The 54,907-nt window shown below is 70.6% G+C and carries 52 protein-coding genes, 2 tRNA genes and 1 pseudogene; 44 read left to right on the top strand and 11 right to left on the bottom strand.

Translation table 11 applies throughout. The annotated features are described in order from the left end of the window. Positions 1–128 precede the first annotated feature (128 nt). Positions 129–1,166, bottom strand: coding sequence for a hypothetical protein (locus ACFVIU_RS36585; RefSeq protein WP_385847932.1), 1,038 nt, complete (start codon positions 1,164–1,166; stop codon positions 129–131). Between the two features lie 252 nt (positions 1,167–1,418). Further along, complete coding sequence (gene pepN / locus ACFVIU_RS36580; RefSeq protein ID WP_385847931.1) at positions 1,419–4,001, bottom strand: aminopeptidase N; 2,583 nt, start codon at positions 3,999–4,001, stop codon at positions 1,419–1,421. Between the two features lie 147 nt (positions 4,002–4,148). Here pepN and ACFVIU_RS36575 point away from each other — a divergent pair, with 147 nt between their 5' ends. After that, a complete protein-coding gene (locus ACFVIU_RS36575) occupies positions 4,149–4,793 on the top strand; it encodes a DsbA family protein (protein WP_385847930.1) in 645 nt (214 codons plus the stop codon). Between the two features lie 116 nt (positions 4,794–4,909). On the opposite strand, the gene ACFVIU_RS36570 is transcribed toward ACFVIU_RS36575, so the two are convergent. After that, positions 4,910–5,557 carry a superoxide dismutase gene (locus tag ACFVIU_RS36570; protein ID WP_385847929.1) on the bottom strand — a complete coding sequence of 216 codons (648 nt, stop codon included), beginning with the start codon at positions 5,555–5,557 and terminating at the stop codon, positions 4,910–4,912. A 126-nt stretch (positions 5,558–5,683) separates the two neighbouring features. After that, positions 5,684–7,066, bottom strand: a complete 1,383-nt coding sequence (locus ACFVIU_RS36565) for an amino acid permease (protein WP_385847928.1) — start codon at positions 7,064–7,066, stop codon at positions 5,684–5,686. A 386-nt stretch (positions 7,067–7,452) separates the two neighbouring features. On the opposite strand from ACFVIU_RS36565, the gene ACFVIU_RS36560 reads away from it, so the two are divergent. Then, positions 7,453–7,998, top strand: coding sequence for a biotin transporter BioY (locus ACFVIU_RS36560; RefSeq protein ID WP_385847927.1), 546 nt, complete (start codon positions 7,453–7,455; stop codon positions 7,996–7,998). Here the strand turns inward: ACFVIU_RS36560 and ACFVIU_RS36555 are convergent. After that, positions 7,925–9,349, bottom strand: coding sequence for an amino acid permease (locus ACFVIU_RS36555; RefSeq protein ID WP_385847926.1), 1,425 nt, complete (start codon positions 9,347–9,349; stop codon positions 7,925–7,927). The two genes, ACFVIU_RS36560 and ACFVIU_RS36555, sit on opposite strands and share 74 nt — an antisense overlap. Before the next feature lie 293 nt (positions 9,350–9,642). Between ACFVIU_RS36555 and ACFVIU_RS36550 the strand changes: the two genes are divergently transcribed. Next, a complete protein-coding gene (locus ACFVIU_RS36550; RefSeq protein ID WP_385847925.1) occupies positions 9,643–10,128 on the top strand; it encodes a ribose-5-phosphate isomerase in 486 nt (161 codons plus the stop codon). 68 nt (positions 10,129–10,196) lie between these two features. Further along, positions 10,197–11,006: an Fpg/Nei family DNA glycosylase gene (locus ACFVIU_RS36545; protein ID WP_385847924.1), complete on the top strand. Its 810-nt coding sequence runs from the start codon at positions 10,197–10,199 to the stop codon at positions 11,004–11,006. A 7-nt stretch (positions 11,007–11,013) separates the two neighbouring features. Here ACFVIU_RS36545 and ACFVIU_RS36540 read toward each other — a convergent pair whose 3' ends face one another. Then, positions 11,014–12,252: a GNAT family N-acetyltransferase gene (locus ACFVIU_RS36540; protein ID WP_385847923.1), complete on the bottom strand. Its 1,239-nt coding sequence runs from the start codon at positions 12,250–12,252 to the stop codon at positions 11,014–11,016. 175 nt (positions 12,253–12,427) lie between these two features. On the opposite strand from ACFVIU_RS36540, the gene ACFVIU_RS36535 reads away from it, so the two are divergent. Together ACFVIU_RS36535 and ACFVIU_RS36530 are read left to right on the top strand one after the other, a co-directional pair. Further along, positions 12,428–13,600: a PP2C family protein-serine/threonine phosphatase gene (locus ACFVIU_RS36535; RefSeq protein ID WP_385847921.1), complete on the top strand. Its 1,173-nt coding sequence runs from the start codon at positions 12,428–12,430 to the stop codon at positions 13,598–13,600. Between the two features lie 20 nt (positions 13,601–13,620). Next, positions 13,621–14,097 (top strand): HD domain-containing protein, encoded by a 477-nt coding sequence (locus ACFVIU_RS36530; RefSeq protein ID WP_385847920.1) that lies wholly within the window; start codon positions 13,621–13,623, stop codon positions 14,095–14,097. An 11-nt stretch (positions 14,098–14,108) separates the two neighbouring features. Here ACFVIU_RS36530 and ACFVIU_RS36525 read toward each other — a convergent pair whose 3' ends face one another. After that, a complete protein-coding gene (locus ACFVIU_RS36525; RefSeq protein WP_385847919.1) occupies positions 14,109–15,236 on the bottom strand; it encodes an acyltransferase family protein in 1,128 nt (375 codons plus the stop codon). A gap of 371 nt (positions 15,237–15,607) precedes the next feature. Here ACFVIU_RS36525 and ACFVIU_RS36520 point away from each other — a divergent pair, with 371 nt between their 5' ends. The 3 genes from ACFVIU_RS36520 to ACFVIU_RS36510 are packed head-to-tail and all read left to right on the top strand — an operon-like array spanning position 15,608 to position 18,570. Further along, complete coding sequence (locus tag ACFVIU_RS36520; RefSeq protein ID WP_385847917.1) at positions 15,608–15,802, top strand: hypothetical protein; 195 nt, start codon at positions 15,608–15,610, stop codon at positions 15,800–15,802. A gap of 55 nt (positions 15,803–15,857) precedes the next feature. Next, positions 15,858–18,011: a PQQ-binding-like beta-propeller repeat protein gene (locus ACFVIU_RS36515; RefSeq protein WP_385847916.1), complete on the top strand. Its 2,154-nt coding sequence runs from the start codon at positions 15,858–15,860 to the stop codon at positions 18,009–18,011. Positions 18,012–18,069: 58 nt separating this feature from the next. Then, complete coding sequence (locus ACFVIU_RS36510; protein ID WP_385847915.1) at positions 18,070–18,570, top strand: F0F1 ATP synthase subunit B; 501 nt, start codon at positions 18,070–18,072, stop codon at positions 18,568–18,570. A 287-nt stretch (positions 18,571–18,857) separates the two neighbouring features. Here ACFVIU_RS36510 and ACFVIU_RS36505 read toward each other — a convergent pair whose 3' ends face one another. Continuing rightward, positions 18,858–19,148: a hypothetical protein gene (locus tag ACFVIU_RS36505; RefSeq protein WP_385847913.1), complete on the bottom strand. Its 291-nt coding sequence runs from the start codon at positions 19,146–19,148 to the stop codon at positions 18,858–18,860. Positions 19,149–19,412: 264 nt separating this feature from the next. Between ACFVIU_RS36505 and ACFVIU_RS36500 the strand changes: the two genes are divergently transcribed. Then, positions 19,413–19,652 carry a hypothetical protein gene (locus tag ACFVIU_RS36500; RefSeq protein WP_385847912.1) on the top strand — a complete coding sequence of 80 codons (240 nt, stop codon included), beginning with the start codon at positions 19,413–19,415 and terminating at the stop codon, positions 19,650–19,652. 477 nt (positions 19,653–20,129) lie between these two features. On the opposite strand, the gene ACFVIU_RS36495 is transcribed toward ACFVIU_RS36500, so the two are convergent. Then, positions 20,130–20,888, bottom strand: a complete 759-nt coding sequence (locus ACFVIU_RS36495; RefSeq protein ID WP_385847911.1) for a GntR family transcriptional regulator — start codon at positions 20,886–20,888, stop codon at positions 20,130–20,132. A gap of 194 nt (positions 20,889–21,082) precedes the next feature. On the opposite strand from ACFVIU_RS36495, the gene ACFVIU_RS36490 reads away from it, so the two are divergent. From ACFVIU_RS36490 to ACFVIU_RS36430, 13 genes are all read left to right on the top strand, one after another. Further along, a complete protein-coding gene (locus tag ACFVIU_RS36490; protein WP_385847909.1) occupies positions 21,083–21,409 on the top strand; it encodes a hypothetical protein in 327 nt (108 codons plus the stop codon). 2 nt (positions 21,410–21,411) lie between these two features. After that, positions 21,412–22,752 (top strand): FtsK/SpoIIIE domain-containing protein, encoded by a 1,341-nt coding sequence (locus ACFVIU_RS36485; protein WP_385847908.1) that lies wholly within the window; start codon positions 21,412–21,414, stop codon positions 22,750–22,752. A 75-nt stretch (positions 22,753–22,827) separates the two neighbouring features. Continuing rightward, entirely contained in the window at positions 22,828–23,001 is a 174-nt protein-coding gene (locus ACFVIU_RS36480; protein ID WP_385847907.1) for a hypothetical protein, read from the top strand. 45 nt (positions 23,002–23,046) lie between these two features. Then, positions 23,047–23,718, top strand: coding sequence for a DUF2637 domain-containing protein (locus ACFVIU_RS36475; RefSeq protein WP_385847905.1), 672 nt, complete (start codon positions 23,047–23,049; stop codon positions 23,716–23,718). Between the two features lie 19 nt (positions 23,719–23,737). Next, entirely contained in the window at positions 23,738–23,926 is a 189-nt protein-coding gene (locus ACFVIU_RS36470; RefSeq protein WP_385847904.1) for a mobile element transfer protein, read from the top strand. A 16-nt stretch (positions 23,927–23,942) separates the two neighbouring features. Then, positions 23,943–24,098, top strand: coding sequence for a hypothetical protein (locus ACFVIU_RS36465; protein WP_385847903.1), 156 nt, complete (start codon positions 23,943–23,945; stop codon positions 24,096–24,098). A gap of 21 nt (positions 24,099–24,119) precedes the next feature. After that, positions 24,120–24,443, top strand: coding sequence for a SpdD protein (locus ACFVIU_RS36460; protein ID WP_385847901.1), 324 nt, complete (start codon positions 24,120–24,122; stop codon positions 24,441–24,443). 5 nt (positions 24,444–24,448) lie between these two features. Then, positions 24,449–24,997: a GGDEF domain-containing protein gene (locus tag ACFVIU_RS36455; protein WP_385847899.1), complete on the top strand. Its 549-nt coding sequence runs from the start codon at positions 24,449–24,451 to the stop codon at positions 24,995–24,997. 20 nt (positions 24,998–25,017) lie between these two features. Then, positions 25,018–25,254, top strand: a complete 237-nt coding sequence (locus ACFVIU_RS36450) for a hypothetical protein (RefSeq protein WP_385847898.1) — start codon at positions 25,018–25,020, stop codon at positions 25,252–25,254. 93 nt (positions 25,255–25,347) lie between these two features. Continuing rightward, positions 25,348–25,530 carry a hypothetical protein gene (locus ACFVIU_RS36445; RefSeq protein WP_385847896.1) on the top strand — a complete coding sequence of 61 codons (183 nt, stop codon included), beginning with the start codon at positions 25,348–25,350 and terminating at the stop codon, positions 25,528–25,530. Between the two features lie 4 nt (positions 25,531–25,534). Beyond that, positions 25,535–26,920 carry a replication initiator protein RepSA gene (gene repSA, locus ACFVIU_RS36440; protein ID WP_385847895.1) on the top strand — a complete coding sequence of 462 codons (1,386 nt, stop codon included), beginning with the start codon at positions 25,535–25,537 and terminating at the stop codon, positions 26,918–26,920. Beyond that, positions 26,913–27,125, top strand: a complete 213-nt coding sequence (locus tag ACFVIU_RS36435; protein ID WP_385847893.1) for an excisionase family DNA-binding protein — start codon at positions 26,913–26,915, stop codon at positions 27,123–27,125. Before repSA ends, ACFVIU_RS36435 begins: the two co-directional genes overlap by 8 nt. A gap of 158 nt (positions 27,126–27,283) precedes the next feature. Then, positions 27,284–28,261, top strand: a complete 978-nt coding sequence (locus tag ACFVIU_RS36430; RefSeq protein WP_385847892.1) for a tyrosine-type recombinase/integrase — start codon at positions 27,284–27,286, stop codon at positions 28,259–28,261. Between the two features lie 70 nt (positions 28,262–28,331). Here ACFVIU_RS36430 and ACFVIU_RS36425 read toward each other — a convergent pair. Next, positions 28,332–28,402: transfer RNA gene (locus tag ACFVIU_RS36425), tRNA-Gly, on the bottom strand. 162 nt (positions 28,403–28,564) lie between these two features. Between ACFVIU_RS36425 and ACFVIU_RS36420 the strand changes: the two genes are divergently transcribed. From ACFVIU_RS36420 to ACFVIU_RS36395, 6 genes are all read left to right on the top strand, one after another. Next, positions 28,565–28,641 (top strand) — tRNA-Pro (locus ACFVIU_RS36420). Positions 28,642–28,830: 189 nt separating this feature from the next. Further along, positions 28,831–30,201, top strand: coding sequence for a trigger factor (tig, locus tag ACFVIU_RS36415; RefSeq protein ID WP_385847890.1), 1,371 nt, complete (start codon positions 28,831–28,833; stop codon positions 30,199–30,201). A gap of 323 nt (positions 30,202–30,524) precedes the next feature. Further along, positions 30,525–31,130, top strand: a complete 606-nt coding sequence (locus ACFVIU_RS36410; protein ID WP_385847933.1) for an ATP-dependent Clp protease proteolytic subunit — start codon at positions 30,525–30,527, stop codon at positions 31,128–31,130. 67 nt (positions 31,131–31,197) lie between these two features. Beyond that, on the top strand, positions 31,198–31,863 hold the full coding sequence (locus tag ACFVIU_RS36405; RefSeq protein ID WP_385847889.1) for an ATP-dependent Clp protease proteolytic subunit: 666 nt from the start codon (positions 31,198–31,200) through the stop codon (positions 31,861–31,863). Between the two features lie 170 nt (positions 31,864–32,033). Then, on the top strand, positions 32,034–33,320 hold the full coding sequence (gene clpX / locus ACFVIU_RS36400) for an ATP-dependent Clp protease ATP-binding subunit ClpX (protein WP_385847887.1): 1,287 nt from the start codon (positions 32,034–32,036) through the stop codon (positions 33,318–33,320). Between the two features lie 190 nt (positions 33,321–33,510). Continuing rightward, entirely contained in the window at positions 33,511–33,795 is a 285-nt protein-coding gene (locus ACFVIU_RS36395; protein WP_385847885.1) for a hypothetical protein, read from the top strand. Positions 33,796–33,866: 71 nt separating this feature from the next. Here the strand turns inward: ACFVIU_RS36395 and ACFVIU_RS36390 are convergent, their stop codons facing one another. Beyond that, positions 33,867–34,853, bottom strand: a complete 987-nt coding sequence (locus ACFVIU_RS36390) for a hypothetical protein (protein ID WP_385847884.1) — start codon at positions 34,851–34,853, stop codon at positions 33,867–33,869. A 137-nt stretch (positions 34,854–34,990) separates the two neighbouring features. Here ACFVIU_RS36390 and ACFVIU_RS36385 point away from each other — a divergent pair, with 137 nt between their 5' ends. The 15 genes and pseudogenes from ACFVIU_RS36385 to ACFVIU_RS36315 form a co-directional block, all read left to right on the top strand. Then, positions 34,991–37,615, top strand: a complete 2,625-nt coding sequence (locus tag ACFVIU_RS36385) for a valine--tRNA ligase (RefSeq protein ID WP_385847882.1) — start codon at positions 34,991–34,993, stop codon at positions 37,613–37,615. Between the two features lie 90 nt (positions 37,616–37,705). Then, entirely contained in the window at positions 37,706–39,220 is a 1,515-nt protein-coding gene (locus ACFVIU_RS36380) for a bifunctional folylpolyglutamate synthase/dihydrofolate synthase (protein ID WP_385847880.1), read from the top strand. Positions 39,221–39,230: 10 nt separating this feature from the next. After that, positions 39,231–39,593: a DUF4233 domain-containing protein gene (locus tag ACFVIU_RS36375; RefSeq protein WP_385847879.1), complete on the top strand. Its 363-nt coding sequence runs from the start codon at positions 39,231–39,233 to the stop codon at positions 39,591–39,593. A 64-nt stretch (positions 39,594–39,657) separates the two neighbouring features. Beyond that, complete coding sequence (ndk, locus tag ACFVIU_RS36370; protein WP_385847877.1) at positions 39,658–40,071, top strand: nucleoside-diphosphate kinase; 414 nt, start codon at positions 39,658–39,660, stop codon at positions 40,069–40,071. Positions 40,072–40,359: 288 nt separating this feature from the next. Next, on the top strand, positions 40,360–41,379 hold the full coding sequence (locus tag ACFVIU_RS36365; RefSeq protein ID WP_385847876.1) for a rod shape-determining protein: 1,020 nt from the start codon (positions 40,360–40,362) through the stop codon (positions 41,377–41,379). Positions 41,380–41,541: 162 nt separating this feature from the next. Further along, entirely contained in the window at positions 41,542–42,471 is a 930-nt protein-coding gene (gene mreC, locus ACFVIU_RS36360; protein WP_385847875.1) for a rod shape-determining protein MreC, read from the top strand. 13 nt (positions 42,472–42,484) lie between these two features. Next, on the top strand, positions 42,485–43,162 hold the full coding sequence (gene mreD, locus ACFVIU_RS36355) for a rod shape-determining protein MreD (protein ID WP_385847874.1): 678 nt from the start codon (positions 42,485–42,487) through the stop codon (positions 43,160–43,162). Between the two features lie 116 nt (positions 43,163–43,278). Next, on the top strand, positions 43,279–45,537 hold the full coding sequence (mrdA, locus tag ACFVIU_RS36350; RefSeq protein ID WP_385847872.1) for a penicillin-binding protein 2: 2,259 nt from the start codon (positions 43,279–43,281) through the stop codon (positions 45,535–45,537). Beyond that, on the top strand, positions 45,534–46,730 hold the full coding sequence (rodA, locus tag ACFVIU_RS36345) for a rod shape-determining protein RodA (RefSeq protein WP_385847870.1): 1,197 nt from the start codon (positions 45,534–45,536) through the stop codon (positions 46,728–46,730). Before mrdA ends, rodA begins: the two co-directional genes overlap by 4 nt. Before the next feature lie 90 nt (positions 46,731–46,820). Beyond that, on the top strand, positions 46,821–48,347 hold the full coding sequence (locus tag ACFVIU_RS36340; protein WP_385847869.1) for a CHAD domain-containing protein: 1,527 nt from the start codon (positions 46,821–46,823) through the stop codon (positions 48,345–48,347). A 40-nt stretch (positions 48,348–48,387) separates the two neighbouring features. Continuing rightward, positions 48,388–50,358, top strand: a complete 1,971-nt coding sequence (locus ACFVIU_RS36335; protein WP_385847867.1) for a TIGR03960 family B12-binding radical SAM protein — start codon at positions 48,388–48,390, stop codon at positions 50,356–50,358. 83 nt (positions 50,359–50,441) lie between these two features. Continuing rightward, a complete protein-coding gene (locus ACFVIU_RS36330; RefSeq protein ID WP_385847865.1) occupies positions 50,442–50,996 on the top strand; it encodes a hypothetical protein in 555 nt (184 codons plus the stop codon). Between the two features lie 62 nt (positions 50,997–51,058). Then, a complete protein-coding gene (locus ACFVIU_RS36325) occupies positions 51,059–53,092 on the top strand; it encodes a restriction endonuclease (RefSeq protein WP_385847864.1) in 2,034 nt (677 codons plus the stop codon). Positions 53,093–53,400: 308 nt separating this feature from the next. Beyond that, positions 53,401–54,183, top strand: a complete 783-nt coding sequence (locus tag ACFVIU_RS36320) for a TIGR03936 family radical SAM-associated protein (RefSeq protein ID WP_385847862.1) — start codon at positions 53,401–53,403, stop codon at positions 54,181–54,183. 262 nt (positions 54,184–54,445) lie between these two features. Beyond that, a pseudogene (locus tag ACFVIU_RS36315) lies at positions 54,446–54,907 on the top strand (ribonuclease E/G); the annotation flags it as partial.

Raw genomic sequence — 54,907 nt, 5'->3', positions numbered from 1 at the left:
CGCGCGCGCCCCCCCCACCTCCGGCCCGCGCCGGGGCCCCGCGGGGGCGCGGGGCCCCCACGCGGCGGGCCCCCGGTCGCCCCCGGGGGCCCCCTCCTCTCCCCTCCTGGTGCTCGGCCTCGTCGTCACTACCGGGGCAGCACCACGACATACGCGGCCGGGTCGCGGTCCGCGGCGGCCATCAGGGCGGTGCGCACGACCGCCGCCTGCTGTTCCATCCCGTCCCTGAGCTTCTTCGGGGTGATGTACACGACCGTGATGCCCAGGCGTTCCAGGTGTTCACGCTTGCGGGCGTACTCCGACCACAGGGCGTCCTCGTCCTGGCGCGGTGCCCGGGTGTCGAGTTCGACGGCGACCGCCTGGTCCGGCCAGTAGGCGTCCAGGCCGCCCAGGTGCGGTCCGCCGGGCAGGCGCAGGTCGACGTTCCAGACCGGGTCGGGCAGGCCGTACTCGCGGACCATCCGGTACAGCCGGTCCTCGGCGATCGAACGGCCCTCCGCCAGCAGGGAGTCCACCGCGTCCACCACATGGGGGCGGCTCAGCAGCTTCGCCTGGGTCAACTCGCGGACGACGGCGGCCGGTTCGCAGTGGCCGCCGCGCACCGCCTCGGTGAGCAGCCGGCGCACCGCGTCCGCGTCCGTCAGCTCCATGACCGCGTCCGCCAGCGCGCGCGGCACCGGCGCCACCGGCAGGCCCGCCGCGGCGCGGGGCGCGGGCAGGGCCGGGGTGCGGATGACCCGGACGTAGCCGGTGGAGCGCAGCCGGCGCAGCCGGGGCACCAGGACGTCGACGTGGTCCAGGGAGGACACGGGCGGGGTGGCGGAGAAGCCGTGCAGGGTGAGGGCCGCCAGGCCGGTGAGCATCGCCTCCGGGTAGAGCGCGCGGTGCGGGTCCTCGGCCGTGGGCTGGGCCGGGACGCCCGGCACGGACTCGCGGGCCGCGTACAGCAGGGCTCCGTGCAGCCGCTCCTCGCTCGTCGGCGGGCCGGGGTGGAGCAGGACCACGTTGGGGAGCAGCAGCTGCCAGGGGCCGTCGGCGCGGCACTGCTCGTTCAGCTCGGCCGTGGTGACGCCGTGGGAGCGGAGCTGGGCCGTCGTCAGGACGCGGCGGTGGACCTCGGAGAGGTGGCGGAGCGGGCGGGGGGAGAGCGGGGTGTTGTGCGTCATGGCCTCGGGATTCCCGCACCCGGTCCGCTCTTTAACCGCTGTTACACGGTCGTCGATGAATACGGACAAGGCGGGACTAAAGGTCAGGTGTTCGGATGCCGATCAGGCGCCGAAAACCCCTGGTCCGCATGGGGTGGACCAGGGGTTACGGGTGCGATGGAACGAATTCCGTAACGGTGACCGGCCGCCAAAGCTCAGGCCAAAGCTTGGGTCAAAGCTGGCGGGTTCCGGTCGCCGTGGAGGAGCGCAGGATCAGTCCCCGACGGCCGCCGTCGCGTCGCAGGCCTGGGCGCGCAGCGCACGGGCCAGGTCGTCGCGGGCCTCCAGGACCAGCCGGCGCAGCGCCGGGGCCGCGTCCTGGTGGGCGTCCAGCCAGGCGTCCGCCGCGTCGAGGGTCTCCGGGCGGTCCTGGTACGCCGGGAACAGCCCGCGGACCACGTCCATGCCGATCTGGATGGACCGCTCCCGCCAGATCCGGTCGATCGCCGCGAAGTACTTCTCCGCGTACGGCGCCGTCAGCTCCCGCTGCGAGGGCTGGTCGAAGCCCGCGATCGTCGCCTCCACCAGCGCGTTGGAGAGGCTGTCCGACTCCACCACCTGGGCCCACGCCTGCGCCTTGACCGCCGCCGAGGGGCGGGCGGCCAGGCAGCGGACCTGGTGGCGCTTGCCGGACGCCGTGTCGTCCCGGGCCAGTTCGGCCGCCAGCACCGACTCGTCGGCCGCGCCGTGCGCCGCCAGCGGCTGGAGGAACGCCCAGCGCAGCTCCTGGTCCACCACCAGGCCGTCGACCGTGGTCGTGCCGTCCAGCAGGTCCTTCAGCAGCGCCAGGTCCGGCTCCGCGAAGGCCACCGAGGCGAAGAACCGCGCCCAGGCCAGCTGGTGCTCGCTGCCCGGCTCCGCCGCCCGCAGCTCCCGCAGCGCACCCTCGGCCAGCCGCGCCTCACCGGTCGCCCGCCAGCCCGGCGTCGCGTAGTGCGCCAGCGCGGTGTTCGCCCAGGCGTGCAGCATCTGGAGCACGCCGATGTCCGACTCGCGGCCCGCGAACCGCAGCACCAGCCCGATGAACTCCCGGGCCGGGAGCAGCGCGTCCCGGGTCAGGTTCCACAGCGCCGACCAGCACAGCGCGCGGGCCAGCGGGTCGGTCAGCGCGCCCAGGCCGGAGCGGAGCGTGTCCAGCGAGGTCTCGTCGAAGCGGATCTTGCAGTACGTCAGGTCGTCGTCGTTGACCAGCACCAGGTCCGGCGCCGCCGCACCGGCCAGCTCCGCGACCACCGAACGCGGCCCCTCCACGTCCGTCTCCGCGCGCGCGTACCGCTCCAGCGCCCCCTCGGGCGTACGGCGGTACAGGCCCACCGCCACCCGGTGCGGGCGCTCCTCCGGGTACGCCTCCGGGGCCTCCTGCACCACCGCCAGCTCGGCCACCCTGCCCTCGGGGTCCAGCAGCACCTGCGGGATCAGCGCGTTCACCCCGGCCGTCTGGAGCCAGGAGCGGGCCCAGGCCGACATGTCCCGTCCGCTGGTCTCGCCGAGCACCGACAGCAGGTCGCCGAGGCGCGTGTTGCCGTACGCGTTGCGCTTGAAGTAGCGGCGGGCGCCCTCCAGGAACGCGTCCTGCCCGACGTACGCCACCAACTGCTTGAGCACCGAGGCGCCCTTGGCGTAGGTGATGCCGTCGAAGTTCAGCTTGGCGTCCTGGAGGTCGCGGATGTCCGCGGTGATCGGGTGCGTGGAGGGCAGCTGGTCCGCGCGGTAGGCCCAGGCCTTGCGCCGGTTGGCGAAGGTGGTCCAGGCGTCCTTGAAGCGGGTCGCGCCGACGCATCCGAAGGTGCCCATGAAGTCCGCGAAGGACTCCTTCAGCCACAGGTCGTCCCACCACACCATGGTGACCAGGTCGCCGAACCACATGTGCGCCATCTCGTGCAGGATGACGTTGGCCCGGGCCTCGTACGACGCCTGCGTCACCTTCCCGCGGAAGATGTACTCCTCGCGGAAGGTCACCAGACCCGGGTTCTCCATCGCGCCCAGGTTGTACTCCGGCACGAAGGCCTGGTCGTACTTGCCGAACGGGTACGGGTAGTCGAAGTGCTCGTGGAAGAAGTCCAGGCCCTGCTTGGTGATCAGGAAGACGTCGTCCGCGTCGAAGTAGGGCGCCAGCCCCTTGCGGCACATCGCGCCGAGCGGGATCTCCAGCTTCGTGCCGTCCTCGAGGGTGCGGGTGTAGGAGTCCGTCACGTAGTGGTACGGCCCCGCCACCACGCAGGTGATGTACGTCGAGATCGGCTTGGTCTCCGCGAACCGCCAGACCCCGTCCACCCGTTCGCCGGCGCCGTTGCTCCACACCGTCCAGCCCTCCGGCGCCCGCACCTCGAACCGGTACGGCGCCTTCAGGTCGGGCTGCTCGAAGTTGGCGAAGACCCGGCGGGCGTCGGCCGGCTCGTACTGCGTGTAGAGGTAGACCTCGCCGTCCTCCGGGTCGACGAAGCGGTGCATGCCCTCGCCGGTGCGGGAGTAGGCGCACCGGGCGTCCACCACCAGCTCGTTCTCCGCGGCCAGGTCCTCCAGCGCGATCCGCGCGCCGTCGAAGACCTCGCTCGGGTCCAGGTCCCGGCCGTTGAGCGAGACGGCGGTCACGCTCGGCGCGATGAGATCGGCGAAGCTGGTCGCCCCCGGCTCGTTGCAGCGGAACCGGATGGTGGTCACCGAGCGGAAGGTGCGCGGCTCCCCGTCCCCCTCGCCCACGGCGGACCTGAGATCCAGGGAAACGTCGTACCCGTCGACGGACAGCAGGGCGGCCCGCTCCCGGGCCTCGTCGCGGGACAGGTTCTCACCGGGCACGGGCGGTACTCCCTCGGGGCGTCTCGAATGGTGAACAGCACCGATCCTGCCACGAGCCCCTGACGCCGCACAGCAGGGAATGTGCGGGGCGAGCGGGGGCGTTGCCCAGGATGTTCACCGGTGAACCGCCGCCTCGCGAGGAGAGACATGTCGGAGAAGACCCCCGTCGACTTCTGGTTCGACCCGTTGTGCCCGTGGGCCTGGATGACCTCCCGCTGGGTGCTGGAGGTGGAGAAGGTCCGCGACATCGAGGTCCGCTGGCACATCATGAGCCTCGCCGTCCTCAACGAGGACAAGCTCGACGAGCTGCCCGAGCAGTACCGGGAGATGCTCGCCACCAAGGCCTGGCAGCCGGTGCGGGTGGTCACCGCCGCCTGGCAGCGGCACGGCGAGGACGTGCTCGGCCCGCTGTACACCGCGCTCGGCACCCGCATCCACAACAACGGCGAGGGCCCCACCCTGGAGGCCATCGCCGGCGCCCTCGCGGACGTCGGCCTGCCCGCCGAGCTGATCGACTACGCCGAGCAGCAGGACTTCGAGTACGAGGCCGAGCTGCGCGCTTCCCACAAGGAGGGCATCGAGAAGGTCGGCCAGGACGTCGGCACCCCGGTCATGGCGGTGCCCGGCCCGGACGGCGAGCAGCTCGCCTTCTTCGGCCCGGTCGTCACCCCCGCGCCCAAGGGCGAGGAGGCGGCCCGGCTGTGGGACGGCACCCTGGCGGTGGCCTCGGTGCCGGGGTTCTACGAGCTGAAGCGGACCCGGACCAAGGGCCCGGACTTCAGCAACCTGTAGGGCAGCGCGCACAGAGGGAACCCCCGCGAGTCACGTCCTCGCGGGGGTTCCCCCTTTTTGCTCCGCCGTGCCGACGTGAAGGGTGAGAAGACGATCACGAGGCAGGGCGGCGTTTCTCAGGGCGCGAGCAGCAGGGCGTTGCCGCGCTCCTTGGCGGCGGTGTAGCGCTTCGCCACGTCCTGCCAGTTGACCACCTGCCACATGGCCTCGATGAAGTCGACCTTCTGGTTGCGGTACTGGAGATAGAAGGCGTGCTCCCAGGCGTCGAAGACCAGGATCGGGGTGGCGCCCTGGCCGACGTTGCCCTGGTGGTCGTAGACCTGCTCCACGATCAGCCGCCCGCTCAGCGGTTCGTACGCGAGGACGCCCCAGCCGGAGCCCTGGGTGGTGGCCGCCGCCTTGGACAGCTGGGCCTTGAACGCGGCGAAGGAGCCGAAGGACTCCTTGACCGCCTCCGCCAGCTCGCCCACCCCGTCGGCGGCCAGCGGCTCGCCGCCGCCCTCCTTCGGGCCGGTCATGTTCTGCCAGTAGATGCTGTGCAGGATGTGGCCGGACAGATGGAAGGCCAGGTTCTTCTCCAGGCCGTTGATCGCCCCCCAGGACTCCTTGTCCCGCGCCTCGGCGAGCTGCTCCAGGGTGTCGTTGGCGCCCTTGACGTAGGCCGCGTGGTGCTTGTCGTGGTGCAGCTCGATGATCTCGGGGCTGATCACGGGGGCGAGCGCGGAGTAGTCGTACGGCAGGTCGGGCAGCGTGTAGACGGGCATGGGTGACCCCCTCGGGAAGCTTATTGCAAATAACTTGCAAGAGCACGCTATCAACAACAAGCTCCGGCCAACAGAAAGGCCCCCGCGTGTCCTTCGACGCGGGGGCCTGCTCGGTGCGGCGGGGGCTCAGCCCTTGGCGCGCGCCCGCTGCCGGAGGTAGCCGACGGCGGCCAGGGCCAGGGTCATCCCGCCCGTGGAGTACAGCTGGATGCGGGTGTCCGGCTCCCGGGCCATCAGCACGAAGATCGCGACCATGCCGGCCAGCGCCACCCAGGTCAGCCACGGGAACGCCCACATGCGGACCACCAGCTTCTCCGGGGCCTCCCGCTCGATCCGGCGGCGCAGCAGCAGCTGGGAGACGGCGATGAACATCCAGACCACCAGGATGACCGCGCCGATCATGTTCAGCAGCCACTTGAAGGCGCCGTTGGGGCTCCAGTAGCTGAGCAGCACGCAGACGAAGCCGAGGACGCAGGAGGTGAGGACCGCGATCCGCGGCACCCCGCCGGACAGCTTCGCCAGCGCCTTCGGGCCCTGACCGCGCTCGACCAGCGAGAAGGCGATGCGCGAGGAGCCGTAGATGTTGGCGTTCATCGCGGACAGCAGGGCGGCGAAGACGACCACCTTCATCAGCTGGCCCGCGCCGGGGATGCCGAGGTGGTCGAGCGTGGCGACGTACGGGCCCTTGGTCACCACGTCCGCGGAGTTCCACGGGACCAGGGTGACGACGACCGCCATCGAGCCGATGTAGAACAGGGCGATGCGCCACATGGCCGTGCGGACGGCGGACGCCACGCCCTTGACCGGGTTCTCCGACTCCGCCGCGGCGATGGTGACCGTCTCCATGCCTCCGTAGGAGAAGACGGACGCGAGCAGGCCGATGATCAGGCCGTCGCTGCCGTGCGGGAGGAAGTGGGTCAGATGCGAGGTGCCGGGGGAGTCCGTGCCGGGCAGCACGCCCGCGATGGCCAGCGCGCCCAGGATCAGGAAGAGGCTGATCGCGCCGACCTTCAGCGCGGCGAACCAGAACTCGAACTCGCCGAAGTTCTTCACGGCGGCCAGGTTCGACCCGCAGAACACCGCCATGAACAGGGCCACCCACATCCACTGCGGGGTGCCCGGCACCCAGCCCTGGACGATCTTCGCGGCGCCGATGCCCTCCAGGCCGACGGCCGTGCACAGCAGCACCCAGAAGGACCAGCCGGCGGCGAAGCCGGCCCAGGGGCCGATGGCCCGCTCGGCGTGCGCGGAGAAGGAGCCCGACGACGGGTACGCGGCGGACATCTCACCGAGCATCCGCATCACCAGCATCACCAGGAGGCCGGAGAGGGCGTAGGCGATCACGATCGACGGACCGGCGGCGGCGATGCCCGCACCGGAACCGACGAACAGTCCCGCGCCGATGACCCCGCCGAGGGCGATCATCGACAGATGGCGCTGCTTGAGGCCATGCGAGAGGGAGGCACCCTGTTCCTGGGGCGGTGTCTCCGTGGTCGTGCTGCTGGGCATGGGCGCGGCTCTCCCGATGCAGAGGGGCAATGGGCTGGTAAAGGAGCCCACAGTCTCGGGCCCCTGTCCGTATAGGCGAAGAGCTTGCCCACTATCCGGACAGCCGCCGCACCCAGGGTGAGGGCCCGGTCACGCGATCGCCGGGCCGGCTCGCGCGGCGGCGCTTTGGCGGAACCCCACAGTCCGTCTGCCCGGCCGAGAAGTGAGCGGAACGGCTCTGCCTCAGTGACCGTTGTCACGCCGGTGCAGGTGTAAGCAGCACGTTTTGTGTGAAGCGTACGAACGCGATGATCGCCCCTTTGTCGAGCGCCGACGGTGATCGCCGGGTGGGCGCTGGGATAGCGTCACGGAGTCCCGACATGTCCACACCACCCCGCGGAGTCCCCATGAGCACCGCCACCGCCCTCGCGCGCCCCGGCGCAGTCCTCGCCGACCTGCTTCCCGCCTCCCGGGTCCGCGACGCGGCCCTCGTCCTCGGCGGCGCCGTGCTCACCGGCCTCGCCGCCCAGCTGGCCGTCCCGGTCCCGGGTTCCCCGGTGCCGGTGACCGGGCAGACCTTCGCCGCGCTGCTCGTCGGCACCGCGCTCGGCGCCCGCCGCGGCTTCCTCTCCCTCGCCGTGTACACGCTCGCCGGGGTCGCCGGGCTGCCGTGGTTCGCGGGCGGCTCCGCCGGCGCGTCCTCGGTCACCTTCGGCTACATCGTCGGCATGCTGCTCGCCTCGGCGCTCGTCGGCGCCCTGGCCCGGCGCGGCGCCGACCGCTCCCCGTGGCGCATGGCGGGCGCGATGATCCTCGGCGAGGCCGTCATCTACGCCGTCGGCGTGCCCTACCTGGCCGTCGCCGTATGCGCGGGGTGGATCAGCCCACGGACACCTTGTCCGTCCGGGCCTCGACCGCCTCGGCCCGCCGGCCCTTGGCGATCTGCTCCTTGACCAGGGCGATCACCAGCACGATCGCGGCCACGCCGAGGGACAGCAGCACGGTGGTACGGCCGCTGCTCTCCCCCTTGGTGTCGGTCAGCATGTAACCGAGCACGAACACGATCAGACCGGCCGTCGCCCAGGTCAGGTACGGGTACAGCCACATCTTCACGACGAGCTTCTCCGGCGCCTCACGCTGGATGATCTTGCGCATCCGCAGCTGCGAGAAGCAGATCACCAGCCAGACGAAGAGGGCGACCGCGCCGGAGGAGTTGACCAGGAAGAGGAAGATCGTCTTCGGGTAGGCGTAGTTGAAGAAGACCGCGACGAAGCCGAAGACCACCGAGGCCAGGATCGCCGCCATCGGCACACCGCGGGAGGTGGTCCGGGCGAACGCCTTCGGCGCGTCACCGCGCTGGCCCAGCGAGAAGGCCATACGGGAGGCCGTGTACAGGCCCGAGTTGAGGCAGGACAGCACCGAGGTCAGCACGATGAAGTTCATGATCTGACCGGCGTGCGCGATCCCGAGGGAGTCCAGCGCGGCGACGTACGAGCCGTTCTTCGCGATGGAGGCGTCGTCCCACGGCAGCAGCGAGACCACGACCAGGATCGAACCCAGGTAGAAGACGCCGATACGCCAGATGATGCTGTTGGTCGACTTGGTGACCGCCGCCTGCGGGTCCTCCGACTCGCCGGCCGCCAGGGTCGCGATCTCGCTGCCCATGAAGGAGAAGACGACCAGCAGGACACCGGTGAGGATCGCGCCCGGACCGTGCGGCAGGAAGCCGCCGTGCGAGGTCAGGTTGGAGAAGCTTGCCTTGTCGGAGTGCACACCCGGCAGCACGCCGAACACGGCGAGCAGACCGACGACGATGAACGCGCCGATCGCGACGACCTTGATACCGGCGAACCAGAACTCGAACTCGCCGTAGGAGCCGACGGAGACCAGGTTCGTGGCCGTCAGGACGGTCATCACGATGAGCGCCCATCCCCACTGCGGTACGGCGGGTATCCAGCCCTCCAGGATCTTGGCGCCGGCGGTCGCCTCGACGGCGAGCACGACGACCCAGAAGAACCAGTACAGCCAGCCGATGGAGAAGCCGGCCCAGCGGCCGAGCGCACGGTCGGCGTGCGCGGAGAAGGAGCCGGAGGTCGGGTTGGCCGCGGACATCTCGCCGAGCATCCGCATCACGAGGACGACCAGGGTGCCGACGAGGGCGTAGGACAGCAGAATTCCGGGGCCGGCCGTGGCGATGCCCGAACTGGAGCCGACGAAGAGTCCGGCACCGATCACACCACCGATGGCGATCATCGACAGATGGCGGTTCTTGAGGCCTGCTTGAAGTCCGGAACCAGGGGTCATGGACGGAGTTCCTTTGCGCCGGTGGAGCGGATCCCGTACGAGCGGGGGTGCCTTGGTGGGGCGGGAGTACGGGGTTCTCGCATGAGCGGTGTACGAGTCGGTCCAGTGAATCCGAGGCGAACGAATTCGGGAACCTCTGAATCCGTATCGTTACTTGAGGTTCCCTTGAGGTTCTATGGTTCGGCTCACATTTTTCCGGCGTATTTCGGCAGGCTTCCCCGGCGTGTGACAGCGGGTGCCCGCGCCGCCACCCGAGGCTGCTGCCCCGAAACGCTCGTGTCACACTCAAGGGCATGCGCGTGTATCTCGGCTCCGACCATGCGGGCTACGAACTCAAGAACCACCTCGTCGACTGGCTCAAGGCGGCGGGTCACGAGCCCGTCGACTGCGGGCCGCACATCTACGACGCCCAGGACGACTACCCGCCCTTCTGCCTCCGGGCGGCGGAGCGTACGGCCGCGGACCCCGACTCGCTCGGCGTCGTGATCGGCGGCTCGGGCAACGGCGAGCAGATCGCCGCCAACAAGGTGAAGGGCGTCCGCGCGGCGCTCGCCTGGAGCGAGGAGACGGCCGCGCTCGGCCGCCAGCACAACAACGCCAACGTCGTGGCGGTGGGTGCGCGCATGCACAGCGAGGAGGAGGCGACGAAGTTCGTCGAGGTGTTCCTCAACACCCCCTTCTCCGGTGACGAGCGCCACATCCGCCGTATCGACATGCTGTCGGACTACGAGACGACCGGCGACCTCCCCCCGATCCCGGCCCACCACCCCCAGCAGTAACCGGCACCGGCCCGCGCACCCGGCCCGGGTGCGCGGGCCGGCAGCAGGCAGGAAAGGACACCCCCGCCGTGCCGGAAGGGCACACCATCCACCGGCTGGCCCAGGACTACGCCGAGCGCTTCTCGGGACGGCCCGCCCGCGTCAGCAGCCCGCAGGGCAAGTTCTCCGACGCCGCCGCCCTGCTCGACGGCGCGGTCCTCACCGCCACCGAAGCCCACGGCAAGCACCTCTTCCTGCGCTTCCGCGACACCGACTGGGTCCATATCCACCTCGGCCTCTTCGGCAAGGTCGGCTTCGGCGACGCCCCGGCGCCCCCGCCCACCGACACGGTCCGGCTCCGGCTGGCCAACGACACCGGGTACGTCGACCTCCGCGGCCCCACCACCTGCGCCCTGATCACCGACGCCGAGAAGCGTGCCGTGCACGACCGCCTCGGCCCGGACCCGCTCCGCGCGGACGCCGACCCGGGCGCGGCCCACCGCAGGATCTCCCGCAGCCGTACGGCCGTCGCCGCGCTGCTCATGGACCAGAAGACCGTCGCCGGGGTGGGCAACGTCTACCGCGCCGAGGTGCTCTTCCGGCACGGCATCGACCCCTACCGGGCGGGCCGTGACATCACCCCGGCCGAGTGGGACGCCCTCTGGGCCGACCTCGTCGCGCTGATGCGTGAGGGCGTCCGGAACAACCGCATCGACACCGTCCGGCCCGAGCACACGCCCGAGGCCATGGGCCGCCCGCCCCGCGTGGACGACCACGGCGGCGAGGTGTACGTCTACCGCCGTGCCGGCCTGCCCTGCCACATCTGCGCCACCCCCGTCCGCACCGCCGACCTCGCCGCCCGCAACCTCTTCTGGTGCCCCACCTGCCAGCAGAAGTGAGCGCCCGCTAGAACCCGTGCGGCAGCCACGGTGCGACCGGGGAGCCGAACGCCACCGACGCCTCGGCCAGTGCCCCGGCCCGCAGCTCCCGCACCCGCCCCGCCGCGGCCAGCGACAGCAGGCTCACCCCGCCGAGATAGGCGGACGCCAACTCCCGTACCGTGAGGGCGAGATCGGGAGTGTCCGTGGTCCGCTCGCAGGTCGCCCCCTTCTCGTCCGCGGACAGCCGCCAGCGCCCCGCGTTCCAGGGGCAGAACTCGTCCTCGACCGCCAGGACCACATCCAGCGGCGCCTGGTAACCGCGCGCCGCGAGCGCCGTACCGACCTCGACCAGCCGGAGGTACCCGTCGTCCCGCACCCGCGGGCGGCAGCGGCGGATGTCGGACACCAGGTACTGCCAGGCGTCGTCGACCGGCCGCGAGTGCACGACGAGCGTGGTCATCAGGTCGATGCCGAACAGGAACCGCCACAGCGCCGCGCCGGTCGCCGGGTCCAGCGCGGCCAGATCTGCCAGCTCGACCGTGCCGTCGTGCCCGCTCGTCCCCCAGCCGAGCCGGGTGCGGAACCGGGCGTACCCGGTGACCCGGCCACCCTCCTCGGCGACCACGCACTGGAGCGCCGACGCCCCGTCGCGCTCGCTCTCCGGGTCGTTCACCCGGGCCCGCGCCCAGCCGGGCTGCCGCGCCAGCATGCCGGGGCGGCCCGGCACCAGCGCCGCGTACACCTCCTCGCAGGCGTCGAGGGCGTCGGCGGGCCCGGCGTACCGCAGCCGCACCGCGTCGGTGCCCTCCGGCACGGACAGTGAGACCCGGCCCGTGTCGATCTCGGCGGCCATCTTGAAGGTCGCCGCGCCGTACCCGAAGCGGCCGTAGATCGCGGGCTCGGAGGCGGTCAGCACCGCCAGCGGCTCGCCCCGCTCCCGCACCTCCGCCAGCTGCCGGCGCATCATCGAGGTCAGCACCCCGCGCCGCCGGTGGGTGGCCGCCACGCTCACCATGGTGACGCCGGCCGCCGGCACCGAGCCCCCGCCCGGCACGGTCAGCCGGAAACTGAACGCCCCGGCCGAGCCCACGATCGCATCCCCGTCCCAGGCGGCCAGCGAACGGCCGAACTCGGTGAGCGAGCGGTCCAGTTCGCGCTCCTCGGGCGAGGAGACCCCGCCGAAGGCCCGCACCAGGCCGTCGTACCACGTGTCCCAGTCCTCGGGCCGCAACACCTTCAACTCGGTTGTCCCGCCAGTCCCCATGAACCATGACTATCAGGGTGTTTCCGGACGAGCCAGCGAATTTCCGCTCGGTGGGCGCGCGATGGGCGGGCGTGCCGTTCACTGTGAGGGCGAACCGCGCGGCAGGCCTCGCACGGGGGGACAAGTGGGACCTCCCGTGCCAAGCGACCGGTCCGATGGATAGGGTCCCGAACTAATGGCAGCACGACGAGAGCGGCGAGGAAAGGCCGAGACGTTCACGGCCCGGTGGAAGATGCAGTGGCACCGGGCCCGCATCGCCCTGCGCAGAAGCGCCGTCGACTACTTCCGCGGCGACGGCTCGGACTGGATCGCCTTCGCCGGACTGCTGCTCACCGTGCCCGTCCTCGCCGCGCTGACGCTGGCCGACTCGGTGTGGTGCTCCCCGGCCACCCTGGTGCTGCCGATCGTCGCCGGCGGGCTGCTGCTGCGCCCGGCGAGCCTGCTCGGCCTGTACGCGGCGGCGGCCACCGCACTGATCGTGGAGTCGGTGCGGCTCGGCCCCTACACGGAAGGGCCGAGCCGGGTCACCCCGGGCGTGGTCCTGGTGGTGGCCGCCTGCGGTTTCTTCGGGCTGCTCACGGCCCAGTTCCGCAGCCGGGTCGGGGTGCCCTGGCGGCGCGGCGGCACCATGCTGTTCGACCTGCGCGAGCGGATCCGGGTGCAGAGCGAGCTGCCGAAGCTGCCGCAGGGCTGGCACTGCGAGATGGCGCTGCGGCCGGCCGGCGGGCAGTCCTTCTCCGGCGACTTCGTGGTCGCGGCCCGTACGAACGGCGGCCGCACCCTCGAGGTCGTCCTCACGGACGTCTCCGGCAAGGGCATGGACGCGGGCTCCCGCGCCCTGCTGCTGTCCGGCGCCTTCGGCGGCCTCCTCGGCTCCCTGCCGCCGCACGACTTCCTCCCCGCCGCCAACGGCTATCTGCTCCGCCAGGACTGGGAGGAGGGCTTCGCCACCTCCATCCACCTGGTGCTGGACCTCGACTCCGGCGACTACGAGCTGTACTCGGCCGGCCATCCGCCGGGGCTGCACCTGAGCGCCGGCAGCGGACGCTGGGAGGAGAAGGACACCGAAGGCCCGCTCCTCGGTGTGTACGACGGCGCCCAGTTCGACCCCGTGAAGGGCTCGCTGCGCCCCGGTGACGTGCTGATGCTGTTCACGGACGGCCTGGTCGAGACGTCCGACCGGGACATCGTGGAGGGCATCGACCGGCTCACCGGCGAGGCCGACCGCTATGTCGCCGGCGGCTTCCACGGCGCGGCCTGGCACCTCATCGAGGCCGTCGCGAAGGACGTCAACGACGACCGGGCCCTGCTGCTCATCTGCCGGGACACCACGGCGGCGGCCCACTGAGGCCCTGGGACACTGGGGCCATGACAGCCGGAGACACGGGCGCGCGGCCGCCGCTCACCCTGGACGAGGTGGCGGCCCTCGCGCGCAGCGCCCACGCGGGCCAGACCGACAAGGCGGGACGGCCGTACGCCGAGCATCTCGCGGCCGTCGCCGAGGGCGTGCGCGCCCGCGGCGGGGACGCCGAGCAGATCGCCGCGGCCTGGCTGCACGACGCCGTGGAGGACGACGCCCTCAGCCGCGCGTGGCTGGCGGCGGCCGCCCTCACCCCGCGCACCAAGGCCATCGTGGACGCCCTCACCAAACGGCCGGGGGAGGAGCCGGAGGCGTACGCGCGCCGCATCCTCGCGACCCCGGGGGCGCTGCTGGTGAAGCAGGCCGACCTCGCGCACAACGCCGACCCCGGCCGGCTGGCGGCACTGCCCGCACCGACCCGCGACCGGCTGACCGGCAAGTACGCCCGCATGCACCGCCTCCTCGGCCTGCCACAGCCCCACTGACACGGCCGGGGTCAGGCCGCTGCGGCCGTCTCCGGGGCGCGGTCCGTGCTCTGCCGCTCCCGGGCCAGCCGGGCGGCGTCCTGCCGGAACGCCCACTCCATCCTCGGCTCCACCACGCACCGGAAGACCCGCCGCACGGGCCGGGTGCACAGCAGGGTGATGACCGTGGCCGCGAGCACCGTCACCAGGATCTGGCCGAGCGGCCGGTGCAGCCAGGCGTGGTCGTACCAGCCGCGGTAGTCCGCGAACTTCACCACGAAGCCGTGCAGCAGATAGCCGTACAGCGTGCCCGCGCCGAGCGTGGTGAACCACATCGTCCGGCCCGGCACCCAGGCGAAGAAGCAGGCCGTCAGCACCAGTGCGCAGCCCATCATCGCGAGCGTCATCACCGGGCCGCACCACCACGGGGCACCCAGCTCCTGCGCCGACTCGCGGTGGTAGAGCCAGGCGTGGTTCATGCGCGGCACCGCCCACCAGCCGAACAGCAGCGCCCCCGCGACCACCGGCACCGCGGCGATCCGCACCGAGCGGCGCCGCACCAGCCGGAAGTGCTCCGGCTTCAGGCACAGCCCGAGCACGAAGTACGGCAGGAACTGGAAGACCCGCTGGAGGTCGAGGTCGTCGCCGATGCTCGGCGTGAGGCTCGCCAGCATCGCGATGCCGAGGGCCAGCGGCAGCGGATGGCGGACCAGCTTCCACAGCGGTGTGGTCAGCCGCCAGATGAACAGCGCGCACAGGAACCAGGTGGCCCACCAGGGGTCCTGGAGGCTGATGTCCTCGTGGCCGCCCGCGACCGCGTTCTTGAACAGCGGGTACGCCGTCTCGAACACGACGTACGGCACGACGACCCCGGTGACCAGCCGCTTCAGCCGGTCCGGGCGCATGTCGAAACTGCGCGAGAAGTAGCCGGAGATGAGGACGAACGCCGGCATGTGGAAGCTGTACACGACCGCGTAGACGCCTTGCAGGATGCGGCTGTCGGCCTTCAGCGGTTCCCAGGAGTGCCCGATGGCGACGAGCAGGATCGCCAGGTACTTGGCGTTGTCGAAGAAGGCGTCACGCTGTCTGCCGGGTCTGTCCGTTGTCGTCTGGCGGGCAGGCGTACGGGACTGGCCGGGGGACGAGTCGGCGTCGAACATCTAAAGCACCCTAGCCCCGTCTCTGGATTTCGTAAAACGCCCCCGGTCATTACCGGTTATCGCCTCGAGATAGCCGCAGCTCGCCCATGATGTACCGATTCATCCCGACTAAAGGGGGCATATCGCCGCCCTGTGGCGGTCATTCGAATTACCTGTGTGGATAGTGCAACGAACTCTCCTGATTTCCCCAGGAGTTATCCGGGAACATGTTGCCGAATTGCTGTGCCAAACGATCTCCGCCCACGAGCCTCCCGCCGACGTTCTGTCACGGGCCGCATACGGCGGCCGGGTTGGTGGCACGATGGTTCTGGCGGGGGTGCGGGCCGTACCCCTGGGCCGGCAGAGCGGACCGACCGAGGGTGTGATCAGTTGTGGCCATTTCACTGTCTGTGGTGCTGCTGTTGGCGATCATCCTGGTGGTGCTGATCAGAGGGGGGAACATCAAGCCCGGCCCGGCCATCGTCGCGATCCTCTTCGGGTTCTTCCTCGCCTCGACCGGCATGGCACCATCCATCAACCGGTTCCTGAACTCGATAGCCGCGTCCATCGACTCGATCAGGTTCTGACCCGGCCGCGAGCCGCGGAAGCGGGGCAGCACGAGCACACAGGGGACGTACGGGGATGGCACTGCGCGACTCGGACCCGGCGGAGGTCGGCGGCTACCGGATCGAGGACCGCCTCGGCAGCGGCGGCATGGGCGTGGTCTACCTCGCCCGGTCCGCCTCCGGCCGCCGGCTCGCCCTGAAGCTCGTCCACGGCCAGTACGCCGACGACGACGAGTTCCGCACCCGGTTCCGACGCGAGGTCGCCGCGGCCCGCCAGGTCAGCGGCGCCTTCACGGCCCCCGTGGTGGACGCCGACGCCGACGCGCCCCGCCCCTGGATGGCCACCCTCTACATCCCGGGCGAGGACCTCGGCACCCATGTCCGCCGGCACGGCCCGCTTCCCCCGGACCGGCTGCGCGAGCTGGCCGCCGGGCTCGCCGAGGCGCTGCGCGACATCCACCGCGCCGGAGTGGTCCACCGGGACCTGAAACCGGCCAACGTGATGCTCGCCGAGGACGGCCCCCGGGTCATCGACTTCGGCATCTCCCGCGCCGCCGAGTCCGCCGCCGCGGACGCCCTCACCCAGACCGGACGCGTGATGGGCACCCCGCCCTTCATGTCTCCCGAGCAGTTCACCTCGCCGCACGAGGTCGGCCCGGCGACCGACATCTTCTCGCTGGGCGCGGTCCTGGTGCACGCCGCGACCCGCCGCGGCCCCTTCGACAGCCCGAGCCCCTGGGAGACGGCCACGAAGGTCGTCGAGGGCACCCCCGACCTGACCGGCGTCCCCGCCGACCTGCTCCCCTTCGTCCGCCTCTGCCTGGCCAAGCACCCCAAGGACCGGCCGACCCCCGGCGAACTCCTGCACCTGCTCCGCGAGGGCAGCCTGCCCGACCCCGGACCGGGCGCCGGCACCCGGCACGCCGAGCCGCCCCGCCCCCGCAGGCGGCGCCGCACCGTCTGGCTGGTCTCCGCCGCGGCCGCGCTGGTGCTCGCCGCGGCCGGCTCCCTGGTCGCGCTGCGGCTGGCCGGGGACGCGACCGCGGGCGCCCGGGCCGACCTGCCCCCGGGGTGGCGGCCCTGGCAGGCCCACGAGACCGACAAGCAGACCAGCGCCGGTGCGGCCTTCCCGTCCTGTGCGGCGCTCGACGGCGGCCTGATCTGCGCCGGCGACGGACTGAAGGCCGTCCGCTTCTCCCTCGCCACCGGCAAGGTCGAGTGGACCCGCGTCGCCGCCGACCACCCCGACCCGAACAGCGGCGGCGGCACGCTCCCCGCCGCCGGCCTGCTGGGCACCCGCGGCCACGACGTCTACACGACGGCCGACAGCTCGCCCAAGGGCGCCCAGGACCCCTCCTACGCCCTCCAGGCCGTCGACGCCCGCACCGGCAAGGTCCACTGGAGCAGGCCCGTCGGCGACATCGAGCCCTCCCAGGGGGACGGCACCGTCGCGATGACGGCCGACGGACCGCTCGTCGTGGGCGCCGACGGCAGGAGCTACTCCCTGCTGGACCCCGCCACCGGCAAGCCCCGCTGGAAACACTCCATGCCCGCGCAGCACAGCATGTCCGCCGACAGCAACTGCGAGATCCAGGCCGCGCGGGGCCGCGGATACCTGCTCTGCGTCGGCTCCAAGGGCCGGCGCACCACCGTCTCCCAGCTCGACCCGGCCACCGGCGACCCCCGCTGGGCCACCTCCCTGGAGGGCGGCCTGACCCTGGCCGGCCAGGCGGGCGCCGACCGTCTGGTCCTCCTCCAGGCCCCGGGCGTCCCCGACGACCCGGAGGCCAACACGGCCTCCCCCTACCGCCGCCTCACCCTGCTCGACCTCACCCGCCACGCCCCGCACATCGTCCCGCTGACCAGCACCGTGCCCGCCGACGCCACCCCCACCCTGGCCGGCGGCACCCTGTACTTCACCCTCAACAGCGGCGAGGTCCGCGCCGTCGACCCCACCACCGGGATCACCCGCTGGCGCATCCACTCCTCCGTGGAACGCCCCGGCCCCCCGGCCGTCACGGCCACCCGTGTCTTCGTCGTCTCCCCGGGCGGCCGCCTCGCCGCCCTCGACCGCCGCACCGGCAGGGAACTCCACAACATTCCCGGCCGCGACGACCGCACCGACCCGATCTTCGTCTACTCCGGCTCCACCCCCCTGCCCCACGGCGACGCCCTGTACGTCCCCTACGGCGTCCGCTCGGTCTACACCGTGGACACACGCAAGCTCTGAAGGGACTCTTACCCGGCGCACCCTGTGGCCCCGGCCTTTACTCCCCTATGGTCTTGACATGGGCATTCTGATACCTGGGCTCGCGCCGACGGTGGTCGGCGTCGTGTGCTTCGCTGTGATCTTCGCCTGCATGGCCAAGGTCCTCCTGCCGCGCGTCAACAAGGTCCTCGGCGAACGGACGGTCGCCATCGACGGCCAGAGGGAACGGGCCGAACAGCTGACGGTGGAAGCCGGTGAAGTCCTCGCCAGGTATCGCGAGGAACTGGCCGGGGCCCGGCACCAGGCGGCCCGCCTGCGCCAGGAGGCTCTGGAAGAGGGCACGCGTCTGATCGCCGAGATGCGCGCCGAGGGCCTGCGGGAACGCGCGGCGATGATCGAGGAGGCCCAGGCGCGGCTTGCGGCCGACCGCGTCATCGCGGAGACGGAGCTGCGGGGAGACGTCGTGTCGTTGGCCACGGAGCTGGCCGGCCGGGTGGTCGGCGAGGCTCTCGAAGCCGACAGTGCGATCGTGGACCGCTTCTTCTCGGACCTGGACGCTCGAACCGCCACAGGCCTGTAGCAAGCGAACAGGGCCAGGCCGAGGAATACTCCTGCGACCTGGCCCTGAGCCGTACAGAGCGGGCGACGGGAATCGAACCCGCGTAGCTAGTTTGGAAGATCACGTATGCGAATGGGGGCTGACCTGGCGAGTCGCTGACCCGCACCTTCCCAGCTCGGGCCCTGTGGTTCCCCGACGTTCCCCGTCTCGCACCCATGGATCGGGCACGCAGGGGGCACGGCGGCCTTCAGTCGCCGCCGACGGAAGCGAAGACGAGAGGAGGTTGCTCGCTCTCGTCTTCGTTCGTCCTACCTGTGGCGCCTGAAGAGCGTCCTCCAGCAGATGACGCCCGCAGAGATCGCCTCAAGACAGGCGATCCCGATCGTGGCACCGACCGGAACACCCTGAACTGCACCCACCCACATGGTGAGCACAGGCCCAGCCGTGCCATACGTCATCACGGCACCGACAGTGATGACGTCGAGCATCTCGCGACTCTTCGACGCCGGCAGCCGCATACTGGCCGTCACACTGCCGATCGGCTTGATCTGGATGTTGATGTCTGCGGCAGCAGTCGGTCCGTTGTTTGCTTCGTGCACGTGAGTCTCCTATGACCCAGGTGCGGCTCACCCCCTGTGAGCCCGACGTCACCCAGGTACTAAGCACGCCACGCGTCACCCCCTCTCCCAGGTTGGTCATGGCAACAGGGCCGCTCATCACGGGCCAGCCCCATCGGTGCATCCGAGAATACACATGGACGCAGCAAATGCGCAGCGATATGCTGCTAACGGCTAAGCCCCACCGGGGACGATCTTGATGGGGGACCAACATTACGAGACGGTCAACTTTGAGAGGACAGAACCTTGGCATCCAAGGCCGAAGCTCAACGACCCGCCATCAGTGAACGGATCACTGTCGCTCTGATCGCGAAGGCAGCAGAAAGCTTGCAGCGCTTGCAACGTCGCACCGGGCTTTCGAAGACCGATGTAGTCAATCGAGCCGTGACTGTCTATGACTTCATTGATCAGCAGCTTGAGGATGGCAATGAGCTGCTGATTCGCCGCAAGGGAACCGATGAAGTGCAGCTCGTCCACTTTCTCTGACCGGTCACCGTCACCTGCCAAGGTGCTCAACCCACCACTGTCCCCAGCTTCCATCCCGTACGCCGTCGACCCACACACCGTGGAGCGGGCGTGGTTCCTGGCGTCCAGGTGGAGCGCGCCACTGTACGAACGACCTGGACGCCAGGGGCCGCGTCTGCTCGGCTCTGCCTGGGTCGATGGTGTGCGGGATGGGAGCCCCCAGCATCCGCCACGACGGACCCGCAGGCGGCAACGGCGCCCCCTCCATCCCGGTGCCGGCCTATCCCCCGCCGGAGGCACTGTTCTGACCGTCGCGTACGCGGTGATCGACTCATGGCCACCGGCCCTATCCACCAGTGGGCGCGCGTCGGCGCAGCGCGGGCGGAGCGGGCCGGAGGCAGGAGCGTCGCCCGCGGCGGAGCCGGGAGCGCGCCCGGCGGAGCGGAGCGCAGCCGGGGCTTGATGAGGTAGAGAAACCTGTAACAGCTCGCGCGTCGCCTACGCGTCGAAGTCGTACTCCAGGATGTAGGACGCGGCGTCGAGCGTCATTTCGTTGATCTCGACAGGGCGCCCCTCGTCGGCGAACGCAGTGCGGCAGATCAGGATGACCGGCGTGCCGGCGGAGATGCTCAACTGATCCGCTTCGTCTCGCGTAGGCATGCGAGAGCGGATCTCTTCCCGGAAGTGGACAGGCTTGTAACCGAGTTCGGCAAGCCGGGCGTAGGTCCCGCCGGGGCCGGTGTCCTCCTGCGTGATCGCAGAGCCTGCAACCACCGAGGTGGGTAGGTAACTGGTTGCCAGGAGGACGGGCTTCTCGTCCAGGACGAACCGTCGCCGGCGCACGCACACGGTGTCCCCGTCTGCCAGTTCCAGGACGGCCCCGATTCCCTCCGGAGCTTCTTCCTCCGACACCGTGACCTGATCGACCACGAGGGTGCGGTTCTCGATGTCGGCAGACCAGATGGAGCGACCGCTTCCCCACTGTTCCTGGGACAGCCTCTGGATGCCGCGCCGCCGCAACGGGCGAAAAGCTCGTACGAAGACGCCAGCGCCCTTGCGGGACTCGGCAACCCCTTCGTCCTTCAGCACGCTGAGCGCCTGACGAGCGGTCATGCGGGCCACGCCGTGCGCGGCCATCAACTCGTTCTCCCCTGGAAGCCGATCACCGGGACCGTACTCGCCGGACTGGATCGCCTCCCGCAGGGAGTCCGCGATCCGCTGGTACTTCGGCCGACGGTCATCATCGGTGCTGGCCATTCGGGAGCCCTCCTCTCTTCTCTAGAGATCCCACTCTAGGGGAACAGTTGTCTCGCTGCCCCTTGCGTGTAGCCCACACCTGCCCCTTTCAACATCTCTATACATCTCTCTTGACGTCTCTAGAGAGGTACTGTTCTATAGAGATGTCTAGAGAGGTCGCATCGGGCGGCCTCCCCAGAACGAGGGATGTGCTCATGCCGTCTTTCAAGATCGACCTGTCGACCGCCGTGGTGTTCGTGGCGACCGCGCCGGAGCCGAAGGTGAAGAACTTCGTGACCGGTGAGCGGTCCGTGAACGCGGAGGGCAGGCCGATGTCCACCGTGGGTCTGCTGGTCTCGGACGAGGGGGAGGGCAGCCTCCTGAAGGTCAACATCCCGGAGAACGGTTACCCCGAGGGCCTCGCCCCGGGCATGCCGGTCAAGGTCGTCGGGCTGAAGGCCAGGGACTGGGAGAACGTGATCAAGGGTGAGAAGCGACAGGGCATCGCGTTCAGCGCGGTCGCAATCACCCCGGCGGCCTGACCATGGCTGACATGACGGTGTGGCTGGAGGCCACGGGGGGCTTAGCGGCCGTCGGTGGTGTCGGCTACGCGAAGCTGCGGGCGCCTCGCGCTTACTGGGCGCTGGTTGGTCTGCCGGCGACGTTGACCCGGTTCGGGTTCACGTACCGGTCCACGATGGACGTGTGCGGGCTCACGGTGCAGCCGTCGGGTCTGCGGGCGTTCATGACCCGCAACGTCGCCCGCCGTGAGGTGCAGCCGGTACCGCCGAAGATCCGCCGGGTGCGGGGTACGTCGACCGGCCTGCGGGTAACCCTGCGGCTTCCGGCCGGCTTGGAACCCGCCGACGTGGCCGCCGCATCCGAACGGCTCCGCCATGCCTGGGGTGTGCATTCGGTGACCGTGGTGGAGGTCAAGCCGGGGTTCATCGAGTTGAGGATGACCGGGCATGACGTCCTGCGCCGGGTCCGGATGCCCCGTAAGGCCGTGCCGCACGACATGATCGTGCCGGTCGCTCTGCGGGAGGACGGGACCGCCTTCGAGCGGGACTACCGCAAGGCCCCGATGGCCCTCACCCTCGGCGCGAACCAGTCGGGGAAGTCCATGTATCAGCGCAATCTGATCAAGGGCCTGGCTCGGCTCCCGGTCGCCCTGGTCGGGGTGGACTGCAAGCGCGGGGTCGAACAGTCCGGCTACGCGCCGCGTCTGTCGGCCCTGGTGACCAACCCGGATGACGCCTCGTCTCTGTTCGGCATCCTCGTGGCGGAGATGGAAGATCGCTTCGACCTGCTGAGAGACCAGGGCGCCTCCGACATCTGGGAACTGCCCCAGGAGCTACGACCCGTGCCCGTGATCGTCCTGGTGGACGAGGTCGCGGAACTGTTCCTGATCTCCTCGAAGAAGGATGAGGAGCGGCGGGAGCGGATCGTGACCGCGTTGATTCGGCTGGCTCAGATGGCTCGTGCGGTCGGGATCTACCTGGAGATCTGCGGACAGCGGTTCGGCTCTGATCTCGGCAGGGGCGCCACGATGCTCCGTGCCCAGCTCACCGGCCGAGTCGTTCACCGGGTCAACGACAAGGAGACGGCCAAGATGGGGCTGGAGGACGTGGCCCCCGCCGCCGTGCCGGCCGCGTGCCTGATCCAGATGGACCGGCCCGGTACCGCCGTCGCTGCGGATGCTTCTGGCGGCTGGTCGAAGATCCGCACCCCGGCCGTGACGCGAGAGGAAGCGATCGCCGCCTGCCGGGCCTTCGCCCACCTGGTTCCGCACCTTCCGTTCCTCGACCCGTTCCGTCCCCCCGCGCCCGCTGTGGCGCCGACGAGCGGACCGTCGCTGGTCAAGCCGCGACCGGTCACCGAGTAACACCACCCGTCCCACGGTCGGCGTGACCGCGATCGCGCCAGGTCCCTACCCGAGCCATGCCTGATGGAGGACTCCATGGCCGCACGGAAGACCGCCAAGCCTCAGCCCACCAGCAAGCCGTGCCCCGACTGCCGGGCCGGACAGGTCTCGGAGCCCTCCACGGTCGGTGGCCGCCGCAAGCGCGTGAGCAACGACCGCCAGGAGGCTCTCTGCCTGACCTGCTTGGGCTCCGGCCAGACCCCCGCCTGATCCGCCCACTTCGGGCCCGACTCCCCGTGAAGGGAGGTGTCTTTCATGCCCCGTTCGCCCCTCCGCCCGGACGCCGTACTCATTCAGGCCGTGATCGCCGGTGCACTGTCCTTCGCGCACCTGCACGACTTGGCTGAAGCGGCCGGTCAGTCCGGGTGGAAGGCCTGGGCCTACCCGGTCTCCGTCGACCTGCTCTTGGTCGCCGCATGGCGCCGCCTGCGCAACGCCCGGCGGGACCGCTCGGCCTGGACCTGGTTCGCTATTTCCCTGAGCGCCTCGCTCGGCGCCAACATCGCCACCGCCGGTCTCCTCGACCTGCATCAGGTGCCCGCCTGGCTGCGGATCCTCGTGGCCGGCTGGCCTGCCCTGGCCTTCCTGGGCGGCACCCTGCTTGTCCACTCGCCCTCCGTCCCACTCGCGTCTTCGGCTGAGCCGGAAGTCGAGGAACCGGTCGTCCCGGAAGTCGACGTCCATCGAGCCGACGAGCCCGCTCCTGCTCTGGCTCCCGAGCTGGCTCCTGCACCGGAACCGGCGCCGGTGAAGCCTGCGGTTCCCGCTCCGGCTGTCCCGGCGGCCCTGCTCGATCACGCCCGCAAGCTCGCCGAAGCTCACCAGGCCTCCACCGGGTCCCCGATGCCGGCCGGAACGCTCTCCGCCCGCCTCGGTCTGCCCGAGGACATGACCCGGGCCATCGCCGACCAACTCCAACTCGCCTGATCCCGAAGGGGGACTCGCCGTGACCGCCCACCGTCGCTTCCGCGACGTGATCCGCATCGGCCCCGTCCAGGTCGCCACCTCTTACGACGGCCGTGGCCGTGACAAGCACACCGCCGCCTGCACCGCCCCGCGCTGCGGCTTCTCCGCCGACTACGACAGCCGCGCCGCCGCCGAACTCGCCGCCCGCACGCACCGCTGCACCGCCTGAGAAGGGACAGCTCCTCATGAACGTTCCGCTCTGGCTCGCCGTTGTCGCGATCGGCTACCTCGGGATCAAGCACGTCCAGCCGCCCTGGTGGCTCGTGGCCCTGCTCCTTCTCGGCGGCTACCTCGTCGCCCACAGCGCCCTGGGCCCCGTCGTCGCCTCCCTCGCCAACTAACCCACCGAAGGGACACACGCCGTGTTCACCCCGAAGTACCCGCCCAAGGACACCGCTCCGCCGCCGGCCACCCTCCCGCCGCAGACCACGGTCCCGGCCCCGGTCGCTCAGTCGGCCCCCGCCCCGACCCCGGTCGCCCCGGCTCCTCCGGTCTCGACCCGGCCGACCATCCAGCTCACCCCCGGCAGCGCGCTCGCCCTCGCCGCTGGCGGAGGTGCGGTGGTCCTCGTCGTCGGCGCAGTCCTGGTCTCCATGCTCCTCGCGGTCGCCATCACCGGCGTCTCCGTTGCCGTGGTCGCCGTCGTCCTGCGCCTGCTCGTCAAGGACCTTCAGAGGGGGCGGTGACCGGCATGGACACCCACGTCATAGCCGCCGGGTTACCGGCCCTGGGCTGGGCCCTGCACGGCGGACTGCTCACCCGCCGCCTCTCGACCGCCCGCCGCGACCCGCTCACCGGCCTGCACACCCGCGCCGGATGGACCACCCGCGCCGAACACCTGCTGGCCAAGCACGCGGACGCCCTCGTGGTCCTGGTCGACCTGGACGACTTCAAGGCCATCAACGACACCCACGGCCACGCCGCCGGCGACACCGCCCTGACCGCGACCGCCCGCCGCCTCGCCGACTGGTGCGGACGCCACGGCATCGCCGCCCGCCTCGGCGGAGACGAATTCGCCGCCATCGTCACCGACCCCGACCGCACCCCTGGCCTCCACCCGCTCCAGCTCGCCCTGGACCAGCCGGTTACACACAACGGGCACGTCCTGCCCGTGGCGGCCTCGGTCGGCCACTGCCACCGCGCCCACCTGCCGGTGCCGACCCTCACCGACGCCCTGACCGCCGCCGACGCCGCGATGTACGCGGCCAAGGGCCACGGCAGGCGCAACACCCACCGCTGATCACGAGAAGGGAACCCCTGATGGGTCTGTTCAGCCGCAAGAACAACGACACCCCGTCCAACCCGGCCATGGCCGAACTCGGCCGCGAGTACGCGATCGCCGAACGCCACCGCGACCGCAAGGCCATGCGCCGCATCACCCGCGAACTCGGATCCACCGATCGCAGCGACGCCGACAGCGCCTCCTTCGAGCAGGGCCGCCAGGACTACCACGACATCCCGCCGGCCTACTCGCGGCGCCGCAACGGCCGCCGCTGAACGGCCCCCGGGGCGGCCTCGGTCGCCAAACTTCCGCCGCCCCGGGCGCCTGAACCCCTTCCGAACCCAAGGACCCGAAAAGGGAGCCCCATCATGCCCCAGCACACCTTGAACCGGCGGATCTGCCGCGACTGCGACGGCTTCGCCACCGCCGCCATCACCACCGGCACCCGCCACCCGGACGGCACCCGCGCCACCCTCCGCGTCACCTGCCTCAGCTGCAAGGGCACCGGCCACCAGCTCGCCGCCGCGACGGTCGCCCGCGCCGGGAGGTGACCAGTTGACCGACACCGCCACCATGGCGGGCCTGGACCCGGCCACCCTCGCCGACGTGCTGAGGCTGGCCGGGTCTGACGGCTTCGACCGCATCCAAGAACAGATCCGCCGCACCGGCGGCTGCTCCGACCCCATCCACCTGCAAGGCTCCGTCGTCGTCCGCGACGCCCAGACCCGCCAGGTGCTGCACCGCTACTCCACCGACACCGAGCCGGGTGGACGGCTCCGCATCGCCTGCGGCAACCGCCGCGCCTCCCGCTGCCCCGCCTGTGCCTGGACCTACGCCGGCGACACTTACCACCTCATCCGCGCCGGTCTCGTCGGCGACCCCGCCAAGGGCACCCCCCACACCATCCGGGACCACCCCCGCGTCTTTGCCACCCTCACCGCCCCCTCCTTCGGCCCGGTCCACAACCGCCCCGGCAACCGGCCCTGCCGCTGCGGCACCCGCCACGCAGAAGACGCGCCGGAACTCGGCACCCCGCTCGACCCCGAGACCTACGACTACGCAGGCGCGGCGCTGTGGAACAACCACGCTTCCGAGCTGTGGCGCTACTTCACGATCTACCTGCGCCGGGAGATCGCCCGCCGAGCTGGCATCACCCAGAAGGAAGCCCGCGAACAGTCCCGCATCGCCTTCGGCAAGGTCGCCGAGTACCAGAAGCGCGGCGCCGTCCACTTCCACGCCGTGATCCGCTTCGACGGTGCTGAGGGACCCGACAGCCCGCCGCCGGTCTGGGCGACCCTCGACCTGCTCACCGACGCCATCCGTACCGCAGCCGCCCGCGTCGCCATGGACGTCGATCCCGCAGGCGACCAGCCCGCCCGGACCCTCACCTGGGGCACGCAGCTCGACGTCCGCCCGATCCGCGCCTTCGCGGACGGCGAAGACATCACCGAACAAGCCGTCGCCTCCTACGTCGCCAAGTACGCCACCAAGGCCGCCGAGACCACCGGCACCGTCGACCGCCGCATCGGCAACAAGGAGGCCCTCGCCCTGCTCGGCGTCCCCGACCACCCCCGCCGGCTGATCGAGGCATGCCTCGACCTGCACGCGCTCTACCCCGACCGGAAGCTCCGGGACTGGGCCCACATGCTCGGCTTCCGCGGCCACTTCTCCACCAAGTCCCGCCGCTACTCCACCACCCTCGGCGCCCTCCGCCAGGTCCGCGCCGACTACCGCGCCACCCAGCAACGATCCGCCCTCGGCCTGCCCGACCCCAACGACGAGACCACCACCCTCACCCTCGCTCACTGGGCCTACGCCGGCCACGGCCACACCCCCGGCGAATCCTGGCTCGCCGCCAACATCCGCCGCGACATCCAGCACAACCGCGAGATCGCACGCGAAGAACGTCCCCTCCTGGAAGGAGCGCACGACCATGAATGAGCGGTACCTCACCGTGGATCAGGTGGCCGACGTCCTCGGCACGACCGTGCGCTTCCCCCGGCGCCTGATCGAGGAGCGGCGAATCACCTATGTGAAGGTCGGTCGGCATGTGCGGATTCCTGAGAGTGCCGTACGCGACTTCATCGCCGCGAACACCGTCGAGCCGCGCCGCCGGACCCTCGTCCGTCGGGGGGTGGCTGCCTGATGCCTGGCAAGCGTCGTCAGTTCGGCCGGGTCCGCAAGCTCCCATCCGGCCGCTATCAGGCCCGCTACCTCGGCCCTGACGGGGTGCTGCGCCCCGCTCCCGACACTTTCCGGACAAAGCGTGAAGCGGATGGCTGGCTCGCGGATGTCCAGACCGAGATGCGACAGGGTGACTGGCGGGACCCCGACGCGGCCAAGGTGCCCTTCGAGCAGTACGCGAAGGCGTGGGTGGCCGAACGGCCGTTGGCCAAGTCCACTGAGGAGCTGTACGAGATCCTCGTTCGGGTGCACCTGGCTCCCACCTTCGGGCGTTTGCCCATCGCCGACGTCACGCCGGCTGCGGTCCGTTCCTGGCGCCATGCCCGGCTGAAGGCCGGGGTCGGCCCGACGACGGTCGCCAAGGCGTACTCACTGCTCCGTACGATCATGGGTACGGCTGTTGAGGACGGCCTGATCCGCCGCAACCCGTGCCAGATCAGGAACGGCGGCACGGTGTCCACCCCGGAGCGGCCCACGGCGTCCATCGTGGACGTCTTCGCCATCGCCGACGCCTCGCAGCCCCGCTACCGGGCCTTGATTCTGCTCGGAGCCTTCTGCGCCCTGCGGTGGGGCGAGCTGGTCGCACTGCGGCGGCGTGACGTCGATCTGGAAGCGGGCATGATCCGGGTGCGTGGCTCGATCTCGGAGCTGAACAACGGGGAGCGCATCTATAAGGCGCCCAAGAGTGAGGCGGGCAAGCGGTCCGTCGCCATCCCGCGCTCGATCATGCCGGTCGTCGTCGCCCACATGAAGCAGTTCGCGGAGGCGGGTGTCGACGGCCGGGTCTTCGTCGGGGCTAAGGGCGCCACTCCGCGCCGCAATCACTTCAACGGGCTGTGGCACAAGGCGTGCGCCGAGGCTGGCATCACGGGTCTGCGATTCCATGATCTGGGGAACACCCTCGCGTCCCAGACAGACGCCAGCACCCGCGAACTCATGACCCGGCTCGGCCAGAGCTCCACCCGTGCCGCGCTGATGTACCAGCACACCTCGCAGAGGCGCGAGCGAGAGATCGCCGACAGCGTCGACATGATGATCGTGAAGGCTCTGAAGCGGCGTCGCCGGCCGAAGGGGCACGCGGGGGGCACGGACGCCTGATCTGGGCTCAAACGACTCAGGCCCAGGGGGGTAGTAAATTTACCACCCCACCTGGGCCTTCGTCGTACAGAGCGGGCGACGGGAATCGAACCCGCGTAGCTAGTTTGGAAGACTAGGGCTCTACCATTGAGCTACGCCCGCAAGCGCGCGCCGCAGGTCGGTGACCGCGGCACTGCACGCATCGTAGCGGGTCGTCCGCCGTCGAGGCCAACGTGTTCGGTACGCGGCGCACCGGGCCCGCCGCTCCCTGCGATTACGGCCGACGGATCCGGCCGGGCCATGTACCCTACGTGTCGCACCAGACGGGGTGTGGCGCAGCTTGGTAGCGCGTCCGCTTTGGGAGCGGAAGGCCGTGGGTTCAAATCCCGCCACCCCGACCACCGGAAGGCGTTGTGAAAACGCCCTGTGAAGATCGCCTTTTGGGGCGCTGACCGGCTGCGGTTACTATGCAAGCTGCGCGCCCGTGTGACCCGGCCCCCAACGGCCTACGTACTCCTCCGGGCGGCGAATCCGCCGGACCTGTCTGGCTCCGGCAGAACCCAAGCAGTCAGCCACAAGGAGACCGAACCGTGAAGAGCGCCGTGGAGACCCTGAACCCGACCCGGGTTCGGCTCACTGTCGAGGTGCCCTTCGAGGAGCTCAAGGACAGCCTCGACGCGGCGTACAAGAAGATCAACCAGCAGGTCACGGTGAAGGGCTTCCGTAAGGGCAAGATCCCGGCCCGCGTCATCGACCAGCGGTTCGGCCGCGGTGCGGTGCTGGAGGAGGCCGTCAACGACGCGCTGCCCAAGTTCTACACCGAGGCGGTCAACGAGGCCGAGCTGAGCCCGCTGGGCCAGCCCGACGTCGACATCACCGAGCTGAAGGACGGCGAGACGCTGAACTTCACCGCCGAGGTCGACGTCCGCCCGGCCCTCGAGATCCCGGACTACTCCGGTATCGAGGTCGAGGTCGACGCCATCGAGGTCACCGACGAGGACGTCGAGAAGTCGGTCGAGCAGCTGCGCGAGCGCTTCGCCTCGACCTCCCCGGTCGAGCGCGCCGCCGAGGACGGCGACGTCGTCACCATCGACCTGGAGGCCAAGGTCGACGGCGAGGTGCTGGAGGACGGCATCGCCAACGGCGTCTCCTACACCATCGGCTCCGGTGAGCTGCTGGACGGCATCGACGACGCCGTCAAGGGCCTGTCCGCCGGTGAGGAGGCCACCTTCACCTCCGAGCTGAAGGGCGGCTCCGCCGCGGGCAAGGAGGCCGAGGTCACCGTCAAGGTCACCCAGGTCGCCAAGCGTGAACTGCCCGAGCTGGACGACGAGTTCGCGCAGCTCGCCTCCGAGTTCGACACCCTGGACGAGCTCAAGGCCGACAGCCGCAAGCGCCTGGCGAACATGAAGCAGTTCGACCAGGCCACCCAGGCCCAGGAGCGCGTCCTGGAGAAGCTCCTCGAGCTGGTCGAGGTCCCGGTCCCCGAGAAGCTGCTCGAGGACGAGGTCAACACCCGCAAGCACAACCTGGAGCACCACCAGCTCGGCCAGATGGGCCTCACCCTCGACAAGTACCTGGAGATCCAGGGCAAGACCGCCGAGGAGTTCGAGACCGAGACCCGCGAGGCCGCGGTCAAGGGCATCAAGACCCAGTTCGTCCTGGACGAGCTGGTCAAGAAGGAGCAGCTGAACGTCAACCAGGAGGAGCTCACCGAGCACCTCATGCGGCGTGCGGCCTCCTCCGGCATGTCCCCCGACCAGTTCGCCCAGGCCGTCGTCGAGGGTGGCCAGGTGCCGCTCCTGGTCGGCGAGGTCGCCCGCGGCAAGGCCCTGGCCGTCGTGGTCGAGGCCGCCACGGTGAAGGACACCAACGGCGAGATCGTCAACCTGGACGACGAGGAGGAGGAGACCGAGGCCGCCGAGGCGTCGGAGACCTCCGAGGAGAACACCGAGGGCTGAGCGGCCCCACGGCGCCGCTGAGGCGTGTACGACGGGCCCTGGGGACCATCCCCGGGGCCCGTTTGTCGTATGCGGGGTGGCAGCCGACCCGAAGGGGCGCGGGGAACTGCGCGAGCGACCACGGACTCCCCGCAGCCGCCCACGCACCGCACGCCCCACCGCGAGCAGGCTCCCGGCCCCCGGCGGAGCCGCTACGCCCCCGGCGAACACTGTCATCTCCGGGATTCCCCGAAGGGACCCTCGCGTTAGGGTCCATGAAAGGCAGAACAATGAGACGGCCCGGCGCCGTCGTAAGACGAGCAGGTGGATACGTGACGAATCTGATGCCCTCCGCCGCCGGCGAGCCTTCCATCGGTGGTGGCCTCGGCGACCAGGTCTACAACCGGCTGCTCAACGAGCGGATCATCTTCCTCGGCCAGCAGGTTGACGACGACATCGCCAACAAGATCACCGCGCAGCTGCTGCTCCTCGCGGCCGAGCCCGACAAGGACATCTACCTCTACATCAACAGCCCCGGCGGCTCGGTGACGGCCGGCATGGCGATCTACGACACCATGCAGTACATCCCGAACGACGTGGTCACGATCGGCATGGGCATGGCGGCCTCGATGGGCCAGTTCCTGCTCACCGGCGGCACCGCCGGCAAGCGCTTCGCCCTGCCGCACACGGACATCATGATGCACCAGGGCTCCGCGGGCCTGGGCGGTACGGTCTCGGACATCAAGATCCAGGCCCAGTACCTGCTGCGGACCAAGAAGACCATGACGGAGCTGACCGCGCTCCACTCCGGGCAGTCGGTCGAGACGATCCTCCGCGACGCCGACCGCGACCGCTGGTTCACGCCGGAAGAGGCCAAGGAGTACGGTCTCATTGACGAGATCATGATGCACGCCTCGGGTGTTCCGGGAGGCGGCGGCACCGGCGCCTGACCGGCCCGGCCACGCCACGCACCGCCGAGACACCAGCCCCCGAACGCCCACCAGGACGGTGAACCCCATGAACAACTTCTCCGGCGCCGCCAGCGGCATGTACGAAGGGCCCCGCCCCGACAGCCGCTATGTCATTCCGCGCTTCGTCGAGCGCACCTCCCAGGGCATCCGCGAGTACGACCCGTACGCGAAGCTCTTCGAGGAGCGCGTGATCTTCCTGGGCGTCCAGATCGACGACGCCTCCGCCAACGACGTCATGGCGCAGCTGCTGTGCCTGGAGTCGATGGACCCGGACCGGGACATCTCGATCTACATCAACAGCCCCGGTGGCGACATGACCGCCCTGACGGCCATCTACGACACGATGCAGTTCGTGAAGCCCGACATCCAGACGGTCTGCATGGGCCAGGCGGCCTCCGCCGCGGCCATCCTGCTCGCCGCCGGCACCCCGGGCAAGCGCATGGCGCTGCCGAACTCCCGGGTGCTGATCCACCAGCCCGCCGGCTCCACCGGCCGCGGTCAGCTCTCCGACCTGGAGATCATCGCCAACGAGTTCACCCGGATGCGTGAGCAGCTGGAGAACATGCTGGCCAAGCACTCCAACCGGCCGATCGAGCAGATCCGTGAGGACATCGAGCGCGACAAGATCCTCACGGCCGAGGAGGCGCTGGAGTACGGCCTCGTCGACCAGATCATCTCCACCCGCAAGCTGAACAACGCCTCGGTCCGCTGACGCGGAACGGCGCACTCTGAGCCCCCTTTGGCGCGGTTCACGTCAAAGTGAACCCTGCCAAGGGGGGCCCGAACACGGGGCCCGGCAAGGTACCGTCGACATAAGGCAGCACCAGGAGCCGCTGGACTCGAAAGTGTCCCGGCGTCTCCCAGGCGAAGGGGAAGCACACCGTGGCACGCATCGGTGACGGCGGCGATCTGCTCAAGTGCTCGTTCTGCGGCAAGAGCCAGAAGCAGGTCAAGAAGCTCATCGCAGGGCCCGGTGTGTACATCTGCGACGAGTGCATCGATCTCTGCAACGAGATCATCGAGGAGGAGCTCGCCGAGACGAGCGAGGTGCGCTGGGAGGAGCTCCCGAAGCCCCGCGAGATCTACGAGTTCCTCGAGGGCTACGTGGTCGGCCAGGAAGCCGCCAAGAAGGCTCTCTCGGTCGCGGTGTACAACCACTACAAGCGCGTCCAGGCGGGGGAGAACGGCGGCCCCGGCGGCCGTGAGGACGCCATCGAGCTGGCGAAGTCCAACATCCTCCTGCTGGGCCCCACGGGCTCCGGCAAGACGCTTCTCGCCCAGACCCTGGCCCGCATGCTGAACGTCCCGTTCGCGATCGCCGACGCGACCGCGCTCACGGAGGCGGGCTATGTGGGCGAGGACGTCGAGAACATCCTCCTGAAGCTGATCCAGGCGGCCGACTACGACGTCAAGAAGGCCGAGACCGGGATCATCTACATCGACGAGATCGACAAGGTGGCCCGCAAGAGCGAGAACCCGTCGATCACCCGGGACGTCTCGGGCGAGGGCGTCCAGCAGGCCCTGCTGAAGATCCTCGAGGGCACCACGGCCTCGGTCCCGCCCCAGGGCGGCCGTAAGCACCCGCACCAGGAGTTCATCCAGATCGACACGACGAACGTGCTGTTCATCGTGGGCGGTGCCTTCGCGGGCCTGGAGAAGATCATCGAGGCGCGGGCCGGCGCGAAGGGCATCGGCTTCGGGGCCACGATCCTCTCCAAGCGCGAGCTGGAGGCCAAGGACGTCTTCGAGGACGTCATGCCGGAGGACCTGGTCAAGTTCGGCATGATCCCCGAGTTCATCGGCCGGCTCCCGGTGATCACCTCGGTGCACAACCTGGACCGCGAGGCGCTCCTCCAGATCCTGGTCGAGCCCCGCAACGCGCTCGTCAAGCAGTACCAGCGTCTCTTCGAACTCGATGGGGTGGAGCTGGACTTCGAGCGCGAGGCCCTGGAGGCCATCGCCGACCAGGCCATCCTCCGCCAGACCGGCGCCCGCGGCCTGCGCGCCATCATGGAAGAGGTCCTCCAGGGCGTGATGTACGAGGTCCCGTCCCGCAAGGACGTCGCCCGAGTCGTCATCACGGCCGACGTGGTCCTCTCCAACGTCAACCCGACCCTGATCCCCCGCGACTCCCGCGGCCGGGGCTCGGGCGAGCAGAAGTCGGCCTGACCCTCCACACGAACGACGGGCAGACACCCTGCAAGGGGTGCCTGCCCGTCGGCGTGTCGGCACAGCGGCGCCCAGATCGAGCCATCATTCCGGCAGCGGCTTGAGCCAGCCCTGCTTCCATGATCGGATCATTCCCGACCTATTCAGACGTATTTTCGGCGTCTGCTTGTACGAAACGGGAGGATTCCGGATGGCTTTCCAGAAGGTGAAGCGCGTGGCTGCCGCGGCCGGTGTGCTGGTGGCGGCAGGGGCTCTGCCGATCCTCGTGGCCTCACCGGCCAGCGCCACGCAGGGTGCCTGCACCAACTACGTAGCCAGCCACGGGTACTTCGCCGGCACCAAGGTGAAGGCTGCCTGCGGCCACGCGGCGCTCTTCTCGGGCATCGAGAAGGTCGCCAATCCGTTCTGCCTTGTGGGGTTGGCGCAGCTCGGGGTGCATGGCGACGTTACTCAGGCGGCATGTCTGCGCGCCTGAGCCCCGCATGAATGACAGCAGGCGGCTCGTTGATGACGAGCCGCCTCCTGCGTCACGGATTTTCCGGGCCGTCAGGCCTTGACGCGGACGTCGTTGCGCAGCTTCGCCGCCATGTCCGCCAGGTCCTGCGGGCTCATGCCCTTGCCGCTGGCGAGGCTGGCGACATCGAACGACATGACCATGGCGACGGTGCTGTGGTCGCCCCAGATGCAGATCGGTACCGCCATGGTCTTCGGCACGCTGGACGTCGCGCCGTCGTTCGTGACCTGGCTCGTCTGGCACTTCATGATGCCGTTGCTGAACCCGGACGGCGAGAACGTCTCGGGGGAGCCGAGGAGCTTGCCCTTGACGTTGCTGTCGTCGCTGCTGCTGTCGTTGCTCTCCTTCTCGGACTCCGCCTTCATTTTGGCGAACATCCCGTCGACGGCGGCCTCGGGATCCTTGATGGTGCCGTACGCACCTTTGAACATCAGGCTCTTCGAGGTGAGGCCGGAGCCGGCCTTGTAAGAGGCCTGCGCGCCCTTCGCGTCCTGGACGCCGACCTTCTTGAAGTCGTTGAGGTCCTCGTCGCTCACGGTGGAGTCACCCTCGTCAGCGGACTTGGTGTACTCGCCACTGAGCACCGTCGCCGGCGTGATCAGCTTGTGCGCACCGTCGTCCGCGACGGAAGCCCCGCCACCCCCGCCGCCGAGCGCGAAGTAGGCCCCGACCGCCACGGCCGCCACCACGGCCACCGCGCCGATGATCAGGCCCGTCTTCTTCTTGCCGCCCTCCGGCTGCGGGGCCTGAGGCATGCCGCCGTAGGGCTGCTGCGGGTATCCGCCCGGCTGCTGGCCGTACGGGTTCGGCTGCGGCGGCACACCCTGCTGCGGATAGCCGTAACCGGGCTGGGGAGCGGCCGGCGGAGCCTGCTGGGGGTAGCCGTAGCCGGGCTGCGGAGCCTGCGGCTGCTGGCCGTACGGGCCCGGCTGGCCGTACGGACCAGGCTGCCCCTGCTGGCCGTACGGACCCGGCTGCTGGGGCGGCCCGCCGTACGGGCCCGGCTGGTTGTTGCTCATTCCTGGGTTCCCCTCCAGATGCTTATGTGTTCCCGACATCCTGGCTCAGACGCGTCGGACGCACGGCACCGGGGGCCGCACCGTTACAGAACAAACGCGTTTCGGGACCACCCCGTGACACCTCTAAACTGACCCCCGTGACCGAGAACGCTCAGCAGCAGCCACCCGCGCCCGACTCCGAACTGCCGACCCAGTACGCGCCGGCCGATGTAGAGGGGCCGCTGTACGAGCGCTGGGTAGAGCGGGGTTACTTCGAGGCGGACGCCAAGAGTGACAAGCCGCCGTACACCGTCGTCATCCCGCCGCCGAACGTCACGGGCAGCCTGCACCTGGGCCACGCCTTCGAGCACACGCTCATCGACGCCCTGACCCGCCGCAAGCGCATGCAGGGCTACGAGACGCTGTGGCAGCCCGGCATGGACCACGCCGGTATCGCCACGCAGAACGTCGTCGAGCGCGAGCTGGGCAAGGAGGGCAAGTCCCGGCACGACCTCGGCCGTGAGGCCTTCGTCGAGCGTGTCTGGCAGTGGAAGGCCGAGTCCGGCGGGCAGATCAGCGGGCAGATGCGGCGCCTGGGCGACGGCGTCGCCTGGTCGCGTGAGCGGTTCACCATGGACGAGGGCCTGTCCCAGGCCGTCCAGACCATCTTCAAGCGCCTCTACGACGACGAGCTGATCTACCGCGCCGAGCGCATCATCAACTGGTGCCCGCGCTGTCTGACGGCCATCTCGGACATCGAGGTCGAGTACCAGGACGACGACGGCGAGCTGGTCTCCATGCGCTACGGCGACGGGGAGGACTCCATCGTCGTCGCCACCACCCGTGCCGAGACGATGCTCGGCGACACCGCCGTCGCCGTCCACCCGGACGACGAGCGGTACAAGCACCTCGTCGGCAAGCTCATCAGGCTCCCGCTGACCGACCGCTCCATCCCGGTCGTCGCCGACACCCACGTCGACCCCGAGTTCGGCACCGGCGCCGTCAAGGTCACCCCGGCCCACGACCCGAACGACTTCGAGATCGGCCAGCGGCACGAGCTGCCGTCCCTCACCGTGATGGACGAGCACGCCGTCATCACCGTCCACGGCCCCTTCCAGGGCATGGACCGTCTGGAGGCCCGCTCGGCGATCGTCGCCGCGCTGCGCGCCGAGGGCCGGATCGTCGCCGAGAAGCGGCCGTACGTCCACTCCGTCGGCCACTGCTCGCGCTGCAAGACCACCATCGAGCCGCGCCTGTCGATGCAGTGGTGGGTCAAGGTCGGCCCGCTGGCGAAGGCCGCCGGCGACGCCGTCCGCGAGGGCAAGGTCAAGATCCATCCGCAGGAGATGGAGAAGCGGTACTTCGACTGGGTCGACAACCTCCACGACTGGTGCATCTCGCGCCAGCTGTGGTGGGGCCACCGGATCCCGGTCTGGTACGGCCCGAACGGCGAGGTCGTCTGCGTCGGTCCCGACGACGAGGCGCCCACCGGCGAGGGCTGGCACCAGGACACCGACGTCCTCGACACCTGGTTCTCCTCCGGCCTGTGGCCGTTCTCCACGCTCGGCTGGCCCGAACGGACCGAGTCGCTCGCGAAGTTCTACCCGAACTCCGTCCTGGTCACCGGCTACGACATCCTCTTCTTCTGGGTCGCCCGGATGATGATGTTCGGCCTGTACGCGATGGACGGCACCCCGCCGTTCCACACCATCGCCCTGCACGGCATGGTCCGCGACCAGTTCGGCAAGAAGATGTCGAAGTCCTTCGGCAACGCGGTCAACCCGCTGGACTGGATGGACAAGTACGGCAGCGACGCGCTCAGGTTCACCCTGGCCCGCGGCGCGAACCCCGGTGTCGACGTCCCGATCGGCGAGGACTGGGTCCAGGGCTCCCGCAACTTCGCCAACAAGATCTGGAACGCCACCCGCTTCGCGCTGATGAACGGCGCGACGGTGGAGGGCCCGCTGCCGGACGCGTCGAAGATGTCGGCGACCGACCGCTGGATCCTCTCCCGCCTGAACTCGGTCGTCGCCGAGGTCGACGCCTACTACGACGACTTCCAGTTCGCCAAGCTGTCGGACGCCCTCTTCCACTTCGCGTGGGACGAGGTCTTCGACTGGTACGTCGAGCTGTCCAAGACCGTCTTCCAGGCGGGCGGCGAGCCGGCCGAGGTCAGCAAGCGGGTCCTGGGCGAGGTCCTGGACGTCACCCTCAAGCTGCTGCACCCGGTGGTCCCGTTCGTCACCGAGACCCTGTGGACGACCCTCACCGGCGGCGAGTCGGTCGTCATCGCCGACTGGCCCAAGGACAGCGGCTTCCGTGACGCCGACGCCGAGCGGGAGATCGAGTCCCTCCAGTCGGTCATCACCGAGGTCCGCCGCTTCCGCGCCGACCAGGGCCTCCAGCCCGGCCAGCGGGTCCCGGCCCGGCTGACCCTCGACGGCACGGCGCTCGCCCCGCACGAGGCGGCCATCCGCAGCCTGCTCCGCCTCCAGCCGGAGGGCGACTCCTTCACCGCCACGGCCACCCTGCCGGTCGCCGGCGCCGAGGTCGCGCTGGACCTCTCCGGCACGATCGACGTGGCGGCGGAGCGCAAGCGGCTGGCCAAGGACCTGGCCGCCGCGGAGAAGGAGAAGGCGCAGGCCACGGCCAAGCTCGGCAACGAGGCCTTCCTGGCGAAGGCGCCGGAGAACGTGGTGGACAAGATCCGCACGCGGCTGGCCAAGGCCGACGAGGACATCGCCCGCATCCAGTCCCAGCTGGACCGGCTGCCCCAGGCGTAGCCGTCCGTACGGCCACGAAGGCCCCCGGTGCCGCGCAGGCGCCGGGGGCCTTCGTCCCTCTCTGTCACCCCCCGCTCGTAGACTGGCCCCGTGAGCGAAAACCCCGGCACCGACGACCAGCCCGACCCCCTCGACCGCTTCGACGACCTCATCGACGCCGAGACCACCCGCGACCCCGATCTCGCGGTGATCGAGGCCGGCAGTCGCACCCTGCGCACCCAGGGCGGCCCGCCGCAGGCCGACGTCCCCACGCGACCCGAGGACCCGGAGGTCGACAAGGCCCTGCGCGAGGTCGAGACGGAGCTGGCCACCCGCTGGGGCGAGACCAAGCTGGAGCCCTCGGTCGGCCGGATCGCCGCGCTGATGGACGTGCTGGGCGAGCCGCAGCGGTCGTACCCCTCCATCCACATCACGGGGACCAACGGCAAGACCTCCACCGCCCGCATGATCGAGGCCCTGCTCGGCGCCTTCGAGCTGCGCACCGGCCGCTACACCAGCCCGCACGTGCAGTCGATCACCGAGCGGATCAGCCTGGACGGCGCCCCGGTCTCCGCCGAGCGCTTCATCGAGACGTACCAGGACATCAAGCCGTACGTGGAGATGGTGGACGGCCGGCAGGAGTTCCGGCTGTCCTTCTTCGAGGTGCTCACCGGCATGGCGTACGCCGCCTTCGCCGACGCCCCGGTGGACGTGGCGGTCGTCGAGGTCGGCATGGGCGGCTCCTGGGACGCCACCAACGTGATCGACGCGGACGTCGCGGTGATCACCCCCATCGACCTGGACCACACCGACCGCCTCGGCGGGACCACCGGTGAGATCGCCGCCGAGAAGGGCGGCATCATCAAGCAGGACGCGACCGTCATCCTGGCCCAGCAGCCGGTGGACGCGGCGCAGGTGCTGCTGAAGAAGGCCGTCGAGGTCAACGCCACCGTGGCCCGCGAGGGCCTGGAGTTCGGCGTGGTGGCCCGGCAGGTCGCCGTCGGCGGGCAGCTGGTGACGCTGCGCGGCCTCGGCGGCGAGTACCCCGAGGTGTACCTCCCGCTGCACGGCGCCCACCAGGCGCACAACGCGGCCGTCGCGCTCGCCGCCGTCGAGGCGTTCTTCGGCGTCGGCGCACAGCGCCCGGAGCCGCTCGACACCGACACCGTGCGCAAGGCCTTCGCGGCCGTGTCCTCCCCGGGCCGGCTGGAGGTCGTACGGCGCTCACCCACCGTCGTCCTGGACGCGGCGCACAACCCGGCGGGCGCGCGGGTGACCGCGGAGGCGGTGCAGGAGGCCTTCGACTTCACCCGGCTGATCGGCGTGGTCGGCGCGAGCGGCGACAAGAACGTGCGCGGGCTGCTGGAGGCCTTCGAGCCGATCTTCGCGGAGATCGTCGTCACCCAGAACTCCAGCCACCGCGCCATGGACGCGGACGAGCTGGCCGCGATCGCCGTCGAGGTGTTCGGCGAGGAGCGGGTGCAGGTCGAGCCGCGGCTGCCGGACGCCCTGGAGGCCGCGATCACGCTGGCCGAGGAAGAGGGCGAGTTCGCGGGCGGCGGTGTGCTGGTCACCGGTTCCGTCATCACGGTCGGCGAGGCCCGGCTGCTGCTCGGGAAGGGCTGAGGGATCCGACGTGCGTACGCTGTGCTCATCCACTCTCATCGGCGAGTTCTTCATCATCGGTTTCGCCGGGCTCGTCGCCATGAAGGACGACAGCCTGTCCGTCACCACGGTATGGCTGGTCAGCGGGATCGCCATGCTGCTGTGCCTGCTGCTGTGCGGCATGGTCACCCGGCGCGGCGGGGTGGCCCTCGGCTGGGCCCTCCAGATCGCCCTGGTCGCCTCCGGTGTCTACGTGCCGACCATGTACTTCATGGGCGTGGTGTTCGGGGCGCTGTGGTGGGCCTCGGTGCACTACGGCAGAAAGGTGGACGAAGCGAAGGCCCGCTTCGCTGCGCAGGCGGAGGCCGCCTCCTCTACACCTGACGCTGCGTGACCGGAGCCCCGACACGCCCTGTAACCTCGTGCCACCGCACACGTCAGTCAGAAGGAGTCCCCCCGTGAGCCAGCGCACCCTCGTCCTGCTCAAGCCCGACGCCGTCCGTCGCGGCCTGACCGGCGAGATCATCAGCCGTATCGAGCGCAAGGCCGGCTGGCAGATCACCGCGCTGGAGCTGCGCACCCTGGACCAGGACACGCTGGAGCAGCACTACGGCGAGCACAAGGGCAAGCCCTTCTACGAGCCGCTGGTCGCGTTCATGTCCTCCGGTCCGGTCGTCGCCCTGATCGTCGAGGGCGAGCGGGTCATCGAGGGCGTCCGCCAGCTGGCCGGCCCGACCGACCCGATCGCCGCCGCGCCCGGTTCGATCCGCGGGGACTTCGGTGTGATCGTCCGCGAGAACCTGATCCACGCCTCCGACTCCGAGGAGTCCGCCGAGCGCGAGGTGAAGATCTTCTTCCCCGGCCGCGCCTGAGCCGGTCGACGGCAGTGCAGGGAAAGGTCCGGGCGCGGTCCCGGACCTTTCTGCCACCCGAGCCCGGACCTTTCTGGCATAGTCCGGGCATTTGAGGGAACGAGCGCCCCCGAACGCCCGTCTCCAGAAGCGAGGTGAGCCGCCATCTGGTGACAATGGCCAGGACCCTCGCGCAGTGTTCGTGGAGGCGCGTTTACGATGGAAGCCTTCACGTCACAGCACCCGCCTCGCCGTCCTGACATGCCCTCAAAGCTCGGGAAGGCCAGATGAATCCGGATGGGGAACTCAATGTCGTTCATCGGCCGTGACATGGCTGTCGACCTCGGGACCGCCAACACGCTGGTGTACGTCAGGGGTCGCGGGATCGTGCTGAACGAGCCGTCCGTGGTCGCGATCAACACGAACACCGGTGGCATCCTCGCGGTCGGTGCCGAAGCCAAGAAGATGATCGGCCGGACGCCCGGCAACATCGTGGCCGTCCGCCCGCTGAAGGACGGCGTGATCGCCGACTTCGAGATCACCGAGCGGATGCTCCGCTACTTCATCCTGAAGATCCACAAGCGGCGGTATCTCGCCCGGCCGCGGGTCGTCGTCTGTGTGCCCTCGGGCATCACGGGCGTCGAGCGCCGCGCCGTGATCGAGGCGTCCACCCAGGCCGGCGCGCGCCAGGTGCACATCATCGAGGAGCCCATGGCCGCCGCCATCGGCTCCGGTCTGCCGGTCCACGAGGCCACCGGCAACATGGTGGTGGACATCGGCGGCGGCACCACGGAGGTCGCGGTCATCTCGCTCGGCGGCATCGTCACCGCCCAGTCCATCCGGGTCGCCGGTGACGAGCTGGACAACGCGATCATCCAGTACATCAAGAAGGAGTACAGCCTTCTGCTGGGTGAGCGGACGGCCGAGCAGATCAAGATCACGATCGGTTCGGCGTACGAGCTGGACGCCGACGAGCACACCGAGGTCCGCGGCCGCGACCTGGTCTCCGGGCTGCCGAAGACCGTGGTGATCTCGGCCGCCGAGGTCCGCAAGGCGATCGAGGAGCCGGTCAACGCGATCGTGGACGCGGTCAAGACGACCCTCGACAAGTGCCCGCCGGAGCTGTCCGGCGACATCATGGACCGAGGAATCGTTCTGACCGGCGGCGGAGCCCTGCTGCGCGGACTCGACGAGCGGCTGCGCCGGGAGACCGGGATGCCGATCCACATCGCCGAGGACCCGCTGGACAGCGTCGCGCTCGGCTCCGGCAAGTGCGTCGAGGAGTTCGAGGCGCTCCAGCAGGTGCTGGACGCCGCCCCGCGCAGATGACGCAACTCTTCGATTCCGCCGTACGAGACGTTCTCCTCTCGTGCGGCGGATCGTTGATATAGAGGCATAAGCTCCCGAATGGGCCCCCTGGGTTTGCGTTTTTTTCGCAAGCGTCCGGGAGGGCTCCCGAATTCCTATCGAGGAAGGGCACGGCCGCCGCACGTGAGGGACACGAAAGAGAGCCGGCTGCTCCTGGTCCTGTTGGTCGCCATCGCGTTCGCGCTGATCACGGTGGACATCCGGGGAGGCCGGAACTCACCGGTCGAGGGTGCCCGGCAGGCCGCGGCCGCGGTGTTCGGCCCGGTGGAGAACGGAATGTCCTCGGCGGTCGACCCGGTGGGCAATGCCGTATCCGCCATCCGTGACTCCGGCCGCCGGCACACCCGGCTGGCCGCACTGGAGAAGGAGAACGCGGCTCTCAAGGCGAAACTCGGCAGCGACGACCGCAACCGCAGCCGGCTGAACCAGCTGGACAAGATGCTCAAGATCGCCGGCGAGGGCCAGTACGGCATCAAGGGCGCCCAGGTCATCGCCATAGGGTCGGCGCAGGGCTTCTCCTGGACCATCACCATCGACGCCGGCGCCAACGACGGCATCCGGCGGGACATGACGGTCCTCAACGGCGACGGCCTGGTCGGCCGGGTCACCACCGTCGGCCCGGACACCGCCACCGTGCTGCTCGCCAACGACCCCGACTTCACCGTGGGCACCCGGATGGAGAACAGCGACGAACTCGGCTTCGCCTCCGGCCAGGGCGACCGCCCGCTGCGGGTGCAGCTGCTCGACGCCAAGGCGGAGGTCAAGAAGGGCGACCGGCTGGTCACCTTCGGCTCGCAGGGCGACAAGCCGTTCGTGCCGGGCGTGCCGGTCGGCGTGGTCTCCCGGGTCGACCCCTCCAACGGCGGCCTCACCCGCACCGTCTACGTCACCCCGTACGTCGGCTTCACCAAGCTCGACATCGTCGGTGTGGTCGTGCAGGCGCCCAAGAAGGACCCGCGGGACGAGGTGCTGCCGGCCAAGCCCAAGCCGGTCCCCACGCCGACCGTCACCGTCACCGTCACTCCATCGGCCGACGCCAACCAGCAGCAGTAGGAGCTGAATCCCCATGCGTGTCAACCGGATCCTGCTCTCCTCCGCGCTGGTCGTCGTGGCCCTGGTGATCCAGGTGAGCGTGCTGGCCCGGCTGCATCTGCCGGGCGCCGTGCCCGACCTGCTGCTGCTCACCGTCCTCGGCCTGGCGATGGTGTACGGCCATGTCGGCGGCGCCCTCGTCGGCTTCGGCGCCGGTCTGCTCGCCGACCTGGCCCCGCCCGCCGACCACGCGGCCGGCCGCTACGCCCTGGTGCTCTGCGTGACCGGCTACTTCGCCGGGCTCATCAAGCCGGAGAACGGCCGGCTGAAGTCGGCGACCGGCCCGATGGCCGTGGTGGTCGCCGCCGCGATCGGCTCCACCCTGCTGTACGCCGGGGTGGGCGCGCTGGTCGGCGACACCGCCGCCCGCCATGTCGGGCTGCCCGGCCTGCTGTTCTCGGCCGCCCTGTACGACCTGCTGCTGGCGCCGTTCGTGGTGCCCGGGGTGATGTGGCTGGCCCGACGCAGCGACAACGACCCGCTGGCCGAGTCCGCGTCCACCGCCAAGGCGAGCGACATCTCCTCCGGCTTCCTGTCCTCCGGCACCGGCCTGCGCATCGGCAGCCAGCGCGGCGGCCTCGGCGCGCTGAAGGCCAAGGCGCGCACCCGCTCGGCCCGGGTCGGCCGGATCAAGGGGGTCAAGCGGCTGTGAACAGGGGCGAGTTCACCCGAACGGGTCAGCTTTCGCGGAACGCGGGCGCATCGGCCGGTCGTTCATCATTCGTACACGCAGTCGCCCGGGCGCACTGAGAGGGGGAGGCAGCCGCAGTGACCAACATTCCCGAGACCGGTCGGACCCCACGGGTCCAGACCCGGCTCGTCGTGATCCAGATCCTCGTCCTGTCCCTTCTCGGCACGCTCGGCGGCCGCCTGTGGTACCTCCAGATCCGGGAGGGCGCGGAGTACCAGAAGGAGGCCTCCGGCAACCACGTCCAGCAGGTCGTCCAGCCCGCCGTGCGCGGTGACATCCTGGACGCCCGGGGCGTGCCCCTCGCGGACAACGAGACCCGGCTGGTCGTCTCCGCCTCCCGCACCGACCTGCTCAAGCAGCGGGACGGCGGCAAGGCGGTGCTGGCCAAGCTGGCCGGCGTGCTCGGCATGAAGCCCGAGGAGGTCAGGCAGAAGGTCCGGCTGTGCGACGCCAAGACCCCCCAGCCCTGCTGGAACGGCTCGCCGTACCAGCCGATCCCGATCACCGACAAGGCCACCCCCAAGCAGGCCTTGCAGATCCGTGAGCGTTCCGAGGACTTCCCCGGCATCACCGCCGAGCCCGAGGCCGTGCGCCGCTACCCGGCCCCCGGCAAGGCCAACAGCGCCCAGGTCCTCGGCTACCTCTCGCCGGTCACCGACGACGAGATCCAGAAGGCGAAGAACACCGACTCGCCGTATCTGCGCTCCGACATGGTGGGCCGCTCCGGCCTGGAGCGGGAGTACGACAAGGAGCTGCGCGGCAAGGCCGGCGTCACCCGCTACGAGGTGGACAACCTCGGCCGGGTCATCGGCAAGGCCAAGTCGGACGCCGCCGAGGCCGGTTCCAACCTCGTCACCAGCATCGACTCCCGGGTGCAGCGCGTCGCGGAGTACGAGCTGGACAAGGCGATGAAGGCCGCCCGCGAACAGTTCGACAAGATCACCGGCGAGAACTACAAGGCCGACTCGGGCGCCGTGGTGGTGATGGAGGCCAAGACCGGCCGGATCGTCGCGATGGCCTCCGCGCCGACCTACGACCCGAACGTCTGGGTGGGCGGCATCTCCGCCAAGGACTACAAGGCCCTCACCGGCAAGGACTCCGACTACCCGCTGCTGAACCGGGCCATACAGGGTCAGGCCGCACCCGGCTCGACCTTCAAGGTGGTCTCCACGGCCGCCGCGGTCAACGCCGGCTACCCCTTCGACGGCGGCTACCCGTGCACCAGCTCGTACTCCGTCGGCGGCCAGGTCTTCAAGAACTTCGAGGGCGAGAACTTCGGCGACATCTCCCTCGGCCGCGCCCTGGAGGTCTCCTGCGACACCGTCTTCTACGGCCTGGCCGACAAGGAGTGGAAGCGGGACGGCGGGATCAACCCCAAGAAGGGCCAGCCGAAGGACTACTTCTTCAGGACGGCCCACCAGTTCGGCCTCGGCAAGGAGACCGGCATCGACCTGCCCAACGAGGTCACCGGCCGGGTCCCCGACCGCCAGTGGAAGCTGAACTACTGGAAGGCCAACAAGGACGCCTGGTGCAAGTCCGGCAAGAAGGACGGCAGCTACGTCGAGAAGATCGCCTACGAGAACTGCCTCGAGGGCAACAAGATGCGCGAGGGTGACGAGATCAACTACTCCATCGGCCAGGGCGACACCCTCGTCACGCCGATCCAGGAGGCCGTGATCTACGGCGCCGTCGCCAACGGCGGCACCATGTACCGGCCGACCATCGGCAAGGCCGTCATCAGCGGCGACGGCAAGACCGTCACCCCGATCAAGCCGAAGGTCAACGGCAGGCTGCCGGTCAGCCAGGCCACCCTCAAGGGCATGGACGACGCCTTCGCGGGCGTCATCACCCGCGGTACCGCCGCCTGGAAGTTCAACGGCTGGCCGCAGGACAAGATCCCGCTGCACGGCAAGACGGGTACCGCGGAGGTCTACGGCAAGCAGACCACGGGCTGGCTGGCCACGTACTCCAAGGACTACTCGGTGATCATGACGATCTCGCAGGCCGGTACCGGTTCCGGTTCCGCCGGTGAGGCCGTGCGCAACATCTACAGCGCGCTCTACGGCGTCCAGGGCGACGGCTCCATCGACAAGAAGAAGGCGCTGCTGCCCCAGCCGCAGAAGGGCCTGCCGAAGGTCCGCCCCGACGGCACCATCGCCGCCCCGAAGGTCACCGGCGACCCGGGCAAGGACGCCGAGGCCTCCCAGCAGGACAACCCCAGCAACAACAGCGACCAGCAGCCCGCCACCAGCCCCTCGCCCACCACGGGCAACCGCAACACCCGCAGAAGGCCCCGCGGGAACCGCGGGCGGGGCAGCCGGAGGATGCCCTCATGACCGGCGCGAACACCTTCTCCGTCTCCGGGTACGGCCCCGAGCGGGCCGGCTGGACCAGGATCTTCGCCCGCGACTCCCTGGCCCGGCGGCTCGACTGGCCGATCATGCTGGCCGCCCTCGGGCTGTCCCTGCTGGGCTCGCTGCTGGTGTACTCGGCCACCCGCAACCGCACCGAGATCAACCAGGGCGACCCCTACTTCTTCCTGGTCCGCCATCTGATGAACCTCGGCATCGGACTGGCCCTGATGATCGTCACGATCTGGCTGGGCCACCGCGCCCTGCGCAACGCCGTGCCGGTCCTCTACGGCCTGTCCGTGCTGCTGGCCCTGGTGGTCCTCACCCCGCTGGGCGCCACGATCAACGGCCAGCGCAACTGGATCGTGATCGGCGGCTTCTCCATCCAGCCGGCCGAGTTCCTCAAGATCGCGATCATCCTGGGCATGGCGATGCTGCTGGCCACCCGGGTGGACGCGGGAGACAAGCCGTACCCGGACCACCGGACCGTGGCGCAGGCCCTGGGGCTGGCGGCCGTCCCGTGTCTGATCCTGCTGCTCATGCCCGACCTCGGCTCGGTGCTCGCGATGGTGGCGATCATCCTGGGCGTGCTGCTCGCCTCGGGCTCCTCCAACCGCTGGGTCTTCGGACTGCTCCTGACGGGGGTGATCGGCTGCATCGCGATCTGGCAGCTGCACATCCTGGACGAGTACCAGATCAACCGCTTCGCGGCCTTCGCCAACCCGGACCTGGACCCCTCGGGCGTCGGCTACAACACCAACCAGGCCCGGATCGCGATCGGCTCGGGCGGTCTGACCGGGGCCGGGCTCTTCCACGGCTCGCAGACCACCGGCCAGTTCGTGCCCGAGCAGCAGACGGACTTCGTCTTCACGGTCGCGGGGGAGGAACTGGGCTTCCTCGGCGCCGGCTTCATCATCTTCCTGATCGGCGTGATCCTGTGGCGCGCCTGCCGGATCGCCCGCGACTCCACCGAGCTGTACGGCACCACGGTGGCGGCCGGGATCGTCGCCTGGTTCGCCTTCCAGTCCTTCGAGAACATCGGCATGACCCTCGGCATCATGCCGGTCACCGGTCTGCCGCTGCCGTTCGTGTCGTACGGCGGATCATCGATGTTCGCCGTGTGGATAGCGATCGGCCTGCTCCAGTCGATCAAGGTGCAGCGGCCGCTGTCGGCCTGAGCGGGTGCACCGGGTGAAGGGCGGCAGGTTTCCGCCCTTCATCCGGAACGACCTCTGCCGCACCCGTCCGGGGGCCACTAGATTCGATCCATGGCGGATACGAAACGCGAGATCGAGCGCAAGTACGAATCCGACGACAGCGGGCTGCCCGATCTGACCGGGGCGGGCGGGGTGGCGGCCGTCCTCGACAAGGGCCTGGTCGAGCTGGACGCCGTGTACTACGACACGATCGACGAGCGCCTGGCCGCCGACTCCCTCACCCTGCGCCGCCGTACCGGGGGCGGGGACGCCGGCTGGCATCTGAAGTTCCCGGTGGCTCCCGGCGTCCGTGACGAGCTGCGGGCGCCGCTGTCCGACACCGTCCCCGAGGAGCTGGCCGCCCTGGTCCGCTCCCGGGTCCGGGACGCCGAGCTGGTCCCGCTGGTCCGGTTGCGCTCCGCCCGCGATGTGCGCCACCTGGTCGACGCCGACGGCGGCCTGCTGGCCGAGGCGAGCGTGGACACGGTGACCGCCGAGCGGCTCACCGGGGCGCGGGGCGCCGCCCAGTGGACCGAGATCGAGGTCGAGCTGGCCGACGGCGGTGATCCCGCCTTTCTCGACACGGTGGAGAAGCGGCTGCGCAAGGCGGGCGTCCGGCCGTCGAGGTCGGCCTCGAAGCTGGCGCGGGCGCTGGAGCAGACCTCCACCACCGCCGGGCCGGGCCCCCGCCCGGAGCCGGTGACCGCCGGCGACCATGTCCTCGCCTACCTCCGCGCCCAGCGGGACGCACTGGTGGCGCTCGACCCGGCGGTGCGCCGGGACATCCCGGACGCCGTGCACCGGATGCGGGTCGCCACCCGCCGGGCCCGCAGCACCCTGCGCAGCTTCCGCACGGTCCTCGACCGCACGGTCACCGACCCGCTCGGCACCGAGCTGAAGTGGCTCGCGGGCGAGCTGGGCGTCGACCGCGACCAGGAGGTGCTGGCCGAGCGGCTGACCACCGCCCTGGACGCGCTCCCGCCCGCCCTGGCCCTCGGCCCCGTCCGGACACGCCTCACCGGCTGGGCCGAGGCCCGGCGACGCGGCGCCCACGCGCATCTGACCGGCGTCCTCGACTCCCGCCGCTACCTCACCCTGCTGGACACCCTGGACGCACTCCTCGCCGACCCTCCGCTGCGCAAGGACGCCGGCCGGAAACCGGAGAAGGTGCTCGGCAAGGCCGTACACAAGGATCTGGGGAAGCTGACCGCGCTGGTCAAAGAGGCCCTGGAGCTGCCGCCCGGCCAGGACCGCGACCTCGCCCTGCACGAGGCCCGCAAGAAGGCCAAGCGCACCCGGTACGCGGCCGAGGCGGCCACCGCGGCACTCGGCGCCCCCGCCCGCGCCCTCACCCGGTCCATGAAGTCGCTCACCACCCTCCTCGGCGACCACCAGGACAGCGTCATGGCCCGCAGGACCCTGCTGGAGCTGGCCGCGGTGGCGCACGCGGCGGGGGAGAACCCGTTCACCTACGGGGTGCTGTACGGCAGGGAGGAGGCCCGGGCGGCGGCCGCAGAGGCCGAGCTGCCCCGGCGGTGGGAGGAGATCGGCGCGGGGGCGGCGGACCGAGCGTACGGGGGGAGCCGCCGGGCGGGTTAGGCTTGATGGTCCCCCCTGTCAGCTCACGAAGGTTCGCGAGATGCCTGCCGAAGCCGCCGAGTCGGTGTTCCCGCAGCTCGAAGCTCTGCTCCCGCACGTGCAGAAGCCGATCCAGTACGTCGGCGGAGAGCTCAACTCCACGGTCAAGCCGTGGGAGTCCTGCGATGTCCGCTGGGCACTCATGTACCCGGACGCATACGAGGTCGGCCTGCCCAACCAGGGCGTCATGATTCTCTACGAGGTCCTCAACGAGCAGCAGGGGGTCCTGGCCGAGCGCACCTACAGCGTCTGGCCGGACCTGGAGGCGCTGATGCGGGAACACGGTGTCCCGCAGTTCACCGTCGACAGCCACCGCCCGGTGAAGGCCTTCGATGTGTTCGGCCTCAGCTTCTCCACGGAGCTGGGCTACACGAACATGCTCACCGCCCTGGACCTGGCCGGCATCCCCCTGGAGTCCAAGGACCGCACGATCGACGACCCGATCGTGCTGGCCGGCGGACATGCCGCGTTCAACCCGGAGCCGATCGCCGACTTCATCGACGCGGCGGTCATCGGCGACGGCGAGCAGGCCGTGCTGGACATGACCCGGATCATCCGGGAGTGGAAGGCGGAGGGCCGCCCCGGCGGCCGCGAGGAGGTCCTGCTGCGGCTGGCGAAGACCGGCGGGGTGTACATCCCGGCGTTCTACGACGTCGAGTACCTCCCCGACGGCCGTATCGCCCGCGTGGTCCCCAACCGCTCCGGTGTCCCGTGGCGCGTCTCCAAGCACACGGTCATGGACCTGGACGAGTGGCCGTACCCCAAGCAGCCGCTGGTGCCGCTGGCCGAGACGGTGCACGAGCGCATGTCGGTGGAGATCTTCCGCGGCTGCACCCGCGGCTGCCGCTTCTGCCAGGCCGGCATGATCACCCGCCCAGTGCGCGAGCGCTCGATCACCGGTATCGGCGAGATGGTCGAGAAGGGTCTGAAGGCGACCGGCTTCGAGGAGGTCGGCCTGCTCTCCCTCTCCTCCGCGGACCACTCGGAGATCGGTGACATCGCCAAGGGGCTGGCGGACCGCTACGAGGAAGACAAGATCGGCCTCTCGCTGCCCTCCACCCGCGTCGACGCCTTCAACATCGACCTGGCCAACGAGCTGACCCGCAACGGCCGCCGCTCGGGTCTGACCTTCGCCCCCGAGGGCGGCTCGGAGCGCATCCGCAAGGTCATCAACAAGATGGTCTCGGAAGAGGACCTGATCCGGACCGTGGCCACCGCCTACGGCAACGGCTGGCGCCAGGTGAAGCTGTACTTCATGTGCGGCCTGCCCACGGAGACCGACGAGGACGTCCTCCAGATCGCCGACATGGCGACCCGCGTCATCCAGAAGGGCCGCGAGGTGTCGCGGTCCAACGACATCCGCTGCACGGTCTCGATCGGCGGGTTCGTCCCGAAGCCGCACACCCCCTTCCAGTGGGCGCCGCAGCTCTCCGCCGAGGAGACGGACGCGCGCCTGGAGAAGCTCCGCGACAAGATCCGCGGCGACAAGAAGTACGGCCGCTCGATCGGCTTCCGCTACCACGACGGCAAGCCGGGCATCGTGGAGGGGCTGCTGTCCCGTGGCGACCGCCGGATCGGCGCCGTCATCCGCGCGGTCTACGACGACGGCGGCCGCTTCGACGGCTGGCGCGAGCACTTCTCCTACGACCGCTGGATGAGCTGCGCCGACAAGGCGCTCGCTCCCTTCGGCGTGGACGTCGACTGGTACACCACCCGCGAGCGCGGCTACGAGGAGGTCCTGCCCTGGGACCACCTCGACTCCGGCCTGGACAAGGACTGGCTCTGGGAGGACTGGCAGGACGCCCTCGACGAGACCGAGGTCGAGGACTGCCGCTGGACGCCCTGCTTCGACTGCGGCGTCTGCCCCCAGATGGACACCCACATCCAGATCGGCCCGACCGGCAAGAAGCTGCTTCCTCTGACGGTCAAGAACGCAGGCCCGGCGCCCGCTTCGAGCGGTCACACGCACTGACGCGCCTGAGCTGAACCGCCCCGCCACGCCAACGTGCCGGGGCGGTCGTTGCTTTCCGGAGGGCCGGCGGCCACCGTGAACGGGTGATTCTGGTTCCCGGCTGGCTGTGGCAGCGGGGGCCGGTGGCCCGGGGTGTGGGCGCCGGCCTCGCCGTCGGCGCCTTCTCCGCGGCCTTCGTGCTCCTCGAGGCGCAGGCGTGGCTGGGCGCCGCGGCGGCCTTCGTGGTGCTGAGCCTGTTCTACGGCATCCGCGCGGCACGCCGCATGGCCAGGATCTGGCCCGAGGCCAAGGGCATGAGCCGCGCCGACCGCGCGGCCGTGGTGAGCGCCACCCGGAGCGGCGAGGCCGTCGCGGACCCCCGGCTGGCGCCCGCGGTCGTCGCGTACGCCGGTGCCCTGCGCCGGAGCGCCGAGAACGACCGGCTGGGCCACCGGATCGTTCTCCTCGTCACCGTGCTCGCGGTCGTCCTCGCCGTGTACGACACCCTGCGCAGCACGCCCGGCGAGATGATCGCCTCCTGGCTGGTGGTCGCGCTCCTCCTCGCCGACCTCGTGTGGTGGCCCCGCCGCCGGGCCGCCCTGCTGGCCCGGGCCGACCGCGCGGCGGCAACGGCGCGGGCCATGCCGGACGCGGGCTGAACGGACGGCCATGGCCCGGGCGTCGCCACCGGGCGGCCGCGTCGCGGATAAAGTCGGATTTCATGGCTGGTCGTGGGGGTGCGGCCAGAAGGTGCCGGCGGTGTTCGGGGGAGGGCCTGAAGCGGATGAGCCGACAGGCGGGGGCGTATCAGCGGCAGGTGGCGCAGGGGTACCGGGAGTACCGGCAGAGCCAGGCGCGACGGCGTACCGAGGAGCTGGAACAGCAGGTCGCCGGTCTGCGGGAGCTGCTCGTGGCGGGGTGCCGGGCGCCCGCCTTCCGGGCCTCCTCCCTGCTGCGGGCCGAGGAGGCCCCGCCCTTCGACCCGGGGCCGCTCGCCCGGCCGGTGCGGATGCCGGACCCGGAGCAGTACCGGGCGCAGGGCGGCTGGACCGCCGGCCGGCGGGCCCAGGCGGAGGCCGAGGCGCGGGCCCGCTTCGAACGCGACTGGCAGGCCGCCCAGGCCACCGAGGCACAGCGGCAACGGCAGCTCGCGGCCGTACAGCAGGAGCACGAGCGGCGGGTGGCGGAGCAGCTGGCGGAGACCCGGCGGCACAACGCCTCCGTCCGCGAGCTGACCGAGGGGGCGGCCCGGGGCGACGCCCGTGCGGTGGCCGGGTATTTCACGGCCGCCCTGCACGCCGCGCCGCCCTGGCCCGAGGGCTTTCCCCGGCAGGCCGCGCTGGCCTTCGACCCGGGGGCAGGACAGCTGGTCGTGGACTGGGAGCTGCCCGGATATGCCGTGGTCCCGGCGGCCAAGTCCGTGCGCTACATAGCCGGCCAGGACCTGGAGAAGGAGACGGCCCGGCCCGTCACCCAGCGCCGTGCGCTCTACCGCGAGGTGCTGGCCCAGTCCCTGCTGCTGGTCCTGCACCAGCTGTACGCGGCGGACGAGCACGGCGTCCTTCGGTCGATCGCCCTGAACGGCTTCGTGGACGCACCCGATCCGGCCACCGGCCGCCCGGCCCGTATCGTCCTGGCGACCGTCCTGGCTCCCCGGGACGGCTTCACGGGACTGCACCTCGCCCAGGTCGACCCGCTCAGCTGCTTCACCGACGCCCTGCACGGGCAGCTCGCGGCCCGGCCCGACCAGCTCACCCCGGTCCGCCCGCACCGCAGGCCCGACGAGGTCGGCGAGCCCGGCCCCGGCCCCGGCAGCCCCGGTCCCGCGCCCGACGGCGAGCCGGACCTGTACGCCATGGACCCGATCGAGTTCGAGGAACTGGTCGCCGAGCTGTTCCGGGCCATGGGCATGCGGGCGGTCACCACCCAGCGCTCGAACGACGGCGGAGTGGACGTCGACGCCACGGACCCCACGCCGATCCGGGGCGGCAAGATCGTGGTCCAGGTGAAGCGGTACCGCAACACGGTGCCGCCGACGGCGGTGCGCGATCTGTACGGCACGGTCCAGGACGTCGGCGCCAACAAGGGGGTGCTGGTCACCACCTCGGGGTTCGGCCCGGGCTCGTACACCTTCGCCCGGGGCAAGCCGCTGGAGCTGGTCTCCGGCGGTGAACTCGTCGACCTGCTGCACCGGCACGGGCTGCGCGGCCGGCTGGGGGAGCGGGGACACCGGCGGCCGGCTTCGCGCGAGGAGCGCCCCGGGGCCGCCGCGGACCACAACGTGCTCGGCATGACCTGGTCCGGCGCCGTCGCCCTGGACGTCTGCGCGCTCGTCTGCCGCGGCAACCGGGTCCTCGGCGACGACCACTTCGTCTTCTACAACAACCCGCGGACCCCCGACGGTTCGGTCCGTGCGGTGCCGGCGACGGCGCCGGACCGGGCGGCGCTGCACGTGGCGTTCGACGCGCTGCCCGCGGCGGCCGACCGGCTGGTCCTGGTGGCCGCCGTGGACCCCGAGACCAACCCGTCGGCCGATCTGTCCGGCTTCACCGACGCCTGCATCCGGCTGCTGGACCCGGCCCTGACCGAGCTGGGCCGGCTGGAGGTGTCCGACGGCCGCGCCGGGGAGACGGCGCTGGTGCTCGGCTCCTTCCGGCGCCGGGCGGGCGGCGACTGGGACTTCGTGCTCGGCGGCAAGGGCTACCGGGCGGGGCTGGCGGAGCTGCTGGGCGACCACGGCGTCGAGGTGGAGTGAGGCCGGGGCACGGAACACGGCACGCAAGCGGTGAGCAGCGCCGGGGCGCGCGGCGGACCCTGTTCGGCGAGCCCCGCCCGGCGGCCGCGGTGGACCGGCGGGAACTCCGCGGCGGCGGAGCGCGTACTCTAGAGCAAAGGGCCGGGAGCGACATGTCCCCGCCGACGCGGGACTGACCCGGGCGACACCGGGCAGGCGCCGGCCCCGACGTGCTCCCCGCGCACGCGGGGGTGGCGCACGGACCGCGGACACAAGGAGAAGTTCCCCTGGGCAAGCGACAGCCCGAAGGCCCGCCGCCCGCACCCGCGGTGCAGCGCATCCGACTGCGCTACACCAAGCGCGGCCGCCTGAGGTTCACCAGCCACCGAGACTTCCAGCGCGCCTTCGAGCGGGCGCTGCGTCGCGCCGAGGTGCCCATGGCGTACTCGGCCGGGTTCACGCCGCACCCGAAGGTGTCCTACGCCAATGCCGCACCCACCGGCACGGGCAGTGAGGCGGAGTACCTGGAGATCGCGCTCACCGAGACGCGTGACCCGGAGACGCTGCGCGTCCTCCTCGACGAGTCGATGCCCGCCGGGCTCGACGTGATCGAGGCGGTCGAGGCGCACACCTCGGGCCTCGCCGACCGGCTGACCGCCTCCGTCTGGGAGCTGCGGCTGGACGGCGTCGACCCGGCCGGCGCCCGGCACGCGGTCGAGGCCTTCACCAAGGCCGAGACCGTCGAGGTCCAGCGCCGTACCAAGAACGGTCTGCGCACCTTCGACGCCCGCCCGGCCGTGGTGAGCCTGGAAGCAACAGAAACGCACGGTTCACCGGCTGATAGGCCGACCGACCAGCCCTGTGCGATACTGCGGCTGGTTGTTCGGCACGTGACGCCTGCCGTACGACCCGACGACGTCCTGTCCGGTCTCCGCGCCGTGGCCGACCTGGCGCCGCCGGTCCCCGCAGCGGTGACCAGGCTGGCGCAGGGGCTGCTCGATGAAGAGACCGGCACGGTGACCGACCCGCTCGCGCCCGACCGCGAGGCAGCCGGGGCCCTGACGGCCCAGCCCGCCGCCGCGACGGCGCCGATGCCGGAAGGTTCCGCGTAGGGACGGATGTCGTAGCGCCGCCCTGGTACTCGGGAGCCACCTGGGTCGGGCAGCGCACCGACCAGAAGACTTTCGCCAGGCCGTACCGACAAGGCGTACGGAACCGGCGAGACAGGACACAGAGTGCTCCCGTGCGGCGCCCGCGCCCCGGACGGCGGCCATCGCGCATCGCGCGGGCCGCGGACGTCAACGGCGGACGGCCTTCACCGGCCGACGCCGGACCAGGCGCGGCGCCCGGGAGCCTGACGGGAGAAACGCCCGCATGCTCGAGCCGACCGAACCCACTGAGGGTTCCGAACTGAACACTCCGAGCGACACCCTGCCGCCGCGCAGGCGTCGCCGTGCCGCCTCCCGCCCGGCGGGCCCGCCCGCCGGCGCGGCCGAGGCGGCCGCCCCGGAGGTCACCCTCCCGGCCATACCGGCCGCGGACACCGAGGAGATCGCCGAGGCCGACGAGACCGCCGCGGCAGCCCCTGCCGCCGAGGCCGCGCCCGCCGCCCCGCCGCGTCGCCGGGCCACGCGCCGTGCGTCGGCGCCCGCCGGTGCGCCGGTGGCCGCGGAGGCCGCCGCCGAGACGGTCGTACCGGCCGCGTCCGCCGAGGCGACGCAGCCCGCCGCCGTCGCCGAGGGCGGCGAGGTCGTCGTGGGCGAGGACGCCGCACCGCGCCGCACCCGGCGCCGCGCCACCCGACGCGTGTCCGCGCCCGAGGGCGCTCCCGCCGCC

Origin of the sequence: Streptomyces sp. NPDC127190, assembly GCF_042672505.1 — a bacterium.
Taxonomy (GTDB): Bacteria; Actinomycetota; Actinomycetes; order Streptomycetales; family Streptomycetaceae; genus Streptomyces.
Note: the sequence above shows the minus strand (reverse complement) of the source record. Positions and strands in the feature narration are given on the sequence as shown.

Excerpts from the sequence above, each read along its gene's own strand:
- ACFVIU_RS36585 (WP_385847932.1), bottom strand. The coding sequence starts at position 1,166 with ATGACGCACAACACCCCGCTCTCCCCCCGCCCGCTCCGCCACCTCTCC.
- ACFVIU_RS36575 (WP_385847930.1), top strand. The coding sequence starts at position 4,149 with ATGTCGGAGAAGACCCCCGTCGACTTCTGGTTCGACCCGTTGTGCCCG.
- ACFVIU_RS36570 (WP_385847929.1), bottom strand. The coding sequence starts at position 5,557 with ATGCCCGTCTACACGCTGCCCGACCTGCCGTACGACTACTCCGCGCTC.
- ACFVIU_RS36565 (WP_385847928.1), bottom strand. The coding sequence starts at position 7,066 with ATGCCCAGCAGCACGACCACGGAGACACCGCCCCAGGAACAGGGTGCC.
- ACFVIU_RS36560 (WP_385847927.1), top strand. The coding sequence starts at position 7,453 with ATGAGCACCGCCACCGCCCTCGCGCGCCCCGGCGCAGTCCTCGCCGAC.
- ACFVIU_RS36555 (WP_385847926.1), bottom strand. The coding sequence starts at position 9,349 with ATGACCCCTGGTTCCGGACTTCAAGCAGGCCTCAAGAACCGCCATCTG.
- ACFVIU_RS36550 (WP_385847925.1), top strand. The coding sequence starts at position 9,643 with ATGCGCGTGTATCTCGGCTCCGACCATGCGGGCTACGAACTCAAGAAC.
- ACFVIU_RS36540 (WP_385847923.1), bottom strand. The coding sequence starts at position 12,252 with ATGGGGACTGGCGGGACAACCGAGTTGAAGGTGTTGCGGCCCGAGGAC.
- ACFVIU_RS36535 (WP_385847921.1), top strand. The coding sequence starts at position 12,428 with ATGGCAGCACGACGAGAGCGGCGAGGAAAGGCCGAGACGTTCACGGCC.
- ACFVIU_RS36530 (WP_385847920.1), top strand. The coding sequence starts at position 13,621 with ATGACAGCCGGAGACACGGGCGCGCGGCCGCCGCTCACCCTGGACGAG.
- ACFVIU_RS36525 (WP_385847919.1), bottom strand. The coding sequence starts at position 15,236 with ATGTTCGACGCCGACTCGTCCCCCGGCCAGTCCCGTACGCCTGCCCGC.
- ACFVIU_RS36515 (WP_385847916.1), top strand. The coding sequence starts at position 15,858 with ATGGCACTGCGCGACTCGGACCCGGCGGAGGTCGGCGGCTACCGGATC.
- ACFVIU_RS36510 (WP_385847915.1), top strand. The coding sequence starts at position 18,070 with ATGGGCATTCTGATACCTGGGCTCGCGCCGACGGTGGTCGGCGTCGTG.
- ACFVIU_RS36495 (WP_385847911.1), bottom strand. The coding sequence starts at position 20,888 with ATGGCCAGCACCGATGATGACCGTCGGCCGAAGTACCAGCGGATCGCG.
- ACFVIU_RS36490 (WP_385847909.1), top strand. The coding sequence starts at position 21,083 with ATGCCGTCTTTCAAGATCGACCTGTCGACCGCCGTGGTGTTCGTGGCG.
- ACFVIU_RS36485 (WP_385847908.1), top strand. The coding sequence starts at position 21,412 with ATGGCTGACATGACGGTGTGGCTGGAGGCCACGGGGGGCTTAGCGGCC.
- ACFVIU_RS36480 (WP_385847907.1), top strand. The coding sequence starts at position 22,828 with ATGGCCGCACGGAAGACCGCCAAGCCTCAGCCCACCAGCAAGCCGTGC.
- ACFVIU_RS36475 (WP_385847905.1), top strand. The coding sequence starts at position 23,047 with ATGCCCCGTTCGCCCCTCCGCCCGGACGCCGTACTCATTCAGGCCGTG.
- ACFVIU_RS36465 (WP_385847903.1), top strand. The coding sequence starts at position 23,943 with ATGAACGTTCCGCTCTGGCTCGCCGTTGTCGCGATCGGCTACCTCGGG.
- ACFVIU_RS36455 (WP_385847899.1), top strand. The coding sequence starts at position 24,449 with ATGGACACCCACGTCATAGCCGCCGGGTTACCGGCCCTGGGCTGGGCC.
- ACFVIU_RS36450 (WP_385847898.1), top strand. The coding sequence starts at position 25,018 with ATGGGTCTGTTCAGCCGCAAGAACAACGACACCCCGTCCAACCCGGCC.
- ACFVIU_RS36445 (WP_385847896.1), top strand. The coding sequence starts at position 25,348 with ATGCCCCAGCACACCTTGAACCGGCGGATCTGCCGCGACTGCGACGGC.
- ACFVIU_RS36435 (WP_385847893.1), top strand. The coding sequence starts at position 26,913 with ATGAATGAGCGGTACCTCACCGTGGATCAGGTGGCCGACGTCCTCGGC.
- ACFVIU_RS36430 (WP_385847892.1), top strand. The coding sequence starts at position 27,284 with ATGCGACAGGGTGACTGGCGGGACCCCGACGCGGCCAAGGTGCCCTTC.
- ACFVIU_RS36410 (WP_385847933.1), top strand. The coding sequence starts at position 30,525 with ATGCCCTCCGCCGCCGGCGAGCCTTCCATCGGTGGTGGCCTCGGCGAC.
- ACFVIU_RS36405 (WP_385847889.1), top strand. The coding sequence starts at position 31,198 with ATGAACAACTTCTCCGGCGCCGCCAGCGGCATGTACGAAGGGCCCCGC.
- ACFVIU_RS36395 (WP_385847885.1), top strand. The coding sequence starts at position 33,511 with ATGGCTTTCCAGAAGGTGAAGCGCGTGGCTGCCGCGGCCGGTGTGCTG.
- ACFVIU_RS36390 (WP_385847884.1), bottom strand. The coding sequence starts at position 34,853 with ATGAGCAACAACCAGCCGGGCCCGTACGGCGGGCCGCCCCAGCAGCCG.
- ACFVIU_RS36365 (WP_385847876.1), top strand. The coding sequence starts at position 40,360 with ATGTCGTTCATCGGCCGTGACATGGCTGTCGACCTCGGGACCGCCAAC.
- mreD (WP_385847874.1), top strand. The coding sequence starts at position 42,485 with ATGCGTGTCAACCGGATCCTGCTCTCCTCCGCGCTGGTCGTCGTGGCC.
- rodA (WP_385847870.1), top strand. The coding sequence starts at position 45,534 with ATGACCGGCGCGAACACCTTCTCCGTCTCCGGGTACGGCCCCGAGCGG.
- ACFVIU_RS36340 (WP_385847869.1), top strand. The coding sequence starts at position 46,821 with ATGGCGGATACGAAACGCGAGATCGAGCGCAAGTACGAATCCGACGAC.
- ACFVIU_RS36335 (WP_385847867.1), top strand. The coding sequence starts at position 48,388 with ATGCCTGCCGAAGCCGCCGAGTCGGTGTTCCCGCAGCTCGAAGCTCTG.
- ACFVIU_RS36325 (WP_385847864.1), top strand. The coding sequence starts at position 51,059 with ATGGCTGGTCGTGGGGGTGCGGCCAGAAGGTGCCGGCGGTGTTCGGGG.